General features: G+C 43.3%; 42 protein-coding genes and 17 pseudogenes. 15 read left to right on the top strand and 44 right to left on the bottom strand.

What is annotated here, in order from left to right; translation table 11 throughout:
• Positions 1-40: 40 nt before the first annotated feature.
• The 26 genes and pseudogenes from MMY81_RS20905 to lepA all read right to left on the bottom strand — a co-directional run bounded on the left by MMY81_RS20905 (position 41) and on the right by lepA (position 21,052).
• Positions 41-357, bottom strand: a pseudogene (locus MMY81_RS20905) (glycine--tRNA ligase subunit beta).
• A gap of 188 nt (positions 358-545) precedes the next feature.
• Complete coding sequence (locus tag MMY81_RS35605; RefSeq protein WP_374562484.1) at positions 546-770, bottom strand: glycine--tRNA ligase subunit alpha; 225 nt, start codon at positions 768-770, stop codon at positions 546-548.
• A complete protein-coding gene (locus tag MMY81_RS35600) occupies positions 698-865 on the bottom strand; it encodes a hypothetical protein (RefSeq protein WP_374562482.1) in 168 nt (55 codons plus the stop codon). The genes MMY81_RS35605 and MMY81_RS35600 overlap by 73 nt, the downstream gene beginning before the upstream one ends.
• Positions 866-973: 108 nt before the next feature.
• On the bottom strand, positions 974-1,159 hold the full coding sequence (locus MMY81_RS35595; RefSeq protein WP_374562476.1) for a glycine--tRNA ligase subunit alpha: 186 nt from the start codon (positions 1,157-1,159) through the stop codon (positions 974-976).
• A 26-nt stretch (positions 1,160-1,185) separates the two neighbouring features.
• Positions 1,186-1,305, bottom strand: a complete 120-nt coding sequence (locus MMY81_RS35590; RefSeq protein ID WP_374562474.1) for a glycine--tRNA ligase subunit alpha — start codon at positions 1,303-1,305, stop codon at positions 1,186-1,188.
• A gap of 285 nt (positions 1,306-1,590) precedes the next feature.
• Positions 1,591-2,346, bottom strand: a pseudogene (recO, locus tag MMY81_RS20895) (DNA repair protein RecO).
• Positions 2,347-2,371: 25 nt separating this feature from the next.
• Positions 2,372-3,276 (bottom strand): annotated as a pseudogene (gene era, locus MMY81_RS20890) (GTPase Era).
• Positions 3,273-3,663, bottom strand: a pseudogene (locus MMY81_RS20885) (cytidine deaminase). Before MMY81_RS20885 ends, era begins: the two co-directional pseudogenes overlap by 4 nt.
• Positions 3,664-3,679: 16 nt before the next feature.
• Positions 3,680-3,994, bottom strand: a complete 315-nt coding sequence (locus tag MMY81_RS20880) for a diacylglycerol kinase family protein (RefSeq protein WP_374562472.1) — start codon at positions 3,992-3,994, stop codon at positions 3,680-3,682.
• Positions 3,995-4,046: 52 nt separating this feature from the next.
• A complete protein-coding gene (gene ybeY / locus MMY81_RS20875; RefSeq protein WP_252314365.1) occupies positions 4,047-4,505 on the bottom strand; it encodes an rRNA maturation RNase YbeY in 459 nt (152 codons plus the stop codon).
• Positions 4,506-4,523: 18 nt separating this feature from the next.
• Positions 4,524-5,522, bottom strand: coding sequence for a PhoH family protein (locus MMY81_RS20870; RefSeq protein ID WP_374562470.1), 999 nt, complete (start codon positions 5,520-5,522; stop codon positions 4,524-4,526).
• A 192-nt stretch (positions 5,523-5,714) separates the two neighbouring features.
• Positions 5,715-6,281, bottom strand: coding sequence for a hypothetical protein (locus MMY81_RS20865; protein ID WP_252314363.1), 567 nt, complete (start codon positions 6,279-6,281; stop codon positions 5,715-5,717).
• Positions 6,282-6,305: 24 nt separating this feature from the next.
• Positions 6,306-7,312, bottom strand: a pseudogene (gene floA / locus MMY81_RS20860) (flotillin-like protein FloA).
• Between the two features lie 29 nt (positions 7,313-7,341).
• Positions 7,342-8,655: an NfeD family protein gene (locus tag MMY81_RS20855; protein WP_252314362.1), complete on the bottom strand. Its 1,314-nt coding sequence runs from the start codon at positions 8,653-8,655 to the stop codon at positions 7,342-7,344.
• Between the two features lie 290 nt (positions 8,656-8,945).
• Positions 8,946-9,119 (bottom strand): 30S ribosomal protein S21, encoded by a 174-nt coding sequence (gene rpsU / locus MMY81_RS20850; protein WP_120193423.1) that lies wholly within the window; start codon positions 9,117-9,119, stop codon positions 8,946-8,948.
• Positions 9,120-9,240: 121 nt separating this feature from the next.
• Positions 9,241-9,914, bottom strand: a pseudogene (gene deoC, locus MMY81_RS20845) (deoxyribose-phosphate aldolase).
• A 12-nt stretch (positions 9,915-9,926) separates the two neighbouring features.
• The gene (gene mtaB / locus MMY81_RS20840; protein WP_252314361.1) at positions 9,927-11,270 is read right to left on the bottom strand and encodes a tRNA (N(6)-L-threonylcarbamoyladenosine(37)-C(2))-methylthiotransferase MtaB; all 1,344 of its coding nucleotides are present in this window, start codon (positions 11,268-11,270) and stop codon (positions 9,927-9,929) included.
• A 5-nt stretch (positions 11,271-11,275) separates the two neighbouring features.
• On the bottom strand, positions 11,276-12,031 hold the full coding sequence (locus MMY81_RS20835) for an RsmE family RNA methyltransferase (protein ID WP_252314360.1): 756 nt from the start codon (positions 12,029-12,031) through the stop codon (positions 11,276-11,278).
• A 13-nt stretch (positions 12,032-12,044) separates the two neighbouring features.
• A complete protein-coding gene (gene prmA, locus MMY81_RS20830) occupies positions 12,045-12,989 on the bottom strand; it encodes a 50S ribosomal protein L11 methyltransferase (RefSeq protein WP_252314359.1) in 945 nt (314 codons plus the stop codon).
• Positions 12,990-13,010: 21 nt separating this feature from the next.
• Positions 13,011-14,140 (bottom strand): annotated as a pseudogene (gene dnaJ, locus MMY81_RS20825) (molecular chaperone DnaJ).
• A 178-nt stretch (positions 14,141-14,318) separates the two neighbouring features.
• Positions 14,319-16,159: pseudogene (dnaK, locus tag MMY81_RS20820) on the bottom strand (molecular chaperone DnaK).
• 39 nt (positions 16,160-16,198) lie between these two features.
• The gene (gene grpE, locus MMY81_RS20815; protein ID WP_252314358.1) at positions 16,199-16,342 is read right to left on the bottom strand and encodes a nucleotide exchange factor GrpE; all 144 of its coding nucleotides are present in this window, start codon (positions 16,340-16,342) and stop codon (positions 16,199-16,201) included.
• Positions 16,335-16,778, bottom strand: coding sequence for a nucleotide exchange factor GrpE (grpE, locus tag MMY81_RS20810; RefSeq protein WP_252314357.1), 444 nt, complete (start codon positions 16,776-16,778; stop codon positions 16,335-16,337). Before grpE (MMY81_RS20810) ends, grpE (MMY81_RS20815) begins: the two co-directional genes overlap by 8 nt.
• Positions 16,779-16,862: 84 nt before the next feature.
• Positions 16,863-17,897, bottom strand: a complete 1,035-nt coding sequence (gene hrcA, locus MMY81_RS20805) for a heat-inducible transcriptional repressor HrcA (protein ID WP_252314356.1) — start codon at positions 17,895-17,897, stop codon at positions 16,863-16,865.
• A gap of 110 nt (positions 17,898-18,007) precedes the next feature.
• Positions 18,008-19,153: a radical SAM family heme chaperone HemW gene (gene hemW / locus MMY81_RS20800; protein ID WP_252314355.1), complete on the bottom strand. Its 1,146-nt coding sequence runs from the start codon at positions 19,151-19,153 to the stop codon at positions 18,008-18,010.
• Between the two features lie 72 nt (positions 19,154-19,225).
• Complete coding sequence (gene lepA / locus MMY81_RS20795; RefSeq protein WP_252314354.1) at positions 19,226-21,052, bottom strand: translation elongation factor 4; 1,827 nt, start codon at positions 21,050-21,052, stop codon at positions 19,226-19,228.
• A gap of 269 nt (positions 21,053-21,321) precedes the next feature.
• Between lepA and rpsT the strand changes: the two genes are divergently transcribed.
• Positions 21,322-21,588 carry a 30S ribosomal protein S20 gene (gene rpsT, locus MMY81_RS20790; RefSeq protein ID WP_252314353.1) on the top strand — a complete coding sequence of 89 codons (267 nt, stop codon included), beginning with the start codon at positions 21,322-21,324 and terminating at the stop codon, positions 21,586-21,588.
• Between the two features lie 43 nt (positions 21,589-21,631).
• Here rpsT and holA read toward each other — a convergent pair whose 3' ends face one another.
• On the bottom strand, positions 21,632-22,678 hold the full coding sequence (holA, locus tag MMY81_RS20785; protein WP_252314352.1) for a DNA polymerase III subunit delta: 1,047 nt from the start codon (positions 22,676-22,678) through the stop codon (positions 21,632-21,634).
• Between the two features lie 151 nt (positions 22,679-22,829).
• On the opposite strand from holA, the pseudogene MMY81_RS20780 reads away from it, so the two are divergent.
• A pseudogene (locus MMY81_RS20780) lies at positions 22,830-22,965 on the top strand (YqzM family protein).
• Between the two features lie 39 nt (positions 22,966-23,004).
• Here MMY81_RS20780 and MMY81_RS20775 read toward each other — a convergent pair.
• The 14 genes and pseudogenes from MMY81_RS20775 to MMY81_RS20710 form a co-directional block, all read right to left on the bottom strand.
• Positions 23,005-24,324, bottom strand: a complete 1,320-nt coding sequence (locus tag MMY81_RS20775; RefSeq protein ID WP_256497973.1) for a DNA internalization-related competence protein ComEC/Rec2 — start codon at positions 24,322-24,324, stop codon at positions 23,005-23,007.
• Position 24,325: 1 nt separating this feature from the next.
• A complete protein-coding gene (locus MMY81_RS35585) occupies positions 24,326-25,237 on the bottom strand; it encodes a ComEC/Rec2 family competence protein (protein ID WP_252314350.1) in 912 nt (303 codons plus the stop codon).
• 152 nt (positions 25,238-25,389) lie between these two features.
• Positions 25,390-25,644: a ComEA family DNA-binding protein gene (locus MMY81_RS20765; protein WP_252314349.1), complete on the bottom strand. Its 255-nt coding sequence runs from the start codon at positions 25,642-25,644 to the stop codon at positions 25,390-25,392.
• Positions 25,638-25,892, bottom strand: coding sequence for an SLBB domain-containing protein (locus MMY81_RS20760; RefSeq protein WP_252314348.1), 255 nt, complete (start codon positions 25,890-25,892; stop codon positions 25,638-25,640). Before MMY81_RS20760 ends, MMY81_RS20765 begins: the two co-directional genes overlap by 7 nt.
• 242 nt (positions 25,893-26,134) lie before the next feature.
• On the bottom strand, positions 26,135-26,311 hold the full coding sequence (locus tag MMY81_RS20755; protein ID WP_252314347.1) for a hypothetical protein: 177 nt from the start codon (positions 26,309-26,311) through the stop codon (positions 26,135-26,137).
• 118 nt (positions 26,312-26,429) lie between these two features.
• On the bottom strand, positions 26,430-26,813 hold the full coding sequence (locus MMY81_RS20750; RefSeq protein WP_252314346.1) for a class I SAM-dependent methyltransferase: 384 nt from the start codon (positions 26,811-26,813) through the stop codon (positions 26,430-26,432).
• Between the two features lie 81 nt (positions 26,814-26,894).
• A complete protein-coding gene (gene rsfS, locus MMY81_RS20745; RefSeq protein WP_252314345.1) occupies positions 26,895-27,248 on the bottom strand; it encodes a ribosome silencing factor in 354 nt (117 codons plus the stop codon).
• Positions 27,245-27,821, bottom strand: a pseudogene (gene yqeK, locus MMY81_RS20740) (bis(5'-nucleosyl)-tetraphosphatase (symmetrical) YqeK). Before yqeK ends, rsfS begins: the two are co-directional and overlap by 4 nt.
• Positions 27,814-28,389 (bottom strand): nicotinate-nucleotide adenylyltransferase, encoded by a 576-nt coding sequence (gene nadD, locus MMY81_RS20735; RefSeq protein WP_252314344.1) that lies wholly within the window; start codon positions 28,387-28,389, stop codon positions 27,814-27,816. The pseudogene yqeK and the gene nadD overlap by 8 nt, the downstream one beginning before the upstream one ends.
• A 12-nt stretch (positions 28,390-28,401) precedes the next feature.
• A complete protein-coding gene (yhbY, locus tag MMY81_RS20730; RefSeq protein ID WP_252314343.1) occupies positions 28,402-28,698 on the bottom strand; it encodes a ribosome assembly RNA-binding protein YhbY in 297 nt (98 codons plus the stop codon).
• Positions 28,699-29,217 (bottom strand): NAD(P)-binding domain-containing protein, encoded by a 519-nt coding sequence (locus tag MMY81_RS20725; RefSeq protein WP_252314342.1) that lies wholly within the window; start codon positions 29,215-29,217, stop codon positions 28,699-28,701.
• Entirely contained in the window at positions 29,205-29,540 is a 336-nt protein-coding gene (locus MMY81_RS20720; protein ID WP_252314341.1) for a shikimate dehydrogenase family protein, read from the bottom strand. Before MMY81_RS20720 ends, MMY81_RS20725 begins: the two co-directional genes overlap by 13 nt.
• Positions 29,537-30,640, bottom strand: a pseudogene (gene yqeH, locus MMY81_RS20715) (ribosome biogenesis GTPase YqeH). The gene MMY81_RS20720 and the pseudogene yqeH overlap by 4 nt, the downstream one beginning before the upstream one ends.
• Positions 30,641-31,158 (bottom strand): annotated as a pseudogene (locus MMY81_RS20710) (YqeG family HAD IIIA-type phosphatase).
• Between the two features lie 539 nt (positions 31,159-31,697).
• Here MMY81_RS20710 and MMY81_RS20705 point away from each other — a divergent pair.
• The 11 genes and pseudogenes from MMY81_RS20705 (at position 31,698) to MMY81_RS20660 (ending at position 40,575) form a co-directional block, all read left to right on the top strand.
• Positions 31,698-34,121 (top strand): annotated as a pseudogene (locus MMY81_RS20705) (Na+/H+ antiporter subunit A).
• 12 nt (positions 34,122-34,133) lie between these two features.
• Entirely contained in the window at positions 34,134-34,529 is a 396-nt protein-coding gene (locus MMY81_RS20700; protein ID WP_308215423.1) for a Na(+)/H(+) antiporter subunit B, read from the top strand.
• A pseudogene (locus MMY81_RS20695) lies at positions 34,529-34,866 on the top strand (Na(+)/H(+) antiporter subunit C). The gene MMY81_RS20700 and the pseudogene MMY81_RS20695 overlap by 1 nt, the downstream one beginning before the upstream one ends.
• Positions 34,859-36,344, top strand: a pseudogene (locus tag MMY81_RS20690) (Na+/H+ antiporter subunit D). Before MMY81_RS20695 ends, MMY81_RS20690 begins: the two co-directional pseudogenes overlap by 8 nt.
• A gap of 5 nt (positions 36,345-36,349) precedes the next feature.
• Positions 36,350-36,826 carry a Na+/H+ antiporter subunit E gene (locus tag MMY81_RS20685; RefSeq protein WP_252314340.1) on the top strand — a complete coding sequence of 159 codons (477 nt, stop codon included), beginning with the start codon at positions 36,350-36,352 and terminating at the stop codon, positions 36,824-36,826.
• Positions 36,826-37,107, top strand: coding sequence for a Na(+)/H(+) antiporter subunit F1 (locus tag MMY81_RS20680; RefSeq protein WP_252314339.1), 282 nt, complete (start codon positions 36,826-36,828; stop codon positions 37,105-37,107). The genes MMY81_RS20685 and MMY81_RS20680 overlap by 1 nt, the downstream gene beginning before the upstream one ends.
• On the top strand, positions 37,088-37,435 hold the full coding sequence (mnhG, locus tag MMY81_RS20675) for a monovalent cation/H(+) antiporter subunit G (RefSeq protein ID WP_252314338.1): 348 nt from the start codon (positions 37,088-37,090) through the stop codon (positions 37,433-37,435). The genes MMY81_RS20680 and mnhG overlap by 20 nt, the downstream gene beginning before the upstream one ends.
• Positions 37,436-37,541: 106 nt before the next feature.
• On the top strand, positions 37,542-37,814 hold the full coding sequence (locus MMY81_RS20670; protein WP_120193451.1) for an HU family DNA-binding protein: 273 nt from the start codon (positions 37,542-37,544) through the stop codon (positions 37,812-37,814).
• 111 nt (positions 37,815-37,925) lie between these two features.
• Complete coding sequence (locus tag MMY81_RS20665; protein ID WP_252314337.1) at positions 37,926-38,222, top strand: HesB/YadR/YfhF family protein; 297 nt, start codon at positions 37,926-37,928, stop codon at positions 38,220-38,222.
• A 372-nt stretch (positions 38,223-38,594) separates the two neighbouring features.
• On the top strand, positions 38,595-38,753 hold the full coding sequence (locus tag MMY81_RS34370) for a hypothetical protein (protein WP_308215421.1): 159 nt from the start codon (positions 38,595-38,597) through the stop codon (positions 38,751-38,753).
• Between the two features lie 122 nt (positions 38,754-38,875).
• Positions 38,876-40,575 (top strand): annotated as a pseudogene (locus MMY81_RS20660) (S9 family peptidase).
• A gap of 39 nt (positions 40,576-40,614) precedes the next feature.
• On the opposite strand, the gene MMY81_RS20655 reads toward MMY81_RS20660, so the two are convergent.
• Positions 40,615-40,812: a hypothetical protein gene (locus MMY81_RS20655; protein ID WP_252314336.1), complete on the bottom strand. Its 198-nt coding sequence runs from the start codon at positions 40,810-40,812 to the stop codon at positions 40,615-40,617.
• 105 nt (positions 40,813-40,917) lie between these two features.
• Here MMY81_RS20655 and MMY81_RS20650 point away from each other — a divergent pair, with 105 nt between their 5' ends.
• Positions 40,918-41,571: an NUDIX hydrolase gene (locus MMY81_RS20650; protein ID WP_252314335.1), complete on the top strand. Its 654-nt coding sequence runs from the start codon at positions 40,918-40,920 to the stop codon at positions 41,569-41,571.
• On the opposite strand, the gene mtnN is transcribed toward MMY81_RS20650, so the two are convergent.
• A complete protein-coding gene (gene mtnN, locus MMY81_RS20645; RefSeq protein ID WP_252314334.1) occupies positions 41,492-42,235 on the bottom strand; it encodes a 5'-methylthioadenosine/S-adenosylhomocysteine nucleosidase in 744 nt (247 codons plus the stop codon). The two genes, MMY81_RS20650 and mtnN, sit on opposite strands and share 80 nt — an antisense overlap.
• Positions 42,236-42,416: 181 nt before the next feature.
• Here mtnN and MMY81_RS20640 point away from each other — a divergent pair.
• A pseudogene (locus MMY81_RS20640) lies at positions 42,417-42,560 on the top strand (DUF2536 family protein); the annotation flags it as partial.
• A gap of 82 nt (positions 42,561-42,642) precedes the next feature.
• Here MMY81_RS20640 and MMY81_RS20635 read toward each other — a convergent pair.
• The gene (locus tag MMY81_RS20635; RefSeq protein WP_252314332.1) at positions 42,643-43,404 is read right to left on the bottom strand and encodes a YrrS family protein; all 762 of its coding nucleotides are present in this window, start codon (positions 43,402-43,404) and stop codon (positions 42,643-42,645) included.
• Between the last annotated feature and the right edge of the window lie 103 nt (positions 43,405-43,507).

Below are 43,507 nucleotides of genomic sequence, written 5' to 3'. Positions count from 1 at the left end.
TGTCATTTTAGATGCTTCTATTCCAAGCTCAGGAAGAAGCTCAGCTGTGGTCCGTCCTTTTTCTTCTTTTTTGGCAAATACATATTTCCACATCTTTAATTGACTCAATATATAAATCATCTTCAGAAAGACCCTGACCTTTTAGCAAAGCCAATAGCCGCTTTGTCCAGGATCCGTCCTCCGCCTGTGCAATTTGTCGTGCAGGCCCTTTTTTTGTTTCAACAATATCCTCCTGTGACTCTGCTGCACCTTCAATACGGACCGCAAGCCTTCTTGAGTAGAAAAAGAAGCTATTGCTTTATAGGCAATTCTCTTCTCTTTCAACCATGCGGCTGTTCTGCTTTCCAGCTGCAGCATGGCATCGGTCACAAAACGTGCCGGCATTTCTTCAAGGCCTATTTCCAGTAAATAATCCTTATTCGCCATTGGAAGACTCCTCCTTTTCGTTAAGCAGTGGAAACTGCAGACGCTCTCTTTCCTGATAATAAGACGCGGCGCATTCTCTGGCCAGGCGCCTGACCCGGCCGATAAGCCAGCTCTTTCCGTTACGCTGATCGCTCCTCCTGCATCAAGCAGATTAAAGTGTGGGAGCATTTCAGCACATAATCATATGCAGGAAAAACAAGCGACTCTTCAAGTGCTCTTGCTGCTTCTTTTTCATACGTATCAAATTCTTTAAAAAGCATCGCTGCATCCGCTACTTCGAAAGCATATTTGGAATGCTCATATTCCGGCTGTTTGAAAATATCTCCATATAAAAAGCCATCCACCCATGTGAGATCAAAGACATTTTCTTTGTCCTGATATAGGAAGCGAGCCTTTCGATGCCGTAAGTGATTTCGACAGCTACCGGACTTGCTTCCATACCGCCAACCTGCTGAAAAATAAGTAAACTGGGTAATTTCCATGCCATCAAGCCAGACTTCCCAACCCAGCCCCCAGGCACTCAGCGTAGGCGCTTCCCAGTTGTCTTCTACGAAACGAATATCATGCTTTTCGGATTAATTCCGAGCTTTTCCAGACTTTCTAAGTACAATTCCTGAATATTCGGCGGAGAAGGCTTCATAATAACCTGAAACTGGTGATGCTGGTATAAACGGTTAGGATTCTCTCCATAGCGTCCATCAGCCGGACGTCTGGAAGGTTCCACATATGCCACATTCCACGGCTCCGGGCCAATGCTTCTTAAAAAGTCATGGGATTCATTGTCCCTGCCCCTTTTTCTACATCATAGGCCTGCATCAGAATGCAGTTTTGATCGGACCAAAATTTCTGAAGCGTTAAAATCATATCTTGAACGTTCATCTAATCCCTCCATTGAATGATTACTTTTTTGAGCACATAAAAAACCGCCCCTATACCACATCTATGGTATAGGGACGGTTGTATACTCCGCGGTTCCACCCTACTTGCTTTCTGCCGGACAGCAGAGAAGCCACTCTTCGTTTTATATGCTCCAGGATGCCTTCGTCTTCATAAACAGCGCAGCTTTCACCATCCTGCGCTCGCTGATTGTTTAGAGAAAGAGTACTATTTCCCTTCAATGCACTATCAAATGTAGTTGAATCATACTTAAATCCATTCTTTCTGTCAAGTATCCTCGACAGGATTCCACTTTTCCATCTGTTCCATAAATCGCTTAGAACGAAGGTAAAGACCGGAATATTCTTCGTAATAGGTATCCATAACCTGACGGAGTTCTTTTTTCGTCTCTGGTTTCAGCGTAATGCTTCCCAGACGTTTTAAGTCAAGATAATAAAAGGTACGCAGCAGTTGAATGGCTTTCGGACTGATATCCATCCGGTATTCATCACGGTGACTGCACCGGTGGCAGAGAAATCCCGCTCCCCTTATGGAAAAGCTGAACGTCCCTTCTTTATTTCCACAGTTTATACATTGATCCAGCTGTGGCTTTATTCCGGCCGCATCCGTCATTTTCAATTCAAAAATCCGTATAAGCGTTTCTGCGTCGTCTCCTTCTTCTACGTGCTCAAGAATCTGCCAGAACAATTCGAACAAAAACGGATTTGTTTCCCGATCGTTTGTCAGCTTATCCAATAACTCTGCTGCATATGCAATGTAAGAAGCCTTCCACAAATCTTCACGAATATGACGGTAGGACTTAATAATATCTGCCTGATTGAGCGAACTCATGCCGGAACTGCTGTAATAGAGAAAAATACCGTAAACAAAGGCTGGGCTGCCCTGCCAGCCGGTTTTTTGGCTTTTTGGCGCCTTTAGCCATAACAGCCACTTTGCCGGCTTCTCTTGTATACAATGTCAGCACTACATCAGCTTCTCCATAGGGACGGTTCGAATCACTATTCCTTCAGCTTTTTTCAGCATGACATCGATCCTTCTTTACATAACGTTAATAATCGTTTTGATCATATCCATGTTCTTTGAGCTGGTAGGAGCTGTTTCTCCAATCCTTCTCTACTTTGGCATAAAGCTCCAGGTATACATTCGAGCCAAGCAGCTTTTGAATATCCTGTCTTGCCAGCTCGCCGATTTTTTTCAGAAGTGCACCTTGTTTTCCAATAATAATGCCTTTCTGTGAAGAGCGTTCCACCGCAATTACAGCAGAAATATATACGGCTCCGCCTTTTCGTTCCTTCATTTCCTCTATAATGACAGCAACTGAATGAGGAATTTCATCGCGGGTCAGCTGAAGCACTTTCTCCCGTATTAATTCACTGACGATAAAACGCTCGGGATGGTCTGTAATTTCATCTTCCGGATAGTAAGCAGGACCCTCCTCCATATATTCGAGAAGCTGCTGCATCATTGTCTCCACATTATTTCCTTTTAAGGCAGACACCGGTACAATCTCTGCGAAATCGTATAAATGACGATATTTTTCAATGACCTGCATTACCTGTTCCGGGGTCATCTCATCAATTTTGTTTACAATAAGAAATACCGGGGTCGACGTTTCTTTTAATTTATTAATAATGTATTCTTCTCCAGGACCATATTTTTCGGTAGCATCAATTAAATAAAGTATGATATCTACTTCTCTAAGTGTTTCTGTAGCCATCCGCACCATATAATCTCCGAGCTTATGCTTGGGCTTATGAATACCCGGGGTATCAATAAAAATAATCTGGGAGTTCTCATCCGTATAGAACCCCTGGATTTTGTTTCTAGTTGTCTGCGGCTTATCGCTCATAATCGCAATCTTCTGGCCGATTACATGGTTTAAAAGGGTAGACTTCCCGCGTTCGGCCGGCCGATAAGTGCAGCAAATCCTGATTTAAATACACTATCTGTCATCTCATATCTCCTGCCTGAAAAGCTCCCGGCAGAAGCTCCTGCATCGTAGTTTTTACGGTATTTCCTTCTAAATTACTTAAGACAATGACAGCTTCCGGTGCATGAATTCAGAAAGAACCTGTCTGCATGCACCGCAAGGGGCTACAGCATTTTCTGTATCGGCTACGATAGCAATCTCTTCAATATCTTTTATTTCCACTGCTCACTGCTTTGAAAACAGCTGTCCGCTCAGCACAGTTGGTTAAGCCGTAAGATGCATTTTCCCACATTGCAGCCTGTATATACCGATCCATCCTTTGTTTTCAGGGCTGCTCAAACCTTAAACTGCGAATAAGGAACCTGAGCAAATTCTCTTGCTTGTTTTGCCTGTTCAATTAACGTCTCCATAAAAATCCTCCTCTTATTACAGCCATGTACTTAAGGCTCTGCAAACAGCAGAACACCAATAAGAACAGCTATTATTGTAAATATAAACACTCCGGCAGCCGCAGCATCCTTTCGCTTTTTCAGCCAGAGGATGATACTGCTCCGTCATCAAATCTACCGTATTCTCCAATGCGGTATTCAGCAGTTCCAGTGAAAGCACAATACCAATGGTAAGAAGCAGAATACTCCATTTCCATAATGGAAATGGAACAAACAGGGCAAGCACGATTACCGCTGCAGCTGCTGCTAAATGATACTGCATGTTTGCCTCATTTTTTGCAGTTTCTTTCATTCCTCTAGCTGCATACCGAAAAGATAACAGCAGACGTTTCGTCCTGCGCTGCTTATTGCCGTTTAAGCCCATATTCCTGAAGTATCTCTTCCTGACGGGCAAACATTTCTTTTTCTTCCGACTCACTGTCGTGCAGATAGCCAAGCAGATGAAGCAGCCGTGCACTCCAGAAGCAAATTCCCTCTCGAAAGAATGACCGTACTCTTCTGCCTGTTCTATGGTACGCGGCACTGATAACTATATCTCCCAGCAGATGCGGCACATCATCACCCTCTATAAAAGGCTCTTCGTCGTCAAGTGCGAAGGAGATAACATCGGTCGGTTTATCTATGCCTCGGTATTCTTTATTAATTTCCTGAATCGCGTCATTGGTTACAATCGTAACAGAAAGCTCGGCTTCCCCTTTAATTGCTTCCATTCCTGCTGCCAGCTGAAGCACTTCTTCCAGCAGCTGAAGAGACTGTTCAGATACTTCCGTTGTTTCATCGTTAATATCGATTAGTACTGCCATATCCTGCCTCCATTGTTTTTATAGTGTTTTCTTTGTTTCCGCAGCGTTCATCTGCTTTTGCGGGTCTGCTTCGTCATATGCTTCTAAAATCTGCTGTACGAGCGTATGTCTTACTACATCCGTCGGCTTCAAATAAATAAAACCTATTGAGTCCACATTTTTTAAAATATTAATTGCTACCCGGAGGCCGGACTGCTGGCCTTTTGGCAGGTCGATTTGAGTCAGATCTCCATTCACTACCATTTTTGACCCAAAACCCAGTCTCGTAATAAACATTTTTATTTGTTCTTTTGTGGTATTCTGCGCCTCATCAAGAATGACAAAAGCATCTTCAAGCGTCCGCCCTCTCATATAGGCCAGGGGCGCTACTTCGATCGTTCCGCGTTCCAGTAGACGGTTGGTATGCTCTAGTCCGAATACGTCATGCAGGGCATCGTAAAGCGGTCTCAAGTACGGGTCTACTTTTTCCTTTAAATCACCCGGAAGAAAACCAAGGCTTTCTCCAGCTTCCACTGCAGGTCTTGTCAGCACAATGCGCTTCACACTGCCGTCTTTAAGTGCATTTACTGCCATAACTACAGCAAGATACGTTTTCCCTGTACCGGCAGGTCCTATTCCAAAAACCATATCCCGTCTGCGGATAGCATACACGTACTCCTGCTGTCCTAATGTTTTCACAACAATAGGTTTGCCTTTTGTATTTACTGCAATTTTTTCCTGGTGCAGCGTGTTCAGCTGATCTATTTTATCTTCTTTGGATAGTTGTATAGCATAGATTACATCTCTTTCCGTAATCTCTACGTTTTTTCTTAGAAGGTCAATCAACGAACCCATTACTTCCGATATCGTATCTGCATCTTTTTTTTCTCCGGAAATAATTAAGCTTTCTCCTCGTGTCACAATCGATACATTCAGCTTTTCTTCCAGCCGTTTTAAATGAATATCGTTGGGACCGAACAGCAGCTGCGCTTCGTTTGCATCTTTTACTTCTAAGGATAGTACATGCTTTTCTGCCAATATACTCATTCTCCTCGGATTTATCGGCTGCACCGATCTAGTCTAGTTGCTTTCGTCTCTCCCCTACTTTACCATCCCTATCCCGCCCTTGCAAAGGGATGCACTGCTCTCTTCCACTTTTTTAGAAAGGAGTGCCTGCTCGCAAAAAACGCCGTATACAAAAAGAAACTGAGCCGCTGAGGGCTCAGTTTCCTATTTTCTTTTGGAATATATAGAGGTTTGATGAGGTCTTTGAGAACGGGGCTTCCCGAGAATCTCCGACCATATAATTCCGTTTTTTGCATCTTCATGGGATGGAGAAGAAAAAGAAGTTTTTGAAGAAGAACCTCCTGTTTTCTGTGAACCTCCCGCGTTATCCAATGCCTGATTAAAAATGGGAGAGTTATCGTCAATAGGATTTTTCTCTGCCTCTGATCTGCGCTTTTTAGCCTGTTCCATTTTTTCATAATACTGAGCAGTCCGGCCGGAAGCAGGGTCTGTGCTTTCTCCCCGCACAAATTCTCCCTCTGCCTCTGGAACCGGCTTTGTGGGACGTTCGCCAGATGAAGATTGGCTTCCTTCCGGTTTTTCCTGCTGAAAGATCGACTCCCAATCTATCTTCCCGGGACCAGATCGCTTCTGCTGGCCTCCGCCGGGGCTGTTTTGTGAATTATCTCCCTCGGATCGCTGCTTGCTTCGATTGACAAGGGAAAAAATAGCGGCACCCGCAATAAAGAGGAAAAATAAATTACCAAGCAAAAACTCTATGAAAGCATCCATTGGCTGCCTCCTCTTTGTCTAATTCTAGCGGATTGGGCCAGAATCGTTATTATCATCATTTAGATCTTTCTTTGTACCTTTGCTGATCGAATCTCTCATGTCCGTATCTGCTTCTACGTTCTGGATATTCATATAATCCATTACGCCGAGATTACCGGAACGAAGGGCTTCAGCCATAGCCATTGGTACTTCTGCCTCTGACTCAACCACTTTCGCGCGCATTTCTTCAACACGGGCACGCATTTCCTGCTCGTGTGCTACAGCCATTGCGCGACGCTCTTCGGCTTTTGCCTGAGCAATTTTCTTGTCGGCTTCCGCCTGGTCTGTCTGCAGGCCGGCACCGATGTTTTTACCAATATCAATATCTGCAATATCAATAGATAAAATTTCAAATGCAGTACCTGAGTCAAGTCCCTTACTAAGAACAGTCTGGGAAATACTGTCAGGGTTTTCCAGAACGCCTTTGTGATCTTTGGAAGAAACCAATAGTAGAAACAATACCTTCACCTACACGGGCAATGATTGTCTCTTCACCGGCACCACCAACAAGGCGGTCTATGTTCGCACGAACAGTGATACGTGCTTTCGCTTTCACTTCGATACCATCCATAGCAACACCGGCAATAAATGGTGTTTCAATCACTTTAGGGTTTACACTCATCTGAACGCTTCAAGTACGTCACGTCCAGCAAGGTCAATTGCTGCACTGCGCTCAAATGTAAGCTCAATGTTGGCACGCTGAGCCGCGATTAAAGCGTTAACTACACGGTCTACGTTACCGCCGGCAAGATAGTGTCCTTCTAATTTATTTAAAGAAAGCTCCAGTCCTGCTTATCGGCTTTGATCATTGGGTTTACAATACGTGCTGGAATAACACGTCTTAATCTCATACCTACCAGTTGGAAAATACCTACCTTTACTCCTGCTGCAAGCGCTGAAATCCAAAGCGCTACTGGTACGAATGTGAATAGAATGGCCAATGCGATTAATACAAGGGCCAATACAATAATAAGAGTCAAATCTACTGTCATGTGCCGCTTCCTCCTTTTAAATGTGAACCTTAAATTTTTCTTACGATAATTCTTGTGCCCTCTACTTTAATGATTCGGAGAGCCGATCCTTTTTCGATAAAGCCTCCCTCTGTCACCACATCAATTCGTTCCTCATCTACTACGGCCGATCCTGATGGATGAAGCGGGGTTAGTGCCACTGCTTCCTTTTGAAGCAGGTCATTTCTGTCATGATTGGAATAATATCCTTCTTCCTTATTCATTGTATCTTTTAATACCAGCTTTTGCATAGGTCCTTTTTTTCCAAACATTACTATCATAATAATACCAAGCACAACAGCTAGAGCAATAGCCACCGCAAGAGATATAACAACGTACGTCGTGGAAAAAGAAGCCAGTATTAATCCGCCTGCCATAGCAGCGATTCCAAGAAATCCAAAAATTCCAAATCCCGGAACGAACAATTCAATTAAAAGAAGTATCAAGCCGACCAGAAACAAAATGATAGATTCCATTCCCGCAAAGCCTGCGATAGAATGTCCAAAAAAGAATAATAACAGGGAGGCAACGCCCAGAATGCCCGGGATCCCAAAGCCCGGCGTCAGCACAGCCATAATAAGACCAATGCTCCCTACACTTAATAGTATAGGAATAACGACTGGATTTGTAACAAATCGTGCAATCTGTTCTGCAAAGCTAACGCTGAGTTCCTCTACTTGAGCCCCTTCGAGCCCAAGCTGATTCAGAAGCTGCTCACGATCATCGCTTAAATAGTCTGCATACCCTACTTCTTCTGCTTCAGAAGGGGTTAAAGTAAGCAGAGATCCTTCTCCAGCTCTATAATCCGGTAAATCAATGGACGGATCAGCCATGGCTTCTGCATATACAGGATCTCTGTCCTGGGATTCTGCTGCATTCGTCATGTTGGCAACCCAGGCGGATTGGGCTTTATCTTCCGCTGCATTGCCTGCTCCATCAATAACCTGGGCTGAGCCCATTTCTGTTCCCGGTGCCATTGCAATCGTATCCGCATTTAATGCGATAAAAGCACCGGCCGACATCGCTTCTTCTGTAACAAAAGCTGTAACCGGCATTGGGGCGTCGCTTACAATGCCTGCTATGTTACCAGCTGCATCTACAGCACCACCCGGAGTGTCTATTTCTAAAATCACATGAGTAGCTCCGGCCTCTTCTGCTTCCTCAAATGACCTTTCCAAAAATGATTCAAGCCCTCGTTCTACCGCCTGTTCTACAGGGATTACGTATACAAGATCATCCTCATCTGCCTGCGCGGCGAAAGGAAAGATTAAAAAGACAGCAGCACTTATGAAAAACACAAGAGAACGTATGAGAATAGCCCCCACCTCTCCTTCTTTTCTTTTACATATATACTCGCATTACTATGTACGCATACCAGCAGGTTACGTTTCAGTTTCTTTAACAAATAATGAATAAAAGAATCGTACAGAAAAAGCATGCCTCCTACAATGGAAGACATGCTTTTAACTGCTGAAGAAACTTACGTGGAGAGAATCATTAAGAAACATAGCCTTAAGGCTAAAGGTTCCCGCATCTCTTGCCCTATATTTTTAACAGAAAATGCCAGGGCATTTCTTCTAACACTTGATACCTATTTTGCTAGATTGGAGCGTACTTAGAATTTACGGCTTCTTGCCGCTTCACTCTTCTTCTTACGCTTAATGCTAGGCTTTTCATAATGCTTTCTCTTACGCACTTCAGCCAATGTTCCTTCTTTTGAAAGCGAACGCTTAAAACGGCGAAGAGCGACATCAATGGACTCATTCTTACGAACTCGTGTTTCAGCCATAATGATTCCCTCCCTCCGGACAACCAATATAACCAATTAAATAATTGATCATTTTATAAAATTATAATGCATATGGAATAAAAAAGCAATACAGCTCTTGCTATTATTTAAATCTTTTGGGTTAGTAGCTGCCTTCTTCTGCCTGATCTCCAGATACCAGTGCTACACCTGAGCTGGTACCAAGTCTTGATGCCCCCGCGTTTATCATGGCTTCTGCTGTTTTCAGATCCCTGATACCGCCGCTTGCTTTCACTTGTGCCTTTTCTCCTACAATGCTTTTCATTAATTCTACATCTTCTACAGTTGCACCGCCGCCCGCAAATCCAGTAGACGTTTTTACAAAATCAGCTCCGGCTTCGAGCGCCAGTTCACAGGCTCTTCTTTTTTCATCATCGGTGAGAAGAGATGTTTTCAATAATAACTTTAACAAGAGCTAATTTATCTGCTGCCTGCACTACTGATTGAATATCCCGCAGCACTACTTCATCCCGTCCTGACTTTAGGGCGCCTATGTTAATAACCATATCCAGTTCTGCTGCACCCTGCTTCATTGCCTGCTCTGCTTCGGCAGCTTTTCGCTTCCGGTGTAGAGGCGCCAAGCGGAAACCCAATAACGGTACAGACCTTTACGGACGTTTCTCTTAATATAGAGAAGGCTTCTTCTACCATCGCTGGATTAACACATACAGAAGCAAACTCATTTTCTTTTGCTTCCTGAGCCAGTTTCTGCACCTGCTCAAACGTTGCTTCTGGTTTTAAAAGCGTGTGATCTATCATTGCGGCCATATTGTTCATCGTATCTCTCCTTTACTGCGACTGCAGTAATTTCTCGTCTTCTATAACCCGCACTACTTCTCCTTCGTTAAAAGGATATCCAGCTCTATTTATTTTCACTTTAACAATTTTTCCAATAATAGATGGATCCGCTTCAAACTTCACTTTCATGTAGTTTGTGGAATAGCCGACTAAACGTCCGCTCTCTGGATCTTCTTTTTCCTGTTCTTCCGGAATAACTTCCAGCACTTCTCCCTCATGACGTGCTGCATACTGCTTGGCAAGCTGGTTGGATAAGGCAATTAAACGATGCACTCTTTCGTTTTTTGTTTCTTCTTCCACCTGATCTTCCATTCTTGCCGCCGGAGTTCCCGTTCGTTTAGAGTAGGGAAAAACATGAAGTTCTGAAAATTCCAGCCGGGAAATAAAATCGAAGGTTTCCTGGAATTCTTCCTTCGTTTCCCCTGGGAAACCGACGATCACATCTGATGTCACCGCAAGTCCGGGAAGCGCTTCTTTCAAACGTTCCACTCGTTCCGCATAAAAAGCATTCGTATATTTCCTGCGCATTCTTTTTAACACCGTGTCTGATCCGGACTGTAGAGGGATATGAAGGTGGTTCACTACTTTTTGGGAAGCTTTAATAACATCAATTACTTCATCAGTAATCTGACTTGCTTCAATCGAAGAAATTCGGATACGCTTAAGCCCTTCTACTTTCTCAAGTTCAAGAAGCAGATCCGATAAATGATAATCTTTCATATCTTCTCCATATCCGCCCGTATGAATACCGGTCAGAACAATTTCTTTATACCCTGCCTCTACGAGCTGATGCGCCTGCTTTAACACTTCTTTTGGATCTCGAGAACGAAGAAGGCCTCTGGCCCAGGGAATAATACAGAATGTACAAAAGTTATTACAGCCTTCCTGAATTTTCAGTGAAGCGCGGGTGCGGTCGGTAAATGATGGAACATCCAGTTCTTCATACACTCTTGTTTTCATAATATTGCCGACGCCGTTTATTGGTTCTCTTTCTTTTTTAAATTGTTCAATGTATGGAAGCATCTTTTTGCGGTCCTGTGTTCCTACAACAACATCCACTCCGGGAATCGCCATTATTTCTGCCGGGGATGTCTGGGCATAGCAGCCCGTTACACAAATAACCGCTTCAGGGTTTTTTCTGACCGCCCGGCGGATGACCTGCCGGCTTTTTTTATCTCCTGTGTTGGTAACCGTACAAGTATTAATAACATACACGTCTGCCCGCTTATCAAAATCCGTTTTTTCATATCCTTCTTCTTTAAACAGCTGCCAAATAGCCTCTGTTTCATAGTGGTTTACTTTACACCCTAAAGTGTGGAAGGCCACATTACTCATTGCGTTCACCTCATCAATTCAAAATGGTAGGACAATACGGCAAGAAAATAGGATGATGCCGTTTCACTTCTGAGAATGCGGGGACCCAGACTAACAGAATAAAAAGCATGGTTCGCCATTTTACTTTTTTCTTTCTCGCTGATGCCGCCTTCCGGACCAATGCAGGCAAAAAAGGAAGCACCCGTTTGATAACGGCTCAACGCCTCAGCTAATGCGCTGTGGGATTTGGATCGCGCCTGCTCTTCGTCTATGACGAGTCGATCTTGATAAAGCGCGGCCTGTTCCATCAGTTTATCTGTGCTTTCACAGTATACAACTTTAGGAATGATAAGCCTTTCGGACTGTTCCGCCGCTTCTTTCGCTATTTTCTGCAGACGTTCTGTCTTTTTAGCGGCTTTCGTATGATCCCATTTTACAACAGAACGCTCCCCCTGATAAATATAAATAACAGAAGCACCCAGCTCCGTGCTTTTCTGCACCACATGGTCAAGTTTATCCCCTTTTACAAGCGCCTGTGCAATTGCTGCTTTGACAGGAAGTTCCCTGTTTCCCTGTTCTTCCTTCTCGAGATCAAGGTACACTTCATTATTATCGTTAAATGAGCTGATTATTCCGACGGCAGCACGTCCTTCGTTATTCAATACGACTACTCTGCTGCCGGTATCCATTCTCATTACTTTTATAACGTGTTTGGCATCATCGCCCCGAATGACCGCTGTGTTTTTTTCCATTTGGTTTGAGGGAATAAAATATCTCTGCATCCATTCGCATCCTTTACTCGGGCTTAACTGCTTTAAAAAGAACCCAATCCTCCATGGTATGGACTTCCAGATTCTCAAATCCTGTGTCCAGAAGCGCCTGTTCCACCTGGTTTCGCTTGCTCTCTATGATGCCTGAAGTAATAAAGACGCCCCCTGCTTTCAGCTGACTGTATGCACCGTCCATTAACCTTATAATAATATCTGCTAATATATTAGCGACAATTAGGTCTGCCTGCACAGAAGAGTCTGCAAGAAGATCATTTTTGGTCACCTGAACAACCGATGTGCACTTATTATATTCCACATTCTCCAATGCACTTCGGACAGCAATATCGTCAAGATCAAAAGCTTTCACTTCAGCCGCTCCTAATTTCGCCGCTGCTATCGCAAGAATTCCTGACCCGGTGCCGACATCCAGTACCGTTTCGCCGCCATTAAGCTCTCTTTCAAGAGCCTGAATGCAAAGCATCGTTGTAGGATGGGTCCCCGTCCCAAAAGCCATACCTGGATCCAGTTCAATCACTTTTTCAAGCGGGGACTCCGGCACATAGACTTCCCAGCTCGGCGCCACCGTTAGTGTCTCAGACATCCTTACTGGTTTATAGTACTGTTTCCAGGAGTTTTCCCAATCTTCTTCATATACATCAGCAAGCACGACATCTACTGATCCCGGCTCAATACCATAAAGAGGAAGATCCTTGAGAGCCGCTTTAATTTTCTTTATCGTTTCCCCTACGTACTCATTGGCCGGAAAATAAGCTTTTACAATTGCCCCTTCTTCCGGATAGTCCTCCGCTGAAAGTTTATACATTTCGTCTTCCGCTTCGTCCCATAGTCTCGTCAAGTCTGCAGAGTCTTCGATCACTACTCCGCTCGCACCGGCCTGATGTAAAATATACGAAACAGGCTCAATTGCCTGTTCCGTAGTGTGAATGCTGCATTCCGTCCATTTACTCATTGTTTTCTCCCATGTGCTTTATTAGTCTCCGCGAAAAGCGCGTTTTACTTTATCAAAAAAGTTCTGATGCTGTTCGTCCACGTTGGAATCGCCGCTTACTTTAGCAAACTCCCGTATCAGGTCTTTTTGATCCTCGGAAAGTTTTTTCGGAACAATAACCTTCACATTAATATGCTGATCTCCATGACCGCGTCCGTGAACGTTTGGTATACCTTTCCCTCTCATACGGAAGCTTGTGCCGGTCTGAGTACCTGCCGGGATTTTTAGTTTAACCTTACCGCTTAAAGCCGGTACTTCAATTTCATCGCCAAGTGCTGCCTGAGCGAAAGTAAGAGGCATTTCACAGAAAACATCGTCGCCTTCCCGTTCAAAGAATTCATGAGACTGTACATCAAACACGACATATAGATCTCCAGGAGGGCCTCCGTTTGCACCTGCTTCACCCTGTCCGGATACACGAATCTGCTGGCCATAGTCCACGCCTGCCGGAACTTTGATGCTGATTTTTTTGTTTTTCGTAATTTTTCCTCTGCCGCCGCATGTTTTACACTTCTCAGGAATAATCTTACCGGTACCCTGACAGCTATCGCATACACGACGATTCACTACACGTCCAAATGGAGTATTCTGCTCTACGTTAAGCTGGCCGGCTCCTCCGCACTTGCTGCAGGTTTTAGGGCTCGTACCAGGCTTAGCACCATCTCCATCACACGTGCCGCATGTTTCTTCTTTAGGTATTTCAATTTCAGTCGTTTTTCCAAATACAGCCTTTTAAAAGCGAGCGTCATTGTATACTGCAGATCTGCACCTTGACGTGGAGCATTTGGATCACGGCGTCTACCGCCGCCTCCGCCCCCGCCGAAGAACATGTCGAAAATGTCGCCAAACCCGCCGCCGAAGTCGCCGGCTCCTCCGCCGCCGAAACCCTGGTTCGGTTCTGCGCTTCCAAATTGATCATAATTGGACTTTTTCTGCGGATCGCTTAATACATCATACGCATCCTTTACTTCTTTGAACTTTTCTTCTGCGTTTGCTTCTTTATTAACGTCCGGGTGGTACTTTCTTGCTAATTTTCTATATGCTTTTTTTACTTCATCAACTGATGCATCTTTATCTACGCCAAGCGTTTCATAATAATCTTTTTTACTCAATCTATTCACTCCCGTTCATCGCTCATTACACAAAGGTAATCATACCATTATCGTATTTATTGATTCAACCAGAAACCATGACAAATAGGCGTCCCATTTACATAAAAGAAGAGGCCGCCCCATAAAGAAGCTTGGCTTCGTTAGTAATGGGACAGCCCCTTTGCTTTTGCATCGTTATTTATTTATCTTTGTTTTCGTCATCTTTTACTTCTTCGTAATCAGCATCAACGACATTGTCGTCTTCACTTTGGCCGTCTGCAGCGCCTTCTGCGCCTTCAGCCTGCTGAGCCTGCTGGGCTGCCTGCTCATAAAGTTTAGTGGAAAGCTGCTGTACGACTTCCTGAAGCTCATCTTTTGCACTTCTGATCGCTTCGATATCGTCGCCTTCCAACGCTGTTTTCACTTTTTCTTTTGCAGCTTCTGCATTATCTTTATCTGCCTGCTCTACGCTCTCGCCAAGATCTTTAAGCGTTTTGTCCGTAGTAAATACAAGCTGGTCTGCCTCATTGCGTACTTCTACAGACTCTTTGCGTTTCTTATCTTCTTCTGCATTTTCTTCTGCATCTTTTACCATTTTTTCAACATCTTCATCGCTCAATCCGGATGAAGACGTAATAGTAATGGACTGCTCTTTGTTAGTGCCAAGATCTTTCGCACGAACGTTTACAATACCATTTGCATCAATGTCAAACGTTACTTCTATCTGCGGAACACCACGTGGTGCCGGCGGAATATCTGTAAGCTGAAAACGACCGAGTGTCTTATTGTCCGCTGCCATTTCGCGCTCACCCTGAAGCACATGGATATCAACAGAAGGCTGATTATCTGATGCAGTTGAGAACGTCTGGGATTTGCTTGTTGGAATCGTTGTGTTGCGATCGATCAAACGAGTCGATACTCCACCCATCGTTTCAATTCCAAGAGAAAGCGGCGTTACGTCAAGAAGTACAACGTCTTTTACATCACCGGAAAGAACACCAGCCTGAACAGCTGCACCAAGTGCAACAACTTCATCCGGGTTTACGCCTTTATGCGGATCTTTGCCGGTAAGCTTTTTGATTTCTTCCTGTACTGCAGGAATTCTCGTAGAACCGCCGACAAGAATAACTTTATCAATTTCAGAAGCACTCAGGCCGGAGTCTTTTAACGCCTGACGTGTAGGTCCCATCGTTTTTTCTACAAGTGAAGAGGTAAGGTCATCGAACTTCGCACGGCTCAGCGTAAGCTCAAGGTGCTTTGGTCCGCTTGCATCTGCTGTAATAAATGGAAGAGAAATCTGCGTCTGGGATACACCGGAAAGATCTTTCTTCGCTTTCTCTGCGGAATCTTTCAAACGCTGTACAGCCATTTTATCCTGAGAAAGGTCGATACCGTTTTCTTTTTTGAACTCTGCTACAAGATGATCAATAATGACCTGGTCAAAATCGTCTCCACCAAGCTTATTGTCACCGAATGTTGATTTTACTTCGAAAAAGCCTTCACCAAGTTCAAGGATGGATACGTCAAACGTACCTCCGCCAAGGTCATAAACAAGGATCGTCTGGTCTTCTTCTTTTTCGAGGCCGTAAGCAAGTGCTGCAGCTGTAGGCTCGTTTACGATACGTTCTACTTCAAGTCCAGCAATTTACCGGCATCTTTTGTGCCTGGCGCTGGGAATCATTGAAATAAGCCGGAACGGTAATTACAGCCTTTGTTACGGTTTCGCCTAAATACGCTTCCGCATCTGATTTAAGTTTCTGCAGAATGATAGCACTGATCTCCTGTGGAGTCTGCTGTTTGCCTTCTGCTTCTACCTTATAATCCGTACCCATATGACGCTTAATGGACTGGATCGTGTTTGGGTTTGTTATAGACTGGCGCTTGGCTACTTCCCCTACCTGGCGCTCACCGTCTTTAAATGCAACAACAGATGGTGGTGCGGTTACCTTCCGGATTGGGAATAACTACCGCTTCCCCGCCTTCCATTACTGCAACACATGAATTCGTTGTTCCTAAGTCAATACCAATTGTTCTACTCATTGTCAGTTCATCCTCCTACTATTGATTAAACATTCTTGATTACGCGTTTACTTTAACCATTGCTGGACGCAGTACTTTATCTTTTAGCAGATAACCCTTTTGAAGTTCTTCCACTATTTGATTGGACTCAAACCCTTCTTCTTCGACCTGCATGACCGCCTGATGATAATGCGGATCAAACATTTCGCCGACAGTGGCATTTCCTGCAGTCCTTCTGCTTCAGCTGCTTCTTTAAGCTGGTTGAACACCATTTCCACCCCTTTATAGATGGATTTGGCCTCCTCGCCTTCCGGCTCAGCTTAAGCGCTCTTTCGAAGTTATCAAGAGCCGGCATCATACCAAGAAGAAGCTTTTCTGCGCGGTATTTTTCCAATTTCACTTTTTCTTCTTTTGCACGTTTTCTTACATTATCAAGATCAGCCTGCGTTCTTAGGGAACGGTTCTTCCATTCCAGCATTTCCGCTTCAAGCTCTTGAATACGCTGTTCGTCTTCTGATACTACTTCATCCGACGCGTCATTATCTATAATTTCGACCGTATCTTCTTCAGTCGTTTCTTCTTGTTTTTCATCATTTAACGTTTCTGCTTCTTCGTTAGACAGCGGTTCGTCTTTTTTCATATCTTTCACCTCCATCGGTTTTCTTGCTTTTACATAGAAAGAAGGAGAGAAATTTCTCTCCACAGCCAATCACACATGATATCACTAAGCATCTGTTCTGTACAGGTTCTCAAGGATATCTTCCAGATCATGGGATATATGCTGGATCAGGCTGATGACTTTCGGATATTCCATTCGTTTGGGACCTACAATTCCAATAGTGCCTACTGCTCTGCCATTAAAAGAGTAAGTGGCGGAAATAATACTGCAGTGTTCAAATGCGGCATTTTCATTTTCCTGGCCAATTCGAATAGAAAGACCCGACTTATTTGGCTTTAAAAGGTCATGCATCATATCTTCTTTTTCGAAAAGCTCATATAAAGATTTCACTTTTGCAATGTCTTTAAACTCAGGCTGATTTAGAAGGTTTGTTTTACCGCCATAGTAAACTCGTTCACTTGAGCTTTTTTTCAATGTATCCTCTGCAAAAAGAAGTGCCTCGGCATAATTATCAATATGCTGTTTCATAAGAACAGAAATCTCGTTTTCCATTTTCTGTTCGAGCATATATAAAGGAACACCGCTGAGCCTCTCATTAAGGATATTAACCATTTTCTCAAGGTCCGAGCTGCTCAGCCCTCTCGGAAGACTTACCGCTTTGTTTTCTACATGACCGGTATCTGTTACAAGGATAGCAACTGCAGCATCTTCACGCAGCGGAATAACCTGAAGACTTTTCAGCTTCGCATCAAACATCTTCGGGCCAAGTACAATAGAAACATAGCTCGTAAGCTCTGATAAAATAGTTGCGGAATGTTTAACCGCCTGATCTGCCTCCAGAATTTTCTGTTCAAACAGCGACTTCATGTTTGTTACTTCATTTTTTGAAAAATGATGCGGCAGAAGCAGATGGTCCACATAATGCCGATAACCTTTTTCAGACGGAACGCGCCCGGAAGAGCTGTGCGTTTTTTCTAAAAAACCGAGCTCTTCCAAATCTGCCATTTCGTTTCTTATTGTGGCAGGACTGAATGAAATACTTTTCTCCTGCGATATGCTTCTGGATCCAACCGGTTCAGCTGATTTAATGTAGCCATTTATAATAGCCTGTAAAATCAGCAGCTGTCTATTCGATAACATCCATTATCACCTCTTTTAGCACTCCTGTTGTTCGAGTGCTAAATCTATATGTTAAGTTATCAAAGACCTCTCTTTTTGTCAATTATATTCAACGGAATTAATTGAGATTTTTAAAAGGCGTTGTCTTTTTCCAATAAAAACTTTTCAAATACTTCGTTGCCGAGCAGTCTGCCCTGCGGGGTAAGCCTTACTCTATCTTCTGATTCCTCAAGCAGGCCACGTTCAAACAGTTCCGGTACAGCAGCGGCAAACACCTCTTTATATTCCATTCCGTACCGTTCTTTAAACCTGCTTTTATTAACACCGTCGTACATTCGCAGCCCCAAAAACATTTCTTCTTCCATTTTTTCTATGCGGCTTACCCTGGTTTCTTCTTTTATGAGCGTTTCGCCTTGCTCTACTGCTTTAATATAGTGCGTCAGCGGAGCGATATTGGCATAGCGGATACCATTTACGTAACCATGGGCCCCTGCACCAAATCCATAATATTCTTCATTTTTCCAGTACACACAGTTATGAAAACTTTCATGCCCTTTAGCTGCGAGGTTGCTTATTTCATAGGGATACAGTCCATGGCGGCTCCCGTAGTCCAGCAGAAGATCATACATGTCCGCTTCCGTATCTTCCGGAAAAGGGGCAAGTCGGCCCTGCTTATACCAATTATGAAACATCGTCTTTTCTTCAATTTTCAACGAATAAGCAGAAATATGAGGCACATTCAGCTGTACCGCCATATCCAGTGCAGCTTGAAAATCCTCCATTGTCTGTCCCGGCAGCCCGAACATTAAATCAATAGAATAATTTTCAAATCCAGCTTTTTCAGCCATTTTGATGGCATCTACTGCATCTTCTCTGCCATGCCCTCTGCCAATAGATTCAAGCAGCCTCGTTTCAAAACTCTGCACACCTATACTGAGCCGGTTCACGCCGCTCTGTCTCATGGCATCCAGTTTTCCCATCGTAATCTCACCCGGATTCACTTCCACCGTGTACTCTGCACCATCGCTGAGCGGAATGTGACGGTCAACGATCTCCAGCATCCGAATAACCTGCTTCTCATTCAGAGCAGTTGGAGTTCCGCCTCCAATATAAATAGAGTCCAGCGGAACACTGATTTCGGCCAGTCTGATTTCTTCTTCCAATGCATCGAGGTATTCATCTACCGGCTGTCGGTCAATGAGAAACTTATTAAAATCACAATAAAAACATATCTGCCTGCAAAAAGGAATATGAATATATGCTGAAGTTGCTGTCATCTTTCTCCTCCTTCCCTTGCTTCTGTTTTCCGTTGGAAAAGGACTGTCCGTTGGATAGACAGTCCTTCCCTTTTATTTGTCGTTATCCATTTTCAGTACAGACATAAACGCTTCCTGAGGTACATCTACTTTGCCGACGCTTTTCATTCGTTTTTTTCCTTCTTTCTGCTTGTCGAGAAGTTTTCTTTTTCTTGAAATATCCCCGCCGTAGCATTTAGAAAGAACGTTTTTACGCATCGCTTTAATCGTCTGTCTGGCGATAATTTTCTGTCCTATGCTTGCCTGGATCGGCACTTCAAACTGCTGTCTGGGAATGAGGTCTTTAAGCTTATCAGTAATAGCCTTGCCTCTTTCGTAGGCAAAATCACGGTGCACAATAATCGATAATGCGTCTACGGTTTCCCCATTCAGAAGAATATCCATCTTCACAAGGCTGGACTGCCTGAATCCAATCATTTCATAATCAAACGAAGCATATCCTTTAGTACTTGATTTCAGCTGATCAAAGAAATCATAAACAATTTCTGTGAGCGGAATATTGTATACAATATTTACCCGGTTGGCATCCATATACTTCATATCGATAAACTCACCGCGTTTTTTCTGGCAGAGATCCATTACCGCTCCTACATAATCATTAGGTACCATTACAGTAGCTTTAACGAACGGCTCTTCTACATAATCGACCTTCTGCGGATTCGGAAAATTAGCCGGGTTATCGATAGAGATCATGGTTTCATCAGTAAGATAAACGTTGTAGATAACGCTTGGAGCTGTAGTTATTAGATCAATGCCGTACTCGCGTTCAATGCGTTCCTGCACAATCTCCATATGCAGCAGTCCAAGAAATCCTGCCCGAAAACCAAATCCGAGGGCCTGAGACGTTTCTGCTTCATACTGCAGCGAACTGTCGTTCAGCTCCAGGCGCTCCAACGCGTCACGAAGCGGATTATAATCATTGGCATCCACTGGATACAGACCGCAGAATACCATCGGGTTCATTTTTTTGTACCCTTCGAGCTGAAATTCTGCCGGACGTTCCGCATCCGTGATCGTATCACCAACTCGGGAGTCCCCCACGTTTTTGACAGCGGCGGTTACAAAGCCTACATCTCCTACCGTCAATTCTTTACATGCTATCGGTTTAGGCGTAAATACGCCTACTTCGGAAACTTCAAATTCTTTTCCAGTAGCCATCATTTTAATTTTCTGGCCTGGGCGTATGGTTCCTTCCATTACTCGGATATAAGAAATAACCCCGCGGTACGTGTCATACAGCGAGTCAAAAATAAGCGCCTGCAGCGGCTTTTCCGGATCTCCCTCGGGAGCCGGTACCTTTTCTACAATCTGGCTTAGAATTTCTTCTATACCAATTCCGCTTTTAGCTGATGCATGTACTGCCTCTGATGTATCCAGGCCGATTACATCTTCAATTTCCTGCTTCACCCTTTCAGGCTCCGCACTTGGAAGGTCTATCTTATTAATAACCGGAATAATCTCCAGGTCATTATCGAGAGCCAGGTACACATTGGCAAGCGTCTGGGCTTCAATCCCCTGCGCTGCATCTACAATAAGCAGTGCGCCTTCACAGGCGGCAAGACTTCTTGATACTTCATACGAAAAGTCTACGTGACCCGGGGTATCAATTAAGTGGAAAATGTACTCTTCCCCATCAGTATGTGTATGCTTCAACTGTACCGAGTTCAATTTTATGGTGATTCCCCGTTCGCGCTCTAAGTCCATCGCATCAAGTGTCTGCTCTTTCATTTCACGCTTTGTCAGCGCACTTGTGGATTCAAGAATTCTGTCGGCTAATGTGGATTTACCGTGATCAATATGTGCAATAATAGAGAAATTCCTGATTCTTTTCTGTCTTTCCAATCTGTCTTTGTTATTCATGAACTTCACTCCTGCCGGTTCAATCTTATTTGAATATGTAGTTCTGCATATAAAAGCAGCTTCCGATTCGTTTATTCGACCAGGAAGCTGTAGTAGGAAACAACCGTTATATTTTCATACGTGATAAAGACTACTCTTCATTATAGCAATCGTAGGTTGTTACTTCAAATATATATTCACTTTGTCTTGCGCCAAACTTTAAATTTTGGTAAAATCCTTCTGTGTTCATAAAAGAACGGAACTTGAATCACTTTAAGGAGGTGGGTACCATGGCAAATATTAAATCAGCTAAAAAACGCGTTGTAACAAACGAAACAAAGCGTGTGAAGCAGCAGGCTTTCAAATCTGCGACACGTTCTGCTGTTAAAGAATTCTACAAGAAAGTAGAAAACAATGACGAAGCAGGGGCTAAAGAACTTTTTCTACTAGCTTCTAAGAAAGTAGATAAAGCAGCCGATAAAAATATCATTCATCATAATGCAGCTTCACGTGAAAAATCACGTATGCAGAAGCACCTAAATAAAATCGCTCAATAATGAGCGTTTCCGCCGCCTTCCTTTTACGAGGAGGGCGGCTTTTTTATGCAGAAAAGTATTGATGCTTCGACAGCGTAATAATACTTAACTCCAAACGCATTTCTTTATCCATTTGTCCCGTTTTTATATCAAAATCAGCCGAGGCCAGTTCCTTTAGACTATTTTCCAGTATTGCTTCATTGTAATTTCTTCCCTGTTCTTCTGCAATTTTCACTGCATAAGGATGCAGCTTCAGCTGTCCCGCCATTTTCTGACGCGAATACCCCTGTTTTTTCAAATAAAGCACATGAATAATCATCCGCGTTTGTCTGGCAAGAAGCGCCAGAATTTTTATTGGTTCTTCCTTCTGTTTGAGCAGGTCATAATAGATACGCAGCGCTTCGTCTGTCCGCTGGCTTATTACCCGGTCCACTAAGGTAAACACATTGTCTTCGAGTGTAACTGGAGTCAGGGCCTCAATATCCTTACGATTAACCACTTCTCCCTCTGAAGCATACAGTGCCAGCTTATCCGTTTCATTCGAAAGCATATTCAAATTAAAGCCGGCTCTTTTCATCAGCTCTGTTTTTGCTTCCGGATCTATCGACTGCTTTTTCTGCTTAAACTGAGAATCTATCCATTTTTCCATACTCTTTTGATCCGGCGCTCCGGCCTGGAGAACTTTCCCCTCTTTTTTCAGCGCCTTTACTATTTTTTTTCGTTCGTCCAGCTTATCTGCGGGAACAGATAGAATCAATACGGTCTCTGCAGCCGGATTTTGACAGTAGGCCTCCAAAGCTTTTAGATTGTGTTCTACCTTTTCTTTTTCCCGGACCCCTGTCAAAAAGTAGCAGTGCTGCAGCAGCACTACTTTATTCGAACCGAAGAAAGGCAGTGTCTCTGCTTCTTCAACTCCTGTTTCCACAGATGTTTCTCTCATATCATAAGAAATAAATTGAAAATCTCTTTCCTCTTCTTTCAGTGTCTGTTTTACAATTAAATTCGTCATCTTTTCCATAAGAAAAGCTTCGCTTCCATAAAATACATACAACGGAGCGGTCTGTCCGGCTTTTATTTCTTTGTGCATGGTTAAATAATCGATTGAACTCACCCTCTGCCCTAATTTGCCTCTTCTTTTATTCTACCTTACAATGCCTCTATTTCAGAAGAAATAACTACAGATTTTCCGGAAGATTTTATATGGATTTCTGACAGCGCTTCCTTTATAATGAGTGTAGAATGTAATGGAGAGGAGTTTCGCTGTGAATCCATTTGAAAAAGATGTACAGAGTAAACGGAATGATTTACTGGACTCCGCGGTGGCAGGAGTAGTCTCCTTCAGCTTTTTTCTCTATTTTCATCATCGCTACCGTTGTTCATTTTGTAGGAAACCTCTAAAAGAAGCCTCCCTTTCAGGGGGCTTCTTTTTTGTATTATTCAGCTTTTGCATTGATCGTTTAAAATGACTTCTCCTGCCTGCTCAATAGAAAGAATATCCTTATCATGAAACGTAATTTCCACCCCTTTCTCATCTGTCCGATAAATATCTACTTCATGGGCTTCCAATATATCAAGCACTTCCTGATGGGGATGGCCGAACCGGCTGCAGCGGCCGGATGATAACAAAGCTGCTTTAGGCTGGAGCTGCTCTACCCAGGTCGAAGAGGTAGACGTTTTGCTGCCATGATGGCCGGCTTTCAGTATATCCGCTTTCAAACCAGGGAAGGCCTTTATTACCTGCTTTTCCCCATCTTCTTCCAAATCCCCGGCGAAAAGCCAGCTCCGCCCTCCCATTACGGCATACAAAACGATCGAGGCTTCATTTCCGCTCACTTTGTTATTCAACGGAGCCAGCACTTGAAAGTGCTGCTCCCCTTCTTTCCAGGCCATTCCTTTTTCAGCGAATACAATAGGAATTCCATGCTGGTGGACTGTTTCCAGAAAGTGTCGTTCTGCTTCTTTTTCTTCGACACTCCTTCCGTACAACACTTGATGGATGTTGGTATGTTCCATTACGGCGTACAGCCCTCCGTAGTGATCTATATCGCCGTGTGTAACAATCAGCTTGTCGATCGCCCGGATCCCTTTTGATTTTAAAACAGGAACAACGATTCGCTCCCCTGGATCATAGGCTGTTTTCCGCTCCTGCCATTCCTCTTTTGGAAAGGAAAGTGCTCCTCCTCCATCAATTAAATAGACCCCTCTGCGGTATGGAAGCTCTATTAATATGCTGTCTCCCTGGCCTACATCAATGACCGTCACAGCCCCTTTTGAATCAAAATAAGGTGCAAAAAACAGCCATCCAAATACAGCTGCAAGTGATCCGGCTGCGAGGCATATACCTATGCGACGCCCTTTTTCCACCATGGCAAAAAGAAACAGCAGAGACACACTTAAGAAAAGCAGTTCCAGTACATTCGGCTGACCTGTTACTACCTGCAGTACCCGGCTTTCCGCCACCACCTGCAGGTTATCATGCAAAAAACGGATACCCGCTTCCACAGGCTTCATGAGTAATACTGCAGCTGATGGTATAAATAGTGATAGAAAGAATAAGAAAAAACAAAAAGGTAACAGAATAAGAGAAACAAAAGGCACAAACGCAATATTTAACACATAGCTCAGCAGAGAAAATTCATAAAAATGATAGAGGATGATAGGAAGAGAGGCTGTCTGGGCTGCAGCTGAAACACCAAACAACTGGAGAGGAAGCGAAGACAACCTTTGCAAAAGCGGAAAAGACAGGAGCAGGCTCAAACTAATAAAAAAAAGAAAGCTGAAATCCTATATGCCAGCCGTAATATGGATCTGCCAGCAGCATAACGAGCGCCGCTGTCCCAAGCGCAGTAACCGGAGGCAGCGACTTTCTCGCGAAACGCTGATAAAGAAGCACCAGCATTGCTATTAACACCGCTCTCCATACAGAAGGTGCTCCACCTGCAAGCAGAGCGTAAAACGGAAGAAAGCCAATCAGTATCCAGCTCATCCGCTCTCGTGTTATTCCCGTGCGAAGTCCCGCGTAATACAGCACACCGCTAATAATACCAACATGAAGACCGGAGACCGCAAGCAGATGAATAAGTCCCAGCTGCTGATAAGCTTTTTCCACACCAGGATTTATTTCATTACGATCTCCAAAAATAAGAGCGCTGCTCATACCCTGCAGCTCCTCTGGAAACTGCTGTCGAATATGTTTAATACCAAAATCGCGCCATTGCTGCACTGTAGACAAAAGGGAATCCTGCTTCTGATAACTGCATAGTAAATGATCCATGCCGGAGACTTCAATCATCCAGTGAACCTGCTGTTTGTACATATACTCTTGGTAATCAAATGCGGAAAAGTTAGAGGCGGGTGCCGGCTTTTTCCATGTACCTTTCACACGGCATATGGACCCCGGAGTCAGAGCTTCGATTTGATGTTTTTCGTTCTCTTCAGCCATGTAGAGCGTAACAAAGAATTTCTCGTGATGCTTCACTTCCCGCATCATCCATTGAACTTGATCCCCATCCACTGACGAGGTATTTAGAATAACTGCTTCCAGGTATTCCGTCTGCTCATTAAAAACAGATTCATTATTTCTTTCAGCGACCTCCATCCTTACTAAAAAAAGAAGGAAAATGACGCCACAAAAAAACAATACACGCTTTTGTCTTGTTTTCCAAGGCATATAGAAATAATACTGGAAGCAGAAAAATCAGGTGAAGCGAGTAATAGACGGAAGTAATGCCCAGCAGTGCAGCTGATACAGCTAGTAGTAAGTTCATTAGAAAGATCTTTCTTTTGGATTTTTATTCTATTTTGATATGTTCCTGCAGCTGTTCATACGTTTTGTCTCCTATCCCGGAGACCTCTTTTTAATTCTTCTGCAGATGTAAATAGACCATTTTCTTCACGGTATGCCAATATCGCTGCGGCTTTTGCAGGGCCAATGCCAGGAAGCGTCTCCAGTTCAGCAGCTTCCGCTGTATTGAGACTGACTTCGTCTCCCTGGCTCTCTTCTTCAGATTCATAAACGGAGCTATCCATTAACAAGTGGTCCGCTTCCTCTCCTTCAGCAGGTACATAAATCACCATTCATCCTGAAGCCTGGCTGCAAAATTCACCTGCGTGGCATCCGCATGCTTTGCCAGACCGCCCGCCATATCTACAGCGTCTACAATTCGTTTTTCCTGCTGCAGTTCATAAACACCTGGAGAAGCTACCATTCCTTTGACGTCAACCATAATAAATTCCGGATTGGATACAGGAGCTTCCAGCTCATCTTCGTTCACTTCCGTTATTTCAGTATCCGGCTGACTATCCAAAAAATAGTCATCTGCCATATTTTCTCCTCCCTGCGTGCTTTCAGCAGACGGAGAAAAGATCAAAAATGCAAAAATGCCCATAATAAAACTGCGGCTGCTGCCGCTCCAACCATATGGACTTTTTTCAATCGTTTTTCACCTCCCTTCAAGAGATGAGTACTAAGGGTAATGGGTAATAAAGCGGGAAGGGGTAATCGGGGTAAAAAAATAAGAGATTCCGGCATGAACCGGGATTCTCTCTTATTTTAGACGGTTATCCTTTATTGTAAATCTTTTTCTGCGATAAAAAATACCGTTCGCTTTCCGGTTCCGGCTGGTTGAATTGAAAAATCAGCAAATACCTGAACGGAAGAAAAGCCGGCATCTAAAAGCCACTCTCTGTACTGTTCTGGAGTGAACGTTTTCTGCACATGCTCTTCCTCGGAACGTTCATACAAACCTTCTGCATTTTCTATAAATAAAGTAAGCTCATGGATAATCTCATCCTGGTTTTCTGTTTCAAAACAGTTCCAAATATAAGCCAGATTTCCCTTACTTCAGAAAAAGCAAAATTATTTAATACAGATCGCATGTAAAACACCGAATGGACATCAAACAAAAATAATCCTTTTGTGTCCAAGTTGGCAAACACTGCCTTAAAGCGTCTTTGACAGCCGCTTCGTCAATCAGATAATTGATCGTATCACAAAAAGCCGTCACTACAGAATAAGGACTTGGCGCTTCCAGCCTGGATAAGTCCTGTTGAAATAAAAGCGGCCGATAGCCGGAAGCGTCAAGCTTACGTCTTGCCACCGCCAGCATATCTGCGGAAAGATCCATTCCATGGGCATCAAATCCATTATCAAGCATTTGACACAGCATTGTTCCTGTCCCACAGCCGGCATCCAGCAGCTTTGTCCCGCGGGGGTAATAGTAGAAGGCAGAGCCTCTAACAGCCACTTATTCCACTTTGCATAGGGGGCATCGCCCATTAGTTCATCGTATACTCTTGAAAAATCACCATATACGTTCACGGTTTTATTAAGAAAGCACCTTTTTAATTTCTACTTCCGGTGCGTCTCCCCATAGTTTTTCAAGATTATAATACATCCGCTCTTCCTCATGGAATACATGGACAATAACATCCCCGATATCAATTAAAACCCATTTCCCTTCGTCAAAGCCTTCCATTCTTTTTACCTCGTATTCATTCTCAAGCGCATTTTTCCGGACTTCTCTTGCAATAGACTGAACCTGTTTATAAGATTGGCCGCTTGCAATGATAAAGAAGTCCGCCATGGTTGAAATTCCCTGCATATTTAAAGCTACAATATTCTCCGCTTTTTTTTCATCTACTGAACGAAGGGCATTTTCCAAAATTTCATTACTTTTCATTTACATTCCCCTTTCGGAATTTTAAAAACTAGTTGATTATACGTGGCAAGTGTTTCCTGGATAAACCGGCTGTCTTTTTTCATGAGAAAATTAATCGTATTTGCCAGTGCTTTTATAATGGCTTGATCGAGACTGGAAACGGACAGTTCCCTTACTTCTTCCACGCCTGGGAAAGTTCGATTGGGCTCAATATAGTCAGCCAGAAATAATATCTTTTCCATTGGTGTCATGTCCGGCTTTCCGGTTGTGTGCCAGGTTATAGCTGATAATATCTCCGGATCCTCTATACCTATTCTTTTTCACTAAATAAGAGCCTGCTGGAGCATGCAGCAGTTCATCCCCGTAGGAAAGAAAATCCGGGTCGAAATCTTCCTTTTCAATGATCGCTCTCATTTCCGGCTTATCTCTGAATTTAGCGTAGTCATGAAATATAGCAGCCAGCTCAAGTCTGGCTTTGTCTACGCTTGTATGGTCTGCAAGTTCCAGCGCAGTATCCGCTACTCCTATCGTATGAACATAGCGGTGCGCCGTTAAATGGGGCTCTACAAGAGCCAGTGCATCTGCTCTATTCATACAATCCCTGCTTTTCAATAATGTGTCGTACTTCATCTGTTACATAATAACGAACGCTTTTACCCAGCTTTATTCTTCCTCTTATATCAGTCGAGGAAATATCCAATAAAGGGGCTTCTATATATTGTATACTATCTTCATTCATTTTTTCAGCAAAGTAGCCTGGCCGGTCTGCTACGGCGAAAGTAACCATCTCTTTTAAATGTCCGATATCTTTCCAAGTATGGAGCTGTGCTTCCATATCCCCGCCTATAATAAAATAAAAAGAAGCATCTGTATATTTCTCTTTTAGTGCGCGGATCGTGTCAATGGAATAGGAAGGGCCGCGGCGCTCATATTCTATAGTAGATACTCGGAAATCCGGATGATTTTCCACGGCCGCTTTAATAAGATCCAGCCGCTGCCCGGGCGTACTTTCTGATTTCATATTTTTGTGAGGTGGAGTATACACCGGAATAAACCAAACCTCATCTAAATGAAGCGCATGAAGGGCTTCTTCAGCAAGCATTAAATGAGCTATATGCGGAGGATCAAATGTCCCTCCTACTATACCGATTCTTTCCGACATGTTTACGCCACCTTATTTAGGAAGTTCAATTTTTTTATTGTTTTTTGATTCTTTATATAAAACCATCGTGCTTCCAATCGTTTGAACAATTTCGGCATGTACCGAAGATGCGATAGTTTCTGCTGCTTCTTTCACTTCTTCTTCGGAATTTTGAAGAATGTTAATTTTAATTAGTTCTCTTGCTTCTAACGACTCTGCGGTCTGTTTGACCAGATTCTCACTCAATCCTTGTTTTCCTATTTGAAAAACCGGGCTTTGCTTGTGAGACAGCTTACGTAGATATTTTTTCTGACTGTTGGATAATGACATTTATTTCCCTCCTAAGTTCTGCAGAACCGTCTCTTTCATTCTTTGAACATCAGGATAACTGTCTGTCCATTTTTCAAAAGAGGCCGCTCCCTGCCTGACAAACATGCCAAGCCCATTTAACGTTTCATTTCCTTTTGCATCCATTTCCTGCAGCCAGGTTGTTTCTAATGGATTATAAATTAAATCACAGCAAATACAGTCAGACTTAATCCGATCGGACGGCCATGGTTTTGTTTCTATATTTGGACTCATACCAAGAGAAGTCGTATTGATGATAATATCATATTCATTATTTTGGGACACAGCTTTTTCTTTGGACCATACTTTCAAAGCGAGCTTGCCTATGAACTTATCTGCCAGGTGTTCTGCTTTTTCCATACTGCGGTTTGTCAGGCACACATCAACTGCTCCGCTGCTCCAAAGACCTGTTAACACAGCTCTTGCAGCTCCCCCTGCCCCAATAACAAGAATTTTGCTTCCTTTAATATCGGCCGTGGTTTCTTCCTTTAAAGAATCCATAAACCCTTTGGAGTCCGTATTAACCCGGTAAGATAGCCGTTGTCATTTACGATCGTATTGACCGCTCCAATCATTTCGGCATGCTCTTCTACTTCATCCAGATACTGCATAACATCTACTTTATGGGAATCGTTACGTTTACTCCCCTGACCCGAGCGCCCGGACACCGGACACGCGCTCTTTAAGTTGGCAGGCGCTACATCAAATGCCTGATAATAATAAGGAAGATTCAGGAAACCGAATTCTTTATTATGCATAGCCGGGGATAACGAATGGTGAACCGGGTGACCGAAAAGACCAAGAAGTTTAATGCTTTCTGTCATACAATTGCCTCCCTTAAAGAAACACCGGTTCCTTCCGGCACGTGTATACTGATTTTAGCCCCTTTTTTAGGAACGGAAAACCAGCCCAGTCCTGCAATAACAATATCGGTTTTATCCTTTTTTATAACAAACTCATACCGTTTCCACTTGCCCAGCTTTTCTACTGATTTTGGAGACGGCGGTGAAAGCATGCCGCCTAAGTGATTGGCCATTAAATCATCAGCATTTTCAAGCTTCGTGCGATGAATTTTCAGCTCATTTGCGAAATAAGCCACAAAAGAGTTCCGTTCGCCCTCTTCAAAATCAAGCCGCGCAAATCCTCCTACAAACAACGTCTGTCCGGGCTGAAGCTGATAAATAATCGGCTTGATTTCCTTTTTAGGCATCATTTCTTCCAATCGCTGCTGTGCATCTGATGAATCAACTGGCGATTGTTAATAATTCCCGGTGTATCAATGAGGTGTTCCCATCTTCAAGCATTACTTCTATAATATCCAAAGTTGTGCCCGGAAAATGCGACGTTGTAATAGGAACGTCATCTTCTCCACTGAACAGCCGAATGATCTGGTTTAGAAAAGTAGACTTTCCTACATTGTACAGCCGGTTATAAATACGTCGCTGCCTTGTCTGTATTTTTCAATCAGCTGCGCCGCTTCCTCTACGCCGTGATTTTTTGAAGCGCTGATTAAGATGACATCTTTTGCAGTCAGCCCCTGATCTTTGGCCTGTTTTTTCAGCCACTGCACGACTTTATTATGATTGACGGACTTAGGAAGCAGGTCGGCTTTGTTGGCGATAAGAACGACATCGTTATTTCCTGTATAACGGTGAAAGCCTTCGATCCAGCTTCCCTCTAAATCGAAGATATCAACTACTTTTACAATCAGCGCTTTCTGGCTTCCAATTTCATGAAGCTTGTTGGAAAAATCCTGGTGCGTTAATTCCACATCCTGTACTTCATTGTAATGACGCAGACGAAAACAGCGCTGGCATATAATGATGTCTTTTTCCAGCGCTGATTCCGGAGTGTACCCCGCTTTATTTTGATTCTCGGTTTGGATGGCTGCTCCGCAGCCGGAGCATACTAGTTCCTCTGTCACTTATGATTCCTCCCACTGAACATGACCTTTATCTTTCAGTCGTTTCAGTACTCTTCTTTCAATGTTGCGGTTGATTTTGGTGAGCATTCCATCTGTTTTTGCAATAGGAACGACCAGCACCGTATAAAAACCGGAGCGGTTCCCGCCAAATACATCTGTTAATACCTGATCTCCAATAACGACTACCTCGTTTGTATGCAGTCCCATATCTTTTTTCGCTTTTCTAAACGCCCGTCCGAGAGGCTTTTTTGCCGAGTGGATAAAAGTGATCCCGCTAGGCTTCGAGAATGAACTCACCCGTTTTTTATTATTATTGGACACGATGGTAACCTGGAATCCTTTATTTTCACAAGCTTCACCCAGCTGAGCAGCTCTGGTGTTGCTTCAGGCCTATCCCATTCTACCAGAGTGTTGTCCAGATCTGTTATGATGCCTTTAATATTTCTATTATGAAGATCATCCAAGTCTAAATCATATACGGAAGGAATATATTCATTTGGTATAAAACGCTTAAGCACGCGGCCACATCCTTTTATTATTCAACGGCTTTTATTCATCACTAAAAGCACGCTATACGTCGGCTTTCTAAGGAAATAGTATAACCTCTGCATTGATTTTTTTCAAATGGAATCCGGCTGCTTCGCCTGATACTCCTCTTTTTTATCGTGTTCAATAAAATGTAATACATTTTATTTTCAGCGTGTTTCTTCATATTTAAGGCATTTGATATTTTGCATTCCCTGTACAGGGCTGAAGGGGTGTTCCCAGATGCAAGCTTTACTTTTTTACGTTATAATTTTATTGTCTGTGTGTTTGTATATAAGCTTACACCTTTTTTTGTGCCAAAGGATGCTTTGCAAGCTGAATTATAAAGTATACAGTTATATAAATACAAAATACTTGCACGCGGTACTGTGAATACATTACATTTTATATTCGCTTTCCTATGGATGCCCTCAGCTGTGCATCTTTTTTAGGCACAGCCTTCTGCCAAACGAACTATTGTCAGAACATTTACATCATTCATGCTTTTTATTATACGAGGAGGACAGACATTATGACGTTTTTACATTGGGCCATTATTTCTCCATTTTTATTGGCCATCCTTATCCCTTTCTTTTACCGCTACATCCCCAAAATACATACTGGGTGGTTCGTCTTTATTCTTCCACTTGCCTGTTTGGGTATTTTCTGCAGCAGATGGTACAGACTACTTCCCAAGGAGGTGTCGTTGAAGCCTCTGCACCTGGGTGCCGTCGCTTCAGATTTTCTATACCGTTTATCTTGATGGGCTGAGTATTCTATTTGCTCTTCTAATTACCGGGATAGGTGCACTGGTTGTCCTCTATTCTATCTATTACTTAGATAAGAAAAAAGAAGCATTAAACAACTTTTATGTTTATCTTCTAATGTTCATGGGAGCCATGCTTGGTGTTGTTATTTCCGATAATATGATCGTACTTTACGTATTCTGGGAATTGACAAGCCTTTCCTCCGCCCTGCTGATCAGCTACTGGTTTCAGCGTGATAAATCCATTTACGGTGCACAGAAATCAATGCTTATCACTGTATTCGGAGGCTTTGCTATGCTTGGTGGTTTTGCCATGCTTTACAGCATTACCGGTACCTTCAGCATCCAGGAAACAATTGCCAGTGCGGATCTTGTCATGGCAAGCAACTTATTTATTCCGGCCATGATTCTTGTGCTGCTGGGCGCCTTTACTAAATCCGCCCAGTTTCCATTTCATATCTGGCTGCCGGATGCTATGGAAGCTCCAACACCGGTTAGTGCGTATCTTCACTCCGCTACAATGGTAAAAGCCGGCTTATATCTTGTTGCTCGTTTCACGCCTGTTTTTGCAGGCGTCCCCGAGTGGTTCTGGATTGTTTCCGGCGTTGGTATATTTACCTTATTCTGGGGATCGCTGTCTGCGGTCCGGCAGAAAGATTTAAAAGGAATTCTGGCTTTCTCCACGATCAGCCAGCTCGGTCTGATTATGTCGCTTCTGGGCGTCGGATCTGCCTCGCTGTATTTTAATGATGGTGTAGAAACGGCTCTCTATCATGCAGCCATTATGACAGCCATCTTTCACCTCATTAATCACGCAACCTTCAAAGGAAGCTTGTTTATGGCAGTTGGTATTATCGACCATGAAACAGGTACACGGGATATTAACCGTCTCGGCGGCCTCATGGCTATCATGCCGATCACCTTTACTATTACTATGATTGGCGCAGCCTCCATGGCTGGTATTCCGCCTTTTAATGGATTTATTAGTAAAGAAATGTTTTTTACCAGCATGCTTGAGGCAACGGAAATTTCTGCCTGGAACATGCAGACATTTGGCATGCTGTTTCCTATCATTGCCTGGATCGCCAGTATCTTCACTTTCTTATACTGTTTGATCCTATTCTTTAAAACGTTCACCGGTAAGTTCAAGCCGGAAAACTTCGATAAGCATGTTCATGAAGCACCAATGGGCATGTTGATAAGTCCTATTATTCTTGTGATTCTTGTTATTGTTTTCGGCCTGTTTCCAAACCTGCTGGCCTATTCATTAATTGAGCCGGCTATGCAAAGCATACTTCCCGGCGTTATGACAGGCGGCGAACGTTTTTACGTTGATATTTACCTCTGGCACGGTTTTGAACTGGAACTGTTTATGACAATGGGTGTTATTGCTCTTGGTACACTGTTGTTTATTTCCATGAAAAAATGGTCTTCACTTGCTATTTATAAAAAAGAAAGCGATATTCTTAATCCGCTTTATGATGGATCTTTGAGCGGCCTTGTAACGGGCTCACAGAAAATAACGAGGGCGCAGATTACAGGAAGACTTCGTGACTACCTGGCCTATATGTCCATCTTTATTGTTCTGCTGCTTGCCTATACGATGATTCGTTACGATGCATTTTCCATGCCAACGGAAAACCTCTCTTCCATTCCAGGGTTTATGTGGGTGCTCGTACCGCTCTTTCCTGACTACCCTTATCGTGCCGTTTGTGAATGATAGAATGGCCGTCATTATTATCGTAGGTGCGTTAGGTTTCTCGTTGCGATTTTCTTCGTTGCATTCAGCGCGCCCGACCTTGCCTTAACCCAGTTTCTGATTGAAACAGTAGTCGTTGTATTATTGCTGCTGGCATTCAAGCATCTTCCGAAACTGACGAAAGAACGCACGAAACCGAGAATCCAGGTAACAAATGCGATTATTTCAGTCGTGTAGGTGTCATGGTTACTCTTATTGGATTAAGCACGTATGCTTTCCGCCAGGAAAATGGCCTTGAGTCGATTTCTCAGTACTTCATAGACAATTCCTACGATCTTGCTGCCGGGGAAAATATGGTTAACGTTATTCTCGTCGACTTTCGTGGACTCGACACCATTCTTGAAGTTCTCGTGCTTGCAATCGCCGCGTTAGGTGTTATTACTTTAATTAAACTGCGTATGACAGGGAGGGAGGAGTATGAAGACAAATAATCTGCTTCTCCAATCCGTTACGCGGGTAGTAACGTTTTAATATTTGCCTTCTCTATCTATTTATTCTTTGCCGGTCACAACAATCCCGGCGGTGGATTTATCGGAGGCTTAATGACCGCTTCTGCCCTGCTGCTTTTATATTTGGCATTTGACATTCAATCAATTAAAAAAGCTCTTGCTTTTAACTACGTCAATATTATTGCCATCGGGTTAATTATCTCGCTGGTTACAGGAATGGTGAGCATGTTTTTAGGAAGCGCCTTTCTTAATCAGTATGATCAGTACGTACAGCTTCCTTTGTTTGGAGAGGTTCACCTGACTACGGCGGTTCCGTTTGACCTGGGAATCTATCTAGCCGTTGTAGCTGTAGCACTAGTTATTATATTAGCGATTGGAGAGGATGCGTAATGGAAATACTGATGTCGATCACAGCCGGCGTCCTCTTTATGGTAGCAACTTATTTAATGCTTTCCCGAAGCATTTTCCGCATCGTCATTGCGTTGTTATCATTTCCCACGGGGCCCATCTTCTTCTATTAACGATGGCAGGCCTGCAGCGCGGTTTCCCTCCCCTTCTTGGAGAGGAAGCCGCCAGCTACGCCGACCCGCTGCCTCAGGCACTTATTTTAACAGCCATTGTAATCAGCTTCGGCTTAACTGCTTTTCTGCTGGTACTGGCTTATAGAACGTATGATGCACACAAAACAGATGATCTTGATCAGTTGAGAGGTACTTCCGATGAATAGTTTAATAATTTTACCTGTACTCCTGCCCTTTTTAATTGGCTCTATACTCATACTGCTGGCAAAAAAGCATCAGGCTCAGAGAGTTATTACTTCTCTAACCGCTCTGGCCATGCTTGCGGTCTCTGTTGTCCTTGCCATTGATGTGTATCAAAATGGCATTGCTACAATGGAAATGGGAGAATGGCCGGCACCATTTGGCATTGTCTTCGTTGCAGACATGTTTGCGACAATGATGGTGATTTTATCCAGCATTGTCGGGGTTGTCTGTCTGTTCTTTGCTTTCAGCACCATTTCAACCGAACGGGAAAAATTTTATTTTTATCCCTTCTACCTATTTTTACTCGCCGGCGTTAACGGTGCGTTTCTGACCGGTGACTTGTTTAATATGTTCGTATTTTTCGAAGTAATGCTGCTTGCCTCCTATATTCTTATTGTTATGGGAGGAACGAAATACCAGCTGCGCGAATCTTTTAAGTATGTTGTCATTAACGTTTTCGCTTCGATGCTTTTCCTCATTGGGGTTGCCTATATTTATGGAGCACTCGGCACACTGAATTAATTTCGCAGACATGGCAATACGAGTGGAGGAAACCGGTCAGGATGGCATTATGAATGTAATTGCTATTCTGCTGCTGATTGTATTCGCGTCGAAAGGTGCTTTGTTTCCTCTTTACTTCTGGCTGCCTAAGTCATATTACGGTCCTCCTTCTGCTGTTGCCGCCCTATTTGGCGGATTATTAACAAAAGTTGGGATCTATGCGATTATCCGCTTGTTCACGCTGGTGTTTAATCATGATATTGGCTTCACGCATAATATTATTCTTGCGCTTGCCGGCTTTACCATGTTCTTTGGAGTTCTTGGAGCGGTATCGCAATTTGACTTTAAACGAATTCTTTCTTATCACATCATCAGCCAGGTAGGCTATATGGTAATGGGTCTTGGTATATTCACCCCGCTCGCCCTTGCAGGTGCCATTTACTATATTGCTCACCACATTATTGTTAAATCCGCTTTGTTTTTATTCAGCGGTGCAACAGAATCCATTACGGGTACGACAGACCTGAAGAAAATGGGCGGTATTTTAAAAACACATCCCCTGTTAGCCTGGATGTTCTTTATTACCGCCGTCTCACTAGCCGGTATTCCGCCGCTCAGCGGGTTTTTCAGTAAGTTTCCGCTGATTCTCTCCGGTATGGAGGAAGGCCGCTACGTTATTACCGGTGTGGCTCTTTTAGTCGGGCTGCTTACCTTGTTCTCCATGCTGAAGATATTCATTTATGCATTCTGGGGGGAGCAGAAACATACGGATGAACAGGCAGCCAAAAAAATCGGCCCTATACTTCTTCCAATTGTTCCACTCGTTCTTCTAACGATTGTTCTTGGCTTTGCTGCTGAACCTATTTTCAGCTACTCGTATGGAATTGCCGAGGAACTGCTTGAACCATCTATTTATATTAATTCGGTGTTAGGGGAGTAGATCGCATGGCCTTTCAGATTGTATTAAATGTCTTCATTGCATTTATATGGGTGCTTCTGCAGAACAGCTTCACCATCGGAGATTTTATCATAGGCTACGTTATCGGCTTTGGTGTTCTATACGTTCTTCAGAAAATCCTGCCGTTTGAGTTTTATTTCCGGCGTGTCAAAGCAGTCCTTGCGCTGCTTTGGCTGTTTATAAAAGAGCTTTTCATTGCCAATATTGATATGGTAAAGATTGTCCTGAGTCCATCTTTTAAACACAAGCCCGGTATTGTTGCTGTTCCTACCAATCTAACTAAGAAGTGGGAAATCAGCCTGTTATCCTGTATGGTTTCTTTGACTCCGGGAACCCTCGTTATGGACTACTCGCTGGACAGTAAATATATTTATATTCACAACATCGATATCGAGAGCCGTAAGGCCATGATCGAAGATGTCCAAAATAAATTCGAAAAAGCTATTCTGGAGGTGAGAAAGTAATGCTGGATATTGTAATTAATATCGCTCTTGTAGCAATGGCCATCTCACTGGTATTGTGCACATACCGGGTAATCATAGGTCCAACTGTTCCCGACCGTATCGTAGCTCTTGATGCATTCGGCCTCAACATGGTAGGATTTGTAGGACTTATGATGATGTCTCTGGAAACAGCTGCTTTCTCGGAAGTTGTATTAATGATTGCCATTCTGGCTTTTATAGGATCCGTTGCACTGGCAAAATATTGGGAGAGGGGCTTAGTCATTGATAGAAATCCTGATTAGCATTTTAATTATTATCGGTATTTTCTTTAGTCTTTTGGGGTCAATCGGTCTAGTAAGGCTTCCTGATATTTACGCAAGAATTCATGCAGCGACTAAAAGTGCCACTCTAGGCATCGCATTTTTAGTATTTGCTACCTTTTTATACTTTTGGGTGGTTGAAGCGGAGTTTATTGGCAAAATTTTACTTGCAATTTTATTCGTGTTTTTAACGGCACCCGTTGGGGCGCAGATCATCAGCCGCTCTGCCCATCGTACCGGAGTTCCATTGTGGAATAAGAGTATTCACGACGATTTAACGGAGTCATACGACGAAAAAAAGGCAGAATAAGGGGCTAATTTTCACGAATTACCGCTGAACACTTGACATAGCAAGGATTCATGAGTAAATTTGTAAGTGAAGTTATACATTACTAGGAATGAAAGGGAGTTTTTTGATGAATAAGACAGATTTGATTAACGCCGTAGCAGAACAAGCAGATATCTCAAAAAAGGATGCTTCTAAAGCAGTAGACGCTGTATTTGAAAGCATCACAGACACTCTTAAAAAGGGTGACAAAATTCAGCTTGTAGGCTTCGGCAGCTTTGAAGTACGCGAGCGTGCAGCCCGTAAAGGCCGCAACCCGCAAACAGGTGAAGAAATCAAAATTCCTGCAACTAAAAACCCAGCATTCCGCCCAGGTAAGCAGTTAAAAGACGCTGTTAACTAAATTTACAAATATTAATGAATCAAAAAAAGATCTGACGATGTCAGATCTTTTTTTACATAGTTTTATGAATGCCGGGAAGGGAATAGTGTAGTAAACATATAGGAGGAATAGATGATGAATATTACAATGACCCAGCCTGCTTTTAAATGGTTTTTAGAAGAAATGAATCTGGAGAAAAATGATGCAGTACGCTTTTACGTTCGTTACGGCGGGAGCCCGCAGCTTATTGCAGGATTTTCAATCGGCATAGAAGTCTCTGCCCCCTCTACTCCCGTTACACAGATGGAAAAAGACGGTATTACATTCTTTATTGAACAAAAAGATGCCTGGTACTTCAAGGATCATTCTCTTCATATTAAATTCAGCAGAAAAATAAATGAAATCGAATTCGAATATATACAAGATTAATCACTTTTGATCCGCTTATACAAAAAAAGGGCCATTGCCGGATTTACCGGCAATGGCTTCAAAGGGAGAGAGAGTGATGCCTAAAGGAGAGCCTGTTATTCACGGCTTACAGGAAACATTAATACTCTGGAGGGTGAGCCAGAAACCCTTTGAACGAAACCGATTTTCCTTCAAAAGGGATGAATGACTTCCTGTTATTTGTAATTATAGGGAGTTAGCTCGAACAATTCATTAAATGTGTAAGATTATCTTTCATTTTTTCTTACAAACTCATTTATCCTTAAGAGCGATTGTGTTTCCTACATTATTTTACTATACTTAATACATAAGACTTACATACTAATGAATGGCTATTAAAGGAGATGAGCATCTGTGCCTTTGCAAAAACGACCGATTGCTGCAGACGACATTAAACATATTGCTGTAGTGAGCGAACCGCATATATCAGAAGAAGGAACAAAATATGCTTTTATAAAAAAAATGCAGGCGAAGACGATCTTTATTATTCTCATATTTATATTCAGCATTTAACAGATGACAAGCCGGTTCAATGGACGTTTGGTGAGGTTCGGGACCACAGCCCGCAATGGGCGCCGGACGGCTCCGAGCTTTTATTTCTTTCTTCACGCTCCGGAAGCACCCAGATCTGGCTTATGTCGTCAGCCGGCGGCGAACCCCGTCAGTACACGAACGTTAAAGGCGGAATTTCGGAAGCCGCCTGGGCCCCGGACAGTCAGTCCATTGCTTTCATTGCATCAGTTGATTCTACAGAGGTTCTCGCAGAAGATAAGCCGCCGGAAGAAAAGAAATCCATGGAACCACTTCTCGTGAACCGCCTGAAATATAAATCAGATGCAAAAGGGTTTCATGATGAAACACGACAGCACGCTGCGCTGCTTGATCTGAAGTCCAATAAGACAAGGCTTTTAACTAAAGGACCTTTTGACCACTCAGGACTGAACTGGTCTCCTGACAGTAAACGTCTTGTACTTAGTGCAAACCGTAATGAAGATGAAGACAGCTCGTCGGTTGTTGATTTATTTGTGCTTCACCTGGAAACGGAAGAACTGGAAAAGATGACGGAATCGACCGGCGTTTTCACCACGGCTAACTGGTCCGGCGATGGGAAATATATTGCTGCGATCGGCCACGAGCTGGAATACGAAGGAGCAACTATTAATCAAGTATGGATTATCAATTCGCATACAAAAGAAAATACATGTATGACTCTTAAATGGGATGTACAGATTGGCGACGCTGCGATCGGCGATGTCCGCTCTTCCCACCCTAATCCAGGTCCGGTCTGGTCAAAGGATCAGAAACATATTTACTTTCTGGCAAGCGAAAGAGGCAGTACCGGACTTTATCAAATGGATATGCTCGGAGAAATCGAGGCTGTTCATGAAGAAGAAAATCATCTGTTCGGTTTTTCCTATCATGCGGCAAAAGATTTTTTTATAGCCGGCATAAGCGATCCATCCAATCCCGGTGATTTCTTTGAAATACAGCAAAAGGCCGAAGCACATGTGCGGCTGACAGATGTAAATAACGAATTCCTAAAAAATGTAGACATTTCTATTCCTGAGCCTCTCTCTTTTAAAGCGGAAGACGGCTGGGAAATTCACGGCTGGTTAATGCGTCCTGCCCAATTTGAAGAAGGACAGAAGTATCCTCTGGTTCTTGAAATACACGGAGGTCCGCATGCCATGTATGCCAATACATTCTTTCATGAGATGCAGTATCTGGCAGCTCAGGGGTATGCTGTCTTATATATGAATCCCCGCGGCAGTCACGGGTACGGTCAGTCTTTTGTCGATGCCGTACGCGGAGATTATGGCGGGAAAGATTATACTGATTTAATGAGTGCCGTCGATTACGCACTTCAGACTTACTCTTTCCTTGATGAAAGCCGTCTGGGGTTACAGGAGGCAGCTACGGCGGTTTTATGACAAATTGGATAGTTGGGCATACCAATCGTTTTAAAGCCGCTGTGACGCAGCGTTCTATCTCCAATTGGCTCAGTTTTCAAGGCGTAAGCGATATTGGTTTCTTTTTTACAGAGTGGGAATTAAAGAAAAGCCTGCCCGGAAGTCCGGAAGAACTATGGAATTTCTCCCCGCTTAAGTATATTAATCATGTTTCCACTCCTCTTCTTATCATGCATGGAGAACAGGATTTCCGCTGTCCAATCGAACAGGGAGAACAGCTATTTATCGGTTTAAAGAAACTTGGGAAAACGGTGGGATTTCTCAGATTCCCCCACTCCAACCACGAACTTAGCCGCGGCGGCCCGCCTGCACTTCGTATTCATCGTCTGGAATATATGGCTGAATGGTTCAACCGTTACCTATAAAAACAAGCCCCATCTGCATTTTGCAGCCGGGGCTTGTTTTTATTTGTTTCCTTTTAGCTTATCTTTTAATTTATCTTTTATTTGGCTCGAAGAAGAATCTTTTGACTTATGCTTCTTTTTTGTGTCGCGTTCTTCCTGCTTAATATCTTCAAGCGGCATCGGATCCTCAAGGGCAGTCGGCGGTTCTTCCTGATTTACGTCTTTTTTGATATTCTTTTCTTTATCTTGGTCACTCATTTATAACAGCCTCCTTTCTCTCCTATACCACACACAGCCTGAATGAAAACATTCTCCTTTCCGTCTGTAGTTTGGTATCATAGAAAAGAGAAAGGAGAATGTCTTTTGAACCAATTAGATCATATGTTTGAGCAGATAAAAAATAGACCTTCCCGTATACTCGGGGAAGATCACTTTCATAAATCAGCTGTAATGATACCTATTATTGAAAAAGAAGGGGCCCCCCATGTTCTTTTTGAAGTCCGTGCCGCCCATATGAACAGCCAGCCCGGTGAAATATGCTTTCCCGGCGGCAGAGTGGATGCCGAGGACGCAAACGAGGAAGAAGCCTGTATCCGTGAAGTCATGGAAGAAATAGGTGTTGCCCGGAGTGATATTACACTCGCAGGTTCATTGGATAAACTGGTCACTCCGTATAATCATATTATTTACGCGTTTGCCGGTCATATCTCCAAAGCTGCGGTGCTTTCACCAAATCCAGCGGAGGTTGGCGAACTCTTCACTGTACCGCTGTCTTACTTTCACGAAAACCCTCCGGTTAAACATAATATATATCTACAAGTGCAGCCGGAAGACTCTTTTCCCTTTTCTCTTATTCCGGGAGGAGAAAATTATTCCTGGCGTACTGCCACCGTACCTGAATATTTCTATGAGTATAATGACTACATTATTTGGGGACTTACGGCAAGACTCCTCCGCCATTTTCTTCAGGTACAAACGGTTGATTGTTTTCAGCAAGCTGTCCTACCATGTGCATAACCAGCTCTGCTGAATGCTTGGAGGCAGTCATAAGAAACTGATCATAGGAAATTTTGGCTTCTGCGCCTGCAATATCACTTAAAGAGCGTGTTACTACAAACGGCACCTGGAAACGATGGCAGACCTGTGCAATCGCTCCAGCTTCCATTTCGGAGCAAAGCGGCTTTTGGAACATTTCCTTCAGCTCATCCACTCTTACCTCACTGCTCATAAAAGAGTCTCCTGATAATATAAGTCCTGAGGCTGACTGAAGGTCACCAGCCGCAGCTCCCTTTTCCGCCATGTTGATTAATCTCTTATCTGCGGGATAGGAAGCGGGCATTTGAGGCACCTGGCCAAACTCATAGCCAAATACGGTGGCGTCTACATCGTTATAGCGTACTTCTGTGGAAATCACCAGATCCCCCACCTTCAGCGCTGGATCAAATCCACCTGCAGAGCCTGTATTGATAACAACATCCGGTGCATAGTTATCAATTAATAATGTCGTACCTATTGCTGCATTTACTTTACCAATACCTGATTCAAGCAGCACGATTTCCTGATCGTTCATCGTGCCTTCAAAAAAAATACATCCGCCTTTTTCGCTTTTATGTAAAGAAGACAGTTCGTGTTGAAGAATCTCTACCTCTTCTTTCATAGCACCTATAATTCCTATTTTCATTTTACCCAGCTCCTTTTATTTGCTTTCAGCTCTTTTCCGTGCAACTTACCCATTATACTATTAGACTGCTTTTGTTTTCTACAATAAGCCAAAGAGAGGATTCATTCTATTGAATATCAGCGTAGGTCCATTAAAAGATAAAGTAGAGTTTTCGAAGCAGATCATATAAAAAAAATTAGAAAATGCTATTCAGCAGAAAATTGAAATCAATGAAGCGATTATGCTTGAAGTTTATCAGGTCCAGCATCACGTGTACTATCATCCTGAACACGGAAGACCGGTTTTTACAGCCTCCGTGCATTTTAAGGCAGCCGGTTCTCTATAATAAGCCTACTGTCCTCAGAAATTTTTATATTAAAAATCCCCCTCATCATTGATGAGGGGATTTCTGCAGGTATATTTTCATTTTAATACGGATTGCTGCTTAACACTTCTACGTTTGTCGGCTGCCAGCCTTCGCCTTCGACAAATTCCATTTCTACACGATATGGAGTGCTGCGATTTTCACTAGTAGCAACGGTTCCTACTGCTGTCGTAGGGCTTCCTCCATTTTCCAATCTGTATATGGTCATTTCATCCTCAGAGAGTCCTGTCGCTGCGCTGAGGGCAGTAACCATCTCAGCCCAATTTTGGCTGTTACTATCAAAGCTTGGGGTAAATGATCCGCTCTGTTCTGTTCCAACCGGCTCCCATTCTCCCTGCTCAGCAGCATCTGAAGACGGTTCTTGAGACGGCTCCTCCTGCTCTGCTGCCCCATCTTCTTCTGTACTGGCCGCTTCATCTGTAACCTGATCATCCTGCGTATTGGTTTCTTCTTCGGTAGTATTCGTTTCTTCCTCCGTTGTACTGGTTTCTTCTTCCGCTGCAGGCTCCGATTCTTCTGCAGTTTCAGGGGCCTCTTCGGATTCAGACGTTTCCGGCTCTTCTTCCGGGGCTGTCATTTCTTCTTCTGTTTCTGCTTCATCTGTCTCTGTCTGTTCTGTTGTCTGTTCCTGATTTTCTTCTTCCTCAGAAGCCTGATCATCTCCTGTGAAAAGAAGGGTGATGGCAAAGAAAAGAATCAGAACCGCTACTATAGCTATCGCTCCGTTTAAAAGACGATTCATTCTTTTTTTACGGCGCATGCCGTACCTTTTTTCTTCCCCAAACCCACGATTATTTCTATCCATTTTTATTATTCACCTGCCACTTTCTTATGTATCCTAACAAAAAAACTACACTACTTTTTCCTATTATACAATGTTATCTAAAAAAATTATCATTTTTATACTT

Source organism: Sinobaca sp. H24 (genome assembly GCF_023845525.1).
The sequence above is the reverse complement of the archived record's forward strand: the minus strand, read 5'-3'. Positions and strand labels throughout refer to the sequence as shown.

Bases quoted from the DNA above. Each gene is read 5' to 3' on its own strand.
- MMY81_RS35600 (WP_374562482.1), bottom strand. From the start codon at position 865: ATGGAAGCAAGTCCGGTAGCTGTCGAAATCACTTACGGCATCGAAAGG.
- MMY81_RS35590 (WP_374562474.1), bottom strand. From the start codon at position 1,305: ATGAACGTTCAAGATATGATTTTAACGCTTCAGAAATTTTGGTCCGAT.
- MMY81_RS20880 (WP_374562472.1), bottom strand. From the start codon at position 3,994: ATGAAAGAAACTGCAAAAAATGAGGCAAACATGCAGTATCATTTAGCA.
- ybeY (WP_252314365.1), bottom strand. From the start codon at position 4,505: ATGGCAGTACTAATCGATATTAACGATGAAACAACGGAAGTATCTGAA.
- MMY81_RS20865 (WP_252314363.1), bottom strand. From the start codon at position 6,281: ATGGATGCTTTCATAGAGTTTTTGCTTGGTAATTTATTTTTCCTCTTT.
- rpsU (WP_120193423.1), bottom strand. From the start codon at position 9,119: ATGGCTGAAACACGAGTTCGTAAGAATGAGTCCATTGATGTCGCTCTT.
- mtaB (WP_252314361.1), bottom strand. From the start codon at position 11,270: ATGAGTAATGTGGCCTTCCACACTTTAGGGTGTAAAGTAAACCACTAT.
- MMY81_RS20835 (WP_252314360.1), bottom strand. From the start codon at position 12,031: ATGCAGAGATATTTTATTCCCTCAAACCAAATGGAAAAAAACACAGCG.
- prmA (WP_252314359.1), bottom strand. From the start codon at position 12,989: ATGAGTAAATGGACGGAATGCAGCATTCACACTACGGAACAGGCAATT.
- grpE (WP_252314358.1), bottom strand. From the start codon at position 16,342: ATGTTTGATCCGCATTATCATCAGGCGGTCATGCAGGTCGAAGAAGAA.
- grpE (WP_252314357.1), bottom strand. From the start codon at position 16,778: ATGAAAAAAGACGAACCGCTGTCTAACGAAGAAGCAGAAACGTTAAAT.
- hrcA (WP_252314356.1), bottom strand. From the start codon at position 17,897: ATGTTATCGAATAGACAGCTGCTGATTTTACAGGCTATTATAAATGGC.
- hemW (WP_252314355.1), bottom strand. From the start codon at position 19,153: ATGACAGCAACTTCAGCATATATTCATATTCCTTTTTGCAGGCAGATA.
- lepA (WP_252314354.1), bottom strand. From the start codon at position 21,052: ATGAATAACAAAGACAGATTGGAAAGACAGAAAAGAATCAGGAATTTC.
- rpsT (WP_252314353.1), top strand. From the start codon at position 21,322: ATGGCAAATATTAAATCAGCTAAAAAACGCGTTGTAACAAACGAAACA.
- MMY81_RS35585 (WP_252314350.1), bottom strand. From the start codon at position 25,237: ATGCCTTGGAAAACAAGACAAAAGCGTGTATTGTTTTTTTGTGGCGTC.
- MMY81_RS20765 (WP_252314349.1), bottom strand. From the start codon at position 25,644: ATGGTGATTTATGTACCTGCTGAAGGAGAGGAAGCGGACCACTTGTTA.
- MMY81_RS20760 (WP_252314348.1), bottom strand. From the start codon at position 25,892: ATGGCAGATGACTATTTTTTGGATAGTCAGCCGGATACTGAAATAACG.
- rsfS (WP_252314345.1), bottom strand. From the start codon at position 27,248: ATGAAAAGTAATGAAATTTTGGAAAATGCCCTTCGTTCAGTAGATGAA.
- nadD (WP_252314344.1), bottom strand. From the start codon at position 28,389: ATGTCGGAAAGAATCGGTATAGTAGGAGGGACATTTGATCCTCCGCAT.
- yhbY (WP_252314343.1), bottom strand. From the start codon at position 28,698: ATGTCATTATCCAACAGTCAGAAAAAATATCTACGTAAGCTGTCTCAC.
- MMY81_RS20725 (WP_252314342.1), bottom strand. From the start codon at position 29,217: ATGGATTCTTTAAAGGAAGAAACCACGGCCGATATTAAAGGAAGCAAA.
- MMY81_RS20720 (WP_252314341.1), bottom strand. From the start codon at position 29,540: ATGACAGAAAGCATTAAACTTCTTGGTCTTTTCGGTCACCCGGTTCAC.
- MMY81_RS20685 (WP_252314340.1), top strand. From the start codon at position 36,350: ATGGCCTTTCAGATTGTATTAAATGTCTTCATTGCATTTATATGGGTG.
- MMY81_RS20680 (WP_252314339.1), top strand. From the start codon at position 36,826: ATGCTGGATATTGTAATTAATATCGCTCTTGTAGCAATGGCCATCTCA.
- MMY81_RS20670 (WP_120193451.1), top strand. From the start codon at position 37,542: ATGAATAAGACAGATTTGATTAACGCCGTAGCAGAACAAGCAGATATC.
- MMY81_RS20665 (WP_252314337.1), top strand. From the start codon at position 37,926: ATGATGAATATTACAATGACCCAGCCTGCTTTTAAATGGTTTTTAGAA.
- MMY81_RS20655 (WP_252314336.1), bottom strand. From the start codon at position 40,812: ATGAGTGACCAAGATAAAGAAAAGAATATCAAAAAAGACGTAAATCAG.
- mtnN (WP_252314334.1), bottom strand. From the start codon at position 42,235: ATGAAAATAGGAATTATAGGTGCTATGAAAGAAGAGGTAGAGATTCTT.
- MMY81_RS20635 (WP_252314332.1), bottom strand. From the start codon at position 43,404: ATGGATAGAAATAATCGTGGGTTTGGGGAAGAAAAAAGGTACGGCATG.